This window comes from Agromyces sp. Soil535 (genome assembly GCF_001428255.1).
GTDB lineage: Bacteria > Actinomycetota > Actinomycetes > Actinomycetales > Microbacteriaceae > Agromyces.
Map to the genome: position 1 here is coordinate 112,156 of NZ_LMRW01000029.1, position 56,184 is coordinate 168,339.

59 protein-coding genes (1 of these 59 only partly in view) are annotated in these 56,184 nt (G+C 69.5%); 53 read left to right on the plus strand and 6 right to left on the minus strand.

The genetic code is table 11. From position 1 onward, the window contains the following. Window positions 1-44 precede the first annotated feature (44 nt). The 6 genes from ASG80_RS22210 (at window position 45) to ASG80_RS22235 (ending at window position 10,602) form a co-directional block, all read left to right on the plus strand. On the plus strand, window positions 45-422 hold the full coding sequence (locus ASG80_RS22210; protein ID WP_056734868.1) for a hypothetical protein: 378 nt from the start codon (window positions 45-47) through the stop codon (window positions 420-422). Between the two features lies 1 nt (window position 423). Beyond that, a complete protein-coding gene (locus ASG80_RS22215) occupies window positions 424-828 on the plus strand; it encodes a hypothetical protein (protein ID WP_056734870.1) in 405 nt (134 codons plus the stop codon). Between the two features lie 302 nt (window positions 829-1,130). Beyond that, window positions 1,131-4,622 carry a DNA-directed RNA polymerase subunit beta gene (gene rpoB / locus ASG80_RS22220; RefSeq protein WP_056734872.1) on the plus strand — a complete coding sequence of 1,164 codons (3,492 nt, stop codon included), beginning with the start codon at window positions 1,131-1,133 and terminating at the stop codon, window positions 4,620-4,622. A 40-nt stretch (window positions 4,623-4,662) separates the two neighbouring features. Then, window positions 4,663-8,559 carry a DNA-directed RNA polymerase subunit beta' gene (locus tag ASG80_RS22225; protein WP_056734874.1) on the plus strand — a complete coding sequence of 1,299 codons (3,897 nt, stop codon included), beginning with the start codon at window positions 4,663-4,665 and terminating at the stop codon, window positions 8,557-8,559. 236 nt (window positions 8,560-8,795) lie between these two features. After that, on the plus strand, window positions 8,796-9,485 hold the full coding sequence (locus ASG80_RS22230; protein WP_156402025.1) for a hypothetical protein: 690 nt from the start codon (window positions 8,796-8,798) through the stop codon (window positions 9,483-9,485). A gap of 91 nt (window positions 9,486-9,576) precedes the next feature. Then, window positions 9,577-10,602, plus strand: coding sequence for a YrzE family protein (locus tag ASG80_RS22235; RefSeq protein WP_056734881.1), 1,026 nt, complete (start codon window positions 9,577-9,579; stop codon window positions 10,600-10,602). A gap of 41 nt (window positions 10,603-10,643) precedes the next feature. Here ASG80_RS22235 and ASG80_RS22240 read toward each other — a convergent pair whose 3' ends face one another. Next, window positions 10,644-11,402 (minus strand): hypothetical protein, encoded by a 759-nt coding sequence (locus ASG80_RS22240; RefSeq protein ID WP_156402026.1) that lies wholly within the window; start codon window positions 11,400-11,402, stop codon window positions 10,644-10,646. 5 nt (window positions 11,403-11,407) lie between these two features. After that, entirely contained in the window at window positions 11,408-11,962 is a 555-nt protein-coding gene (locus ASG80_RS22245; protein WP_056734885.1) for a hypothetical protein, read from the minus strand. 150 nt (window positions 11,963-12,112) lie between these two features. On the opposite strand from ASG80_RS22245, the gene ASG80_RS22250 reads away from it, so the two are divergent. From ASG80_RS22250 to ASG80_RS22300, 11 genes are all read left to right on the plus strand, one after another. Continuing rightward, window positions 12,113-13,210 (plus strand): hypothetical protein, encoded by a 1,098-nt coding sequence (locus ASG80_RS22250; protein ID WP_056734887.1) that lies wholly within the window; start codon window positions 12,113-12,115, stop codon window positions 13,208-13,210. 22 nt (window positions 13,211-13,232) lie between these two features. Beyond that, window positions 13,233-17,573 (plus strand): FtsK/SpoIIIE domain-containing protein, encoded by a 4,341-nt coding sequence (locus ASG80_RS22255; RefSeq protein WP_056734889.1) that lies wholly within the window; start codon window positions 13,233-13,235, stop codon window positions 17,571-17,573. Window positions 17,574-17,756: 183 nt separating this feature from the next. After that, window positions 17,757-18,281: an FHA domain-containing protein gene (locus tag ASG80_RS22260; RefSeq protein WP_156402027.1), complete on the plus strand. Its 525-nt coding sequence runs from the start codon at window positions 17,757-17,759 to the stop codon at window positions 18,279-18,281. Window positions 18,282-18,396: 115 nt separating this feature from the next. Next, entirely contained in the window at window positions 18,397-18,690 is a 294-nt protein-coding gene (locus ASG80_RS22265) for a WXG100 family type VII secretion target (RefSeq protein ID WP_056734893.1), read from the plus strand. Window positions 18,691-18,757: 67 nt separating this feature from the next. Next, window positions 18,758-19,414 carry a WXG100 family type VII secretion target gene (locus ASG80_RS22270; RefSeq protein ID WP_056734895.1) on the plus strand — a complete coding sequence of 219 codons (657 nt, stop codon included), beginning with the start codon at window positions 18,758-18,760 and terminating at the stop codon, window positions 19,412-19,414. Beyond that, window positions 19,407-19,715, plus strand: a complete 309-nt coding sequence (locus ASG80_RS22275; RefSeq protein ID WP_156402028.1) for a hypothetical protein — start codon at window positions 19,407-19,409, stop codon at window positions 19,713-19,715. Before ASG80_RS22270 ends, ASG80_RS22275 begins: the two co-directional genes overlap by 8 nt. A 16-nt stretch (window positions 19,716-19,731) precedes the next feature. After that, entirely contained in the window at window positions 19,732-24,675 is a 4,944-nt protein-coding gene (locus ASG80_RS22280) for a polymorphic toxin type 15 domain-containing protein (protein ID WP_162256667.1), read from the plus strand. Continuing rightward, entirely contained in the window at window positions 24,672-24,947 is a 276-nt protein-coding gene (locus tag ASG80_RS22285; protein ID WP_056734901.1) for a hypothetical protein, read from the plus strand. Before ASG80_RS22280 ends, ASG80_RS22285 begins: the two co-directional genes overlap by 4 nt. A gap of 45 nt (window positions 24,948-24,992) precedes the next feature. Next, a complete protein-coding gene (locus ASG80_RS22290; protein WP_056734902.1) occupies window positions 24,993-25,373 on the plus strand; it encodes a hypothetical protein in 381 nt (126 codons plus the stop codon). Window positions 25,374-25,559: 186 nt separating this feature from the next. Next, a complete protein-coding gene (locus tag ASG80_RS23225; RefSeq protein ID WP_162256668.1) occupies window positions 25,560-26,432 on the plus strand; it encodes a T6SS immunity protein Tdi1 domain-containing protein in 873 nt (290 codons plus the stop codon). After that, window positions 26,432-26,770 (plus strand): hypothetical protein, encoded by a 339-nt coding sequence (locus tag ASG80_RS22300; RefSeq protein ID WP_056734905.1) that lies wholly within the window; start codon window positions 26,432-26,434, stop codon window positions 26,768-26,770. Before ASG80_RS23225 ends, ASG80_RS22300 begins: the two co-directional genes overlap by 1 nt. Before the next feature lie 7 nt (window positions 26,771-26,777). Here the strand turns inward: ASG80_RS22300 and ASG80_RS22305 are convergent, their stop codons facing one another. Together ASG80_RS22305 and ASG80_RS22310 are read right to left on the minus strand one after the other, a co-directional pair. Then, window positions 26,778-27,413 (minus strand): hypothetical protein, encoded by a 636-nt coding sequence (locus tag ASG80_RS22305; RefSeq protein ID WP_056734907.1) that lies wholly within the window; start codon window positions 27,411-27,413, stop codon window positions 26,778-26,780. Then, window positions 27,410-28,141, minus strand: a complete 732-nt coding sequence (locus ASG80_RS22310) for a hypothetical protein (protein ID WP_056734909.1) — start codon at window positions 28,139-28,141, stop codon at window positions 27,410-27,412. The genes ASG80_RS22305 and ASG80_RS22310 overlap by 4 nt, the downstream gene beginning before the upstream one ends. Window positions 28,142-28,281: 140 nt before the next feature. Here ASG80_RS22310 and ASG80_RS22315 point away from each other — a divergent pair, with 140 nt between their 5' ends. From ASG80_RS22315 to ASG80_RS22345, 7 genes are all read left to right on the plus strand, one after another. Next, window positions 28,282-28,758, plus strand: coding sequence for a DUF6121 family protein (locus tag ASG80_RS22315; protein ID WP_056734911.1), 477 nt, complete (start codon window positions 28,282-28,284; stop codon window positions 28,756-28,758). A gap of 72 nt (window positions 28,759-28,830) precedes the next feature. Beyond that, window positions 28,831-29,484 carry a hypothetical protein gene (locus ASG80_RS22320; RefSeq protein WP_056735044.1) on the plus strand — a complete coding sequence of 218 codons (654 nt, stop codon included), beginning with the start codon at window positions 28,831-28,833 and terminating at the stop codon, window positions 29,482-29,484. A 316-nt stretch (window positions 29,485-29,800) separates the two neighbouring features. Continuing rightward, on the plus strand, window positions 29,801-30,175 hold the full coding sequence (gene rpsL / locus ASG80_RS22325; RefSeq protein WP_056734914.1) for a 30S ribosomal protein S12: 375 nt from the start codon (window positions 29,801-29,803) through the stop codon (window positions 30,173-30,175). Continuing rightward, window positions 30,175-30,645: a 30S ribosomal protein S7 gene (rpsG, locus tag ASG80_RS22330; protein ID WP_056734916.1), complete on the plus strand. Its 471-nt coding sequence runs from the start codon at window positions 30,175-30,177 to the stop codon at window positions 30,643-30,645. The genes rpsL and rpsG overlap by 1 nt, the downstream gene beginning before the upstream one ends. Before the next feature lie 85 nt (window positions 30,646-30,730). Beyond that, entirely contained in the window at window positions 30,731-32,845 is a 2,115-nt protein-coding gene (gene fusA, locus ASG80_RS22335) for an elongation factor G (RefSeq protein ID WP_056734918.1), read from the plus strand. A gap of 113 nt (window positions 32,846-32,958) precedes the next feature. Beyond that, entirely contained in the window at window positions 32,959-34,152 is a 1,194-nt protein-coding gene (tuf, locus tag ASG80_RS22340) for an elongation factor Tu (RefSeq protein WP_056734920.1), read from the plus strand. A gap of 238 nt (window positions 34,153-34,390) precedes the next feature. Then, window positions 34,391-35,611, plus strand: coding sequence for an acyltransferase (locus tag ASG80_RS22345; RefSeq protein WP_162256669.1), 1,221 nt, complete (start codon window positions 34,391-34,393; stop codon window positions 35,609-35,611). Between the two features lie 40 nt (window positions 35,612-35,651). Here ASG80_RS22345 and ASG80_RS22350 read toward each other — a convergent pair whose 3' ends face one another. Next, window positions 35,652-36,128, minus strand: a complete 477-nt coding sequence (locus tag ASG80_RS22350; protein ID WP_056734924.1) for an OsmC family protein — start codon at window positions 36,126-36,128, stop codon at window positions 35,652-35,654. A 480-nt stretch (window positions 36,129-36,608) separates the two neighbouring features. Here ASG80_RS22350 and rpsJ point away from each other — a divergent pair, with 480 nt between their 5' ends. The 23 genes from rpsJ (at window position 36,609) to map (ending at window position 49,181) form a co-directional block, all read left to right on the plus strand. Continuing rightward, entirely contained in the window at window positions 36,609-36,917 is a 309-nt protein-coding gene (gene rpsJ, locus ASG80_RS22355) for a 30S ribosomal protein S10 (protein ID WP_017201594.1), read from the plus strand. 8 nt (window positions 36,918-36,925) lie between these two features. Further along, window positions 36,926-37,582: a 50S ribosomal protein L3 gene (gene rplC / locus ASG80_RS22360; protein ID WP_056734926.1), complete on the plus strand. Its 657-nt coding sequence runs from the start codon at window positions 36,926-36,928 to the stop codon at window positions 37,580-37,582. A 3-nt stretch (window positions 37,583-37,585) separates the two neighbouring features. Then, window positions 37,586-38,248: a 50S ribosomal protein L4 gene (gene rplD, locus ASG80_RS22365; RefSeq protein WP_056734927.1), complete on the plus strand. Its 663-nt coding sequence runs from the start codon at window positions 37,586-37,588 to the stop codon at window positions 38,246-38,248. After that, window positions 38,245-38,547, plus strand: coding sequence for a 50S ribosomal protein L23 (rplW, locus tag ASG80_RS22370; RefSeq protein WP_056734929.1), 303 nt, complete (start codon window positions 38,245-38,247; stop codon window positions 38,545-38,547). The genes rplD and rplW overlap by 4 nt, the downstream gene beginning before the upstream one ends. Before the next feature lie 19 nt (window positions 38,548-38,566). Beyond that, window positions 38,567-39,406 carry a 50S ribosomal protein L2 gene (rplB, locus tag ASG80_RS22375; RefSeq protein WP_056734931.1) on the plus strand — a complete coding sequence of 280 codons (840 nt, stop codon included), beginning with the start codon at window positions 38,567-38,569 and terminating at the stop codon, window positions 39,404-39,406. A 12-nt stretch (window positions 39,407-39,418) separates the two neighbouring features. Next, the gene (gene rpsS / locus ASG80_RS22380; RefSeq protein WP_056734934.1) at window positions 39,419-39,700 is read left to right on the plus strand and encodes a 30S ribosomal protein S19; all 282 of its coding nucleotides are present in this window, start codon (window positions 39,419-39,421) and stop codon (window positions 39,698-39,700) included. A 25-nt stretch (window positions 39,701-39,725) separates the two neighbouring features. Then, window positions 39,726-40,091 (plus strand): 50S ribosomal protein L22, encoded by a 366-nt coding sequence (gene rplV, locus ASG80_RS22385; RefSeq protein ID WP_056734936.1) that lies wholly within the window; start codon window positions 39,726-39,728, stop codon window positions 40,089-40,091. Then, window positions 40,091-40,843, plus strand: a complete 753-nt coding sequence (rpsC, locus tag ASG80_RS22390) for a 30S ribosomal protein S3 (protein WP_056734938.1) — start codon at window positions 40,091-40,093, stop codon at window positions 40,841-40,843. Before rplV ends, rpsC begins: the two co-directional genes overlap by 1 nt. Before the next feature lie 2 nt (window positions 40,844-40,845). Further along, entirely contained in the window at window positions 40,846-41,265 is a 420-nt protein-coding gene (rplP, locus tag ASG80_RS22395; protein ID WP_056734940.1) for a 50S ribosomal protein L16, read from the plus strand. After that, complete coding sequence (gene rpmC / locus ASG80_RS22400; RefSeq protein ID WP_056734942.1) at window positions 41,265-41,591, plus strand: 50S ribosomal protein L29; 327 nt, start codon at window positions 41,265-41,267, stop codon at window positions 41,589-41,591. The genes rplP and rpmC overlap by 1 nt, the downstream gene beginning before the upstream one ends. 2 nt (window positions 41,592-41,593) lie before the next feature. Next, the gene (gene rpsQ, locus ASG80_RS22405) at window positions 41,594-41,896 is read left to right on the plus strand and encodes a 30S ribosomal protein S17 (protein WP_056734944.1); all 303 of its coding nucleotides are present in this window, start codon (window positions 41,594-41,596) and stop codon (window positions 41,894-41,896) included. A gap of 32 nt (window positions 41,897-41,928) precedes the next feature. Further along, window positions 41,929-42,297 carry a 50S ribosomal protein L14 gene (rplN, locus tag ASG80_RS22410; protein WP_056734946.1) on the plus strand — a complete coding sequence of 123 codons (369 nt, stop codon included), beginning with the start codon at window positions 41,929-41,931 and terminating at the stop codon, window positions 42,295-42,297. 2 nt (window positions 42,298-42,299) lie between these two features. Further along, window positions 42,300-42,659 (plus strand): 50S ribosomal protein L24, encoded by a 360-nt coding sequence (gene rplX, locus ASG80_RS22415; RefSeq protein WP_056734948.1) that lies wholly within the window; start codon window positions 42,300-42,302, stop codon window positions 42,657-42,659. Beyond that, the gene (rplE, locus tag ASG80_RS22420) at window positions 42,659-43,246 is read left to right on the plus strand and encodes a 50S ribosomal protein L5 (protein ID WP_056734950.1); all 588 of its coding nucleotides are present in this window, start codon (window positions 42,659-42,661) and stop codon (window positions 43,244-43,246) included. Before rplX ends, rplE begins: the two co-directional genes overlap by 1 nt. 129 nt (window positions 43,247-43,375) lie before the next feature. Beyond that, the gene (gene rpsH / locus ASG80_RS22425) at window positions 43,376-43,774 is read left to right on the plus strand and encodes a 30S ribosomal protein S8 (protein WP_056734952.1); all 399 of its coding nucleotides are present in this window, start codon (window positions 43,376-43,378) and stop codon (window positions 43,772-43,774) included. Window positions 43,775-43,778: 4 nt separating this feature from the next. After that, the gene (gene rplF / locus ASG80_RS22430) at window positions 43,779-44,315 is read left to right on the plus strand and encodes a 50S ribosomal protein L6 (protein ID WP_056734955.1); all 537 of its coding nucleotides are present in this window, start codon (window positions 43,779-43,781) and stop codon (window positions 44,313-44,315) included. A gap of 2 nt (window positions 44,316-44,317) precedes the next feature. Then, window positions 44,318-44,677, plus strand: coding sequence for a 50S ribosomal protein L18 (gene rplR / locus ASG80_RS22435; protein WP_056734956.1), 360 nt, complete (start codon window positions 44,318-44,320; stop codon window positions 44,675-44,677). Continuing rightward, complete coding sequence (gene rpsE / locus ASG80_RS22440; protein WP_056734958.1) at window positions 44,674-45,369, plus strand: 30S ribosomal protein S5; 696 nt, start codon at window positions 44,674-44,676, stop codon at window positions 45,367-45,369. The genes rplR and rpsE overlap by 4 nt, the downstream gene beginning before the upstream one ends. Continuing rightward, a complete protein-coding gene (gene rpmD / locus ASG80_RS22445; RefSeq protein WP_200952664.1) occupies window positions 45,369-45,554 on the plus strand; it encodes a 50S ribosomal protein L30 in 186 nt (61 codons plus the stop codon). The genes rpsE and rpmD overlap by 1 nt, the downstream gene beginning before the upstream one ends. Further along, on the plus strand, window positions 45,551-46,240 hold the full coding sequence (gene rplO, locus ASG80_RS24670; RefSeq protein WP_082590892.1) for a 50S ribosomal protein L15: 690 nt from the start codon (window positions 45,551-45,553) through the stop codon (window positions 46,238-46,240). The genes rpmD and rplO overlap by 4 nt, the downstream gene beginning before the upstream one ends. 134 nt (window positions 46,241-46,374) lie before the next feature. After that, window positions 46,375-47,694 carry a preprotein translocase subunit SecY gene (gene secY, locus ASG80_RS22455; RefSeq protein WP_056734960.1) on the plus strand — a complete coding sequence of 440 codons (1,320 nt, stop codon included), beginning with the start codon at window positions 46,375-46,377 and terminating at the stop codon, window positions 47,692-47,694. Further along, on the plus strand, window positions 47,691-48,347 hold the full coding sequence (locus ASG80_RS22460; protein WP_056734962.1) for an adenylate kinase: 657 nt from the start codon (window positions 47,691-47,693) through the stop codon (window positions 48,345-48,347). The genes secY and ASG80_RS22460 overlap by 4 nt, the downstream gene beginning before the upstream one ends. A 6-nt stretch (window positions 48,348-48,353) precedes the next feature. Further along, the gene (gene map, locus ASG80_RS22465) at window positions 48,354-49,181 is read left to right on the plus strand and encodes a type I methionyl aminopeptidase (protein WP_082590894.1); all 828 of its coding nucleotides are present in this window, start codon (window positions 48,354-48,356) and stop codon (window positions 49,179-49,181) included. A 39-nt stretch (window positions 49,182-49,220) separates the two neighbouring features. Here map and ASG80_RS22470 read toward each other — a convergent pair whose 3' ends face one another. Continuing rightward, the gene (locus ASG80_RS22470) at window positions 49,221-51,128 is read right to left on the minus strand and encodes a transcription antiterminator (protein ID WP_056734965.1); all 1,908 of its coding nucleotides are present in this window, start codon (window positions 51,126-51,128) and stop codon (window positions 49,221-49,223) included. A 225-nt stretch (window positions 51,129-51,353) separates the two neighbouring features. Here ASG80_RS22470 and ASG80_RS22475 point away from each other — a divergent pair, with 225 nt between their 5' ends. The 6 genes from ASG80_RS22475 to ASG80_RS22500 all read left to right on the plus strand — a co-directional run. Further along, entirely contained in the window at window positions 51,354-51,665 is a 312-nt protein-coding gene (locus tag ASG80_RS22475) for a PTS sugar transporter subunit IIB (RefSeq protein ID WP_056735050.1), read from the plus strand. 91 nt (window positions 51,666-51,756) lie between these two features. Further along, window positions 51,757-52,023: an HPr family phosphocarrier protein gene (locus tag ASG80_RS22480; protein ID WP_056734966.1), complete on the plus strand. Its 267-nt coding sequence runs from the start codon at window positions 51,757-51,759 to the stop codon at window positions 52,021-52,023. Between the two features lie 45 nt (window positions 52,024-52,068). Further along, window positions 52,069-53,748: a phosphoenolpyruvate--protein phosphotransferase gene (gene ptsP / locus ASG80_RS22485; RefSeq protein WP_056734968.1), complete on the plus strand. Its 1,680-nt coding sequence runs from the start codon at window positions 52,069-52,071 to the stop codon at window positions 53,746-53,748. Window positions 53,749-53,766: 18 nt separating this feature from the next. Further along, the gene (locus ASG80_RS22490) at window positions 53,767-55,266 is read left to right on the plus strand and encodes a PTS mannitol transporter subunit IICB (protein WP_056734970.1); all 1,500 of its coding nucleotides are present in this window, start codon (window positions 53,767-53,769) and stop codon (window positions 55,264-55,266) included. 103 nt (window positions 55,267-55,369) lie between these two features. Then, the gene (locus ASG80_RS22495; RefSeq protein WP_056734972.1) at window positions 55,370-55,810 is read left to right on the plus strand and encodes a PTS sugar transporter subunit IIA; all 441 of its coding nucleotides are present in this window, start codon (window positions 55,370-55,372) and stop codon (window positions 55,808-55,810) included. Further along, window positions 55,807-56,184, plus strand: partial view of a mannitol-1-phosphate 5-dehydrogenase gene (locus tag ASG80_RS22500; protein ID WP_056734974.1) — the 5' end (the start) only. The gene runs 774 nt beyond the window's last position; 378 of the gene's 1,152 nt are visible here — the first part of the coding sequence; its start codon is at window positions 55,807-55,809; the stop codon falls past the right edge of the window. The genes ASG80_RS22495 and ASG80_RS22500 overlap by 4 nt, the downstream gene beginning before the upstream one ends.

Sequence of the window (56,184 nt, forward strand, 5' to 3'; positions counted from 1 at the left end):
ACACACACCACCAACCAGCAACACCACAGAACACGGAGCAGATCATGAGCATGTTCAAGCAGTTCGGCGACATGGCCAAGATGGTGAAGGCCGCTCCCGGCCTCATCGACCAGGCCAATACGCTCGCCGCCCAGTCCGAGGCGTACCGCGCCCAGATGGACGCCCAGGCCGTGCACGCGATGACGGCGCAGGCGGCCCCGGGCAACCTCGAGCCCATCGCGGGTGTCGACCTCGACCGGTACGCACGCATCGTCAAGGGCATCGCCGCCTACGGCTACGACGAGACGAAGCTGCCGCTCGTCGCCGGCCTGTTCGGCGTCGACCCGTCGTCATGGGTCGAGGCGCAGGCCGGCTGGGGTGCGCGCATCCAGGCCGACCGCGGCGTCGGTCGCCGGTTCAACGAGATCTACGCGGCGGTGTGAGATGGGATTCCTGAAGGACCTCGCCACGCTGACCGCCAAGGGCAACGCCGCCTACGCACGCATGGACGTCGGCGCGACCCTGGAGGCCGCGAGCCGGTCGATGGACCAGGCCGGCCGCGTGCTGGCGGCGTCCACGCCGCACGCAGACGAGGAGTGGCTGGAGGCAGTCCGGCTGCGCACCACCGGCACCGTCGTCGATGCCCGCCAGCTGCCGATGGTGATCGGCATGAACGTCGTGGTCGAGCTCGACCTCGTCGTGGCGATGCCGAGCGGCTTCCCGCTGCCGGTCACGCGCACCGAGCAGGTCGCCCCGCAGCACCTGGCACGCGTCGCGCCCGGCTCGACGGTCGAGGTCAGCATCGTGCCCGGGAGGCCGGAGTCGGTGCGCATCGAGTGGGGCGCCTGACGCCTCGCGCTGTATTGCCGCACCACCCGGGACGGCCCCGCGAGGCCCCTGCCGACACCCGAACCGGCGGGGCCCTCGCGTCTTATACCCGAGTTGCGCGAACAAATCAAGAATCTCGCTGGACATCGCGCGTCGCATGACATATAGTGGATCTTTGCGCTCCCAGACCCAGCATGCCTTCATATTGCGGTCGGCTTACGCGTGCCGAGGTTCATGACCTCGAGCATCCGCACACGTCTCGGGGGTTCCACTCTCCGCTACCGACAGTGAACCGGCCCACGGGCCGATGGAGGTTATTTCACTTGGCTGCTGCGCGCAACGCAACCACGCCCACCCCCAAGAACGGACGCGGTGCAAGCCGCCTCTCGTTCGCAAAGGTCACCGACACCCTCACCGTACCCGACCTCCTCGCCCTCCAGACCGAGAGCTTCGACTGGCTGGTCGGCAACGACGCGTGGAAGGCGCGCGTCGAGGCTGCGGTCGAGGCCGGTCGCAAGGACCTGCCCGAGTCCACCGGCCTCGAGGAGATCTTCGAGGAGATCTCGCCCATCGAGGACCTCGGCGAGACCATGCAGCTCTCGTTCACCAACCCCGAGCTCGAGCCGCCGAAGTACACGATCGACGAGTGCAAGGAGAAGGGCAAGACCTACTCCGCGCCGCTCTACGTGAACGCCGAGTTCATGAACCACCTCACGGGTGAGATCAAGACGCAGACCGTCTTCATGGGCGACTTCCCGCTCATGACCCCCAAAGGCACCTTCGTCATCAACGGTACCGAGCGCGTCGTCGTCTCGCAGCTCGTCCGTTCGCCCGGCGTCTACTTCGAGCGCACCCCCGAGAAGACCTCCGACAAGGACATCTACTCGGCGCGCGTCATCCCGAGCCGCGGCGCGTGGCTCGAGTTCGAGATCGACAAGCGCGACCAGGTCGGCGTCCGCATCGACCGCAAGCGCAAGCAGTCCGTCACGGTGTTCCTGAAGGCCCTTGGCCTCACGAGCGAGGAGATCCTCGAGGAGTTCGCCGGCTACGAGTCGATCGCGCTCACCCTCGAGAAGGACAACATCCTCACGAAGGAAGAGGCGCTCAAGGACATCTACCGCAAGCTGCGCCCGGGCGAGCAGGTCGCCGCCGAGGCCGCGCGTGCGCTCCTCGACAACTTCTACTTCAACCCGAAGCGCTACGACCTCGCCAAGGTCGGCCGGTACAAGATCAACAACAAGCTCGGCCTCGAGGCGCCGCTCACCGACTCGGTGCTCACGGTGCAGGACATCGTCGCCACGATCAAGTACCTCGTCGCCCTGCACGACGAGCGCACGACGATCCCGGGTCGCCGCGGCGGCAAGGCGGTCGACCTCCGCCTCGACGTCGACGACATCGACAACTTCGGCAACCGTCGCATCCGCGCGGTCGGCGAGCTCATCCAGAACCAGGTGCGCACCGGCCTCAGCCGGATGGAGCGCGTCGTTCGCGAGCGCATGACCACGCAGGACATCGAGGCGATCACCCCGCAGACCCTGATCAACGTGCGACCCGTCGTCGCGGCGATCAAGGAGTTCTTCGGCACGTCGCAGCTGTCGCAGTTCATGGACCAGAACAACCCGCTGGCCGGCCTCACGCACAAACGCCGCCTCTCGGCGCTCGGCCCCGGCGGCCTCTCGCGCGACCGCGCGGGCGTCGAGGTCCGCGACGTGCACCCCTCGCACTACGGCCGGATGTGCCCGATCGAGACGCCGGAAGGCCCGAACATCGGCCTCATCGGCTCGCTCGCGTCGTTCGCGCGCATCAACTCGTTCGGCTTCATCGAGACGCCGTACCGCAAGGTTGTCTCGGGCAAGGTCACCGCGCAGATCGACTACCTCACCGCGATGGAGGAGGAAGACTACATCGTCGCCCAGGCCAACGCGCCGTTGAAGGCCGACGGCCACTTCGTGGAGGACCGCGTGCTCGCCCGCAAGAAGGGCGGCGAGGTCGACCTGTTCCCGGCCGACGAGATCGGCTACATGGACGTCTCGCCGCGCCAGATGGTGTCGGTCGCCACGTCGCTCATCCCATTCCTCGAGCACGACGACGCGAACCGCGCCCTCATGGGTGCGAACATGCAGCGCCAGGCGGTGCCGCTGCTGCGCAGCGACTCGCCGTTCGTCGGCACCGGCATGGAGGGCTACGCCGCGATCGACGCGGGTGACGTGGTCGCCGCCGACAAGGCGGGCGTCGTCGCCGAGGTCTCGGCCGACACGGTCACCGTGCAGCTCGACGAGGGCGGCACGCAGACCTACTACCTGCGCAAGTTCGACCGCTCCAACCAGGGCACGTCGTACAACAACCGCGTCATCGTCTCGGCGGGCGACCGCATCGAGGCCGGCGAGGTCATCGCCGACGGTCCCGCGACCGACAACGGCGAGCTCGCGCTCGGCAAGAACCTCCTCGTGGCGTTCATGCCGTGGGAGGGCCACAACTTCGAGGACGCGATCATCCTCAGCCAGAACCTCGTGAAGGACGACGTGCTCTCGTCGATCCACATCGAGGAGTACGAGGTCGACGCGCGTGACACGAAGCTCGGCAAGGAGGAGATCACCCGTGACCTCCCCAACGTCAGCCCCGACCTGCTCGCCGACCTCGACGAGCGCGGCATCATCCGCATCGGCGCCGAGGTGCGTCCCGGCGACATCCTCGTGGGCAAGGTCACGCCGAAGGGCGAGACCGAGCTCTCGGCCGAGGAGCGACTGCTCCGCGCGATCTTCAACGAGAAGAGCCGCGAGGTGCGCGACACGTCGCTGAAGGTCCCCCACGGTGAGCAGGGCACGATCATCGGCGTCAAGGTGTTCGACGCGCAGGACGGCGACGACGAGCTCGGCTCGGGCGTCAACCAGCGCGTGGTCGTCTACATCGCCCAGAAGCGCAAGATCACCGAGGGCGACAAGCTCGCCGGCCGCCACGGCAACAAGGGCGTCATCTCGAAGATCCTCCCGGTCGAGGACATGCCGTTCCTCGCCGACGGCACGCCGGTCGACGTCATCCTGAACCCGCTCGGCATCCCCGGTCGCATGAACTTCGGCCAGGTGCTCGAGACCCACCTCGGATGGGTCGCCAAGCAGGGCTGGAAGGTCGACGGCAACCCGGCGTGGGCCAAGAAGCTCCCGAAGGACGCGCATGAGGCGGCGCCCGGCACCAAGGTCGCGACCCCGGTGTTCGACGGCGCGCTCGAAGAGGAGATCGCGGGTCTCCTCGACTCGACGCTTCCCAATCGCGACGGCGAGCGACTGATCGACTCGAGCGGCAAGACGCAGCTCTACGACGGCCGCTCCGGCGAGCCCTTCCCGTACCCGGTCTCGGTCGGCTACATGTACATCCTGAAGCTGCACCACCTCGTGGACGACAAGATCCACGCGCGCTCCACCGGCCCGTACTCGATGATCACCCAGCAGCCGCTGGGTGGGAAGGCGCAGTTCGGCGGCCAGCGCTTCGGTGAGATGGAGGTGTGGGCGCTCGAGGCCTACGGCGCCGCATACGCGCTGCAGGAGCTCCTCACGATCAAGTCCGACGACATCCTCGGCCGCGTCAAGGTGTACGAGGCCATCGTCAAGGGCGAGAACATCCAGGAGCCCGGCATCCCCGAGTCCTTCAAGGTGCTCATGAAGGAGATGCAGTCGCTCTGCCTGAACGTCGAGGTCCTCTCGGCCGACGGCACCGCCGTGAGCCTGCGCGACACCGATGACGAGGCCTTCCGCGCAGCGGAGGAGCTCGGCATCAACATCTCCGCGCGCTTCGAATCGTCGAACATCGACGAGATCTGATCCCGGCCAGAACGACGACAGAGACTTTCTAGGAGAGAAATTGCTCGACGCAACCACTTTTGACGAGCTTCGCATCGGTCTGGCCACCGCCGACGACATCCGTCGTTGGTCCTATGGCGAGGTCAAGAAGCCCGAGACCATCAACTACCGCACGCTCAAGCCCGAGAAGGACGGCCTCTTCGGCGAGCAGATCTTCGGACCCAGCCGCGACTGGGAGTGTGCGTGCGGCAAGTACAAGCGCGTGCGCTTCAAGGGCATCGTCTGCGAGCGCTGCGGTGTCGAGGTCACGAAGTCCTCGGTGCGTCGTGAGCGGATGGGCCACATCGAGCTCGCCGCCCCGGTGACCCACATCTGGTACTTCAAGGGCGTGCCCTCGCGCCTCGGCTACCTGCTCGACATGGCGCCGAAGGACCTCGAGAAGGTCATCTACTTCGCGGCCTACATGGTCATCGAGGTCGACGAAGAGGGTCGTCACGCCGACATGCCCGGCCTCGAGAACGAGCTCCGCCTCGAGATCAAGACGATCGGCGACCAGCGCGACGCGCGCATCGCCGAGCTGATGGCGCGCAAGGAGGCCGAGCTCGCCGAGCTCGAGGCCGAGGGCGCCAAGAGCGACCAGCGCAAGCGCGCCGAGGCCGCGGCCGACAAGGAGATGGCCGGCGTCCGCAAGAGCGCCGACGAGCAGATCGCGCACCTCGAGCGCGTGTGGGAGGACTTCCGCACCCTCAAGGTCGGCGACCTCAAGCCCGAGGACTCGGTGTTCCACGAGCTCCAGGACCGCTTCGGCATGTACTTCGACGCCTACATGGGCGCCGAGGCCATCAAGAAGCGCCTCCTGGCGTTCGACCTGGCCGCCGAGGCGGAGGACCTGCGCCTGCAGATCGCCGAGGGCAAGGGCCAGAAGAAGATCCGCGCGATCAAGCGCCTGCGCGTCGTCAGCTCCTTCCTGCAGACCGGCAACTCGCCGGCCGCGATGGTGCTCGACGTCGTGCCGGTGATCCCGCCGGAGCTCCGCCCGATGGTGCAGCTCGACGGCGGTCGCTTCGCGACCTCCGACCTCAACGACCTCTACCGTCGTGTGATCAACCGGAACAACCGCCTCCGTCGCCTGCTCGACCTCGGGGCGCCCGAGATCATCGTGAACAACGAGAAGCGGATGCTGCAGGAGGCCGTCGACGCGCTGTTCGACAACGGTCGTCGTGGCCGCCCGGTCACGGGCACCGGCAACCGCGCCCTGAAGTCCCTGAGCGACATGCTCAAGGGCAAGCAGGGTCGTTTCCGCCAGAACCTGCTCGGCAAGCGCGTCGACTACTCGGGCCGTTCGGTCATCGTGGTCGGCCCGCAGCTGAAGCTGCACCAGTGCGGCCTGCCCAAGCAGATGGCGCTCGAGCTCTTCAAGCCGTTCGTCATCAAGCGCCTCATCGACCTGAGCCACGCGCAGAACATCAAGGCCGCCAAGCGCATGGTGGAGCGTTCGCGTCCGCAGGTGTGGGACGTGCTCGAGGAGATCATCCGCGAGCGCCCCGTGCTGCTGAACCGCGCGCCCACCCTGCACCGCCTCGGCATCCAGGCGTTCGAGCCGCAGCTCGTCGAGGGCAAGGCCATCCAGCTCCACCCGCTCGTCTGCGCCGCGTTCAATGCGGACTTCGACGGCGACCAGATGGCCGTGCACCTGCCGCTGTCGGTCGAGGCGCAGGCCGAGGCCCGCATCCTGATGCTCGCGTCGAACAACATCCTGAAGCCGTCGGACGGCCGCCCGGTGACCCTGCCCTCGCAGGACATGATCATCGGCCTGCACCACCTGACGACGCAGAAGGACGGCGCCGCGGGTGAGGGTCGTGCGTTCTCGTCGATCGCCGAGGCCATCCTCGCGTTCGACCAGAACCGCCCGGGTGAGATCGCGCTCGACCTCAACGCCAAGGTGAGGATCCGCCTCGAGGGGCTGCACTTCGCGGAGGGCGGCGAGCCCGAGGGCTTCGAGTCCGGCAAGCCGTTCCTCCTCGAGACCACGCTCGGTCGTGCGCTCTTCAACGAGGCGCTGCCGGAGGACTACCCGTACTTCAACGCGCAGGCCGGCAAGGGCCAGATCTCGTCGATCGTCAACGACCTCGCCGAGCGCTACCCGAAGACGGAGGTTGCCGCCACGCTCGACCGCATCAAGGACGCCGGCTTCCGCTGGGCGACCCGTTCGGGCGTGACTGTGGCCCTCTCGGACATCGTGACCCCGCCGAACAAGGGCGAGATCGTCTCGAAGTACGAGAAGCAGGCCGCCAAGGTGCAGTCGCAGTTCGAGAAGGGCCTCACCACGGACCTCGAGCGTCGCCAGGAGCTCATCCAGATCTGGACCAAGGCCACCGACGAGGTCGCCAAGGCCATGCAGGAGAACTTCCCGACCGACAACACCATCAACCGCATGGTCACGTCGGGCGCTCGTGGCAACTGGCTGCAGGTGCGCAACATCGCCGGCATGCGAGGCCTGGTGAACAACCCGAAGGGCGAGATCATCCCCCGTCCGATCATCTCCTCGTACCGCGAGGGGCTGTCGGTGGCGGAGTACTTCATCGCGACGCACGGTGCCCGCAAGGGCCTGGCCGACACGGCCCTCCGTACGGCCGACTCGGGGTACCTCACGCGTCGTCTCGTCGACGTCTCGCAGGATGTCATCATCCGCGAGGACGATTGCGGCACGACCAAGGGCCTCGACCTGCCGATCGCGACGACGGATGCCTCTGGCAGCCTCGTGCGCGACCCGAACGTCGAGAACTCGGTGTTCGCCCGTTCGCTCGCGGCCGACGCCGTGGACGCCAAGGGCGAGGTCGTGGCCGAGGCCGGCTCCGACGTCGGCGACGTGCTCATCAACGAGCTCATCGCGGCCGGCGTGGAGTCGATCAAGGTCCGCTCGGTGCTCACCTGCGAGTCCGCCGTCGGCGTGTGCGCGAAGTGCTACGGCCGTTCGCTCGCGACCGGCAAGCTCGTCGACATCGGTGAGGCGGTCGGCATCATCGCGGCCCAGTCGATCGGCGAGCCCGGCACGCAGCTCACGATGCGTACCTTCCACACCGGTGGCTCGGCCTCGGCCGACGACATCACGCAGGGTCTTCCCCGCGTGCAGGAGCTCTTCGAGGCCCGCACCCCCAAGGGTGCGTCGCCGATCGTCGAGGCCGCCGGCCGGATCACCATCGACGAGTCCGAGCGACAGCGCAAGGTCATCCTCACGCCCGACAACGGCGACGAGCCGATCGCGTACAACGTGCTCAAGCGTTCGACCCTCCTCGTGGAGGACGGCCAGCACGTCGAGCTCGGCCAGCAGCTGATCGTCGGCACCGTCGACCCGAAGGAGGTCCTCCGGGTGAAGGGCATGCGCGAGGTGCAGAAGCACCTGGTGTACGGCGTGCAGGACGTGTACCGCTCGCAGGGCGTGCCGATCCACGACAAGCACATCGAGGTCATCGTGCGCCAGATGCTGCGCAAGGTCACCGTCGTCGACCACGGCGACACCGATCTGCTCCCCGGCGAGCTCGTCGACCGCTCGAAGTACAACGGGATCAACCGTGCCGCGCTCACCGAGGGCAAGAGGACGGCCTCGGCGCGCCAGGAGGTCATGGGCATCACCAAGGCCTCGCTCGCGACCGAGTCGTGGCTGTCGGCAGCGTCCTTCCAGGAGACGACCCGCGTGCTCACGCAGGCCGCCATGGAGGGCAAGTCCGACCCGCTCGTCGGCCTCAAGGAGAACGTGATCATCGGAAAGCTGATCCCCGCCGGCACCGGTCTGAGCAAGTACCGGAGCGTCGCGGTCGAGGCCACAGAGGAGGCGAAGGCGGAGCGCTACCCGAACCGCATCTTCACCGACGACGCGGCCTTCGCCGAGGGCGACCTCAGCTTCGTCGACTTCGACGCCTTCTCGAGCGACGACTTCACGCCCGGCAGCTACAGCTGATCCCGCAGGTCGAGTAGGCGCGCAGCGCCGTATCGAGACCGCACGAAGGGCCCCGGAGCGATCCGGGGCCCTTCGTCGTTCCGGCACGCCTCGGTCGACGCTCCGTCGGTCGAGCGGATGCCGCATCTCCACGCGTCACGGTCCGTCCTGATGGTGCCGGTGGGGGCAGGGGCGGTAGCATCAGGCACTTCGTCCCAGCCTCCCACGCCGGGACGCACCCAGTGAAAGGCACCGCGTTGTCGCAGGTACCCTCCGCCGAGCGCCCTCCCCTCGTCCGCCGACCGGTGTTCTGGCTCCTCCTGATCGCGGCGGTGTTGGTCGTGGTCATCGCCGTGGTCCTCGGGTTCGCACTCGGCGCGCCCCGCGGCGGCGACGCGGCCACGATGGCCGCCCCGACGTCTGCACCTCGGGCGACGACGGATGCCGCGACGGCCCCGGCGACCGAGACGGCGTCGCCCGCGGACCAGACCGGCGTGGTGATCCCTGCGACGTGCGACGGCATCTACACGCGCGACTGGTCAGGCGACCTCGCACCGCGGGTGCTCAATCCGGCGTGGGTCTCCGACCCGGCGCGCGGGTTCAAGCGCTATGGCAGCAACGATGTCGGGCTGGTGACGATGCTCGAGGCGACGACGCGCCTCGAGTGCAACTGGGTGCCCGAGGGCGGAGCAACCCACCTGTTCCTGGTGACCGGGGTCGCTCAGCTGACCCCCGAGCAGCAGGGGAGCATCCTCGACCACCTGGCGACCACCGACATGGACTGCTACGACGAGTCGGGCGGAACCCGATGCGTCATCGAGCGCGAGGAAAGCGAGACCTGGGGTGAGTCGCACTTCGTGCGCGACGGCATCTGGATCGCGACGAGGTGGGGCGTGAGCGGGCCCAGCGGCTACACCGCCGACATCGTGGCCGCGATCTTCGGCTGAATCGCATCCCGCGCGGCTCCGCGGGTCGGCGGATGCCCGTTGCTACAGTGGGCCCATCGCGGGTGCGAGGGCGCCCGGAAGGAGCGCGATCATGAGCAGCACGACTCCCGGATCCGACCCGGATCACCCGCACGACGCCGACGCGGCCGAAGGCGAGCAGGCACCCGTGGCCGAGCCCGTGAGCGCGGCCGAGCCGGGCGATACCGCCCCGCAAGTGCCCGTTCCCTCCGCGCCCGAGCCGGCTGCGGCATTCGAGACATCGGAGCCCGAGCCCGTCGCCCCGGTCGTCGAGCCCGAGCCGGCAGCCACTGTCGAGCCCGAGCCGGTAGCCCCCCTCGAGCCAGAGCCAGTGGAGTCGCCGGATGCCGCGACCGCCCAGCTCGACGCGGCGGTGGAGCGCGCGACCGCCGCGCCCGCAGCATCCGACTACGACGAGGCGGGCGAGGCCGAACCTGCCGCCGCCGAGGTGCCCCACGAGACGTACATGCCCGCTGCGACGGTGGCCGCCGGCGCCGCCACGCTCGCGCCTCAGCCCGAGGCCGTCGCCCCGTCGGCAGCGCAGACCGTCTACGTGCAGGCGCCCAAGCCGCCGAGGTCCCGCGGCAACCGCGGATTCGGGGTCCTCGTCGCCCTCATCGGCACGGTGCTCTTCGCGCTGCTCTACGCGGGCATCGCCTACCTGTTGCTCCTCGGGCAGGGTGATGCCGCCGAGGCGACGTCGGTGTTCACGCAGTTCGTCACCCGACCGGTGTACTGGGTGCCGATCGTCGCGTGCTTCGTGGGCTTCGCGCTGCTCGCCGCGATCGTGAACCGCGGGGCGTGGTGGTACTACGCCGTCTTCGGCCTGCTGGTCGGGGTGCTCGTGTACTTCTCCTATGTCGGTGCCGCCCTGCTCACCGTCGAGGCATGGACGCTCACGGTGGACGAGGCTCGCGAGTTCATCGGCCAGCGCTGGCTCGACCCCTTCGCGATCGTGGCGGCCGTCGTGGCGCGCGAGATCCCGATCTGGTTCGGCGGCTGGATCGCCGCCCGTGGTCGCACCGTCACCGAGCGCAACCGCCTCGCGCTCGAGGCCTACGACCGCGAGCTGGCAGCCGGACCGCAGCCGCAGCGCTGACGGGGGCCGCCGGCCCGGCGGGTGCTCGGGAAAGCCGACGCTCAGGATCGGCAGTCGATCACGGGGTCGGCGGGCGCCGTCACCGCAACCGGTTCGCCCCAACCGGTGAAGGAGAACTCGCCGTCACCGCTGCCGTCGCCGGCCGTGAAGGCGACGGGAAGCGGCGGCCCTGTACGTTCCACCGTCAACGCCCCGACCGGTGCCTCTGAGGCGCCGACGATGACCGAAACGGTCGCTTCGTCGTCTTCGGGCGGCTCCACGGTCAGTGACTCGCTGGACTCGAGCAGCGACGCCACGAGATCGGCCGGACGCAGGAGCGGCGACCACTCGTCGAGGAACGTCTCCTCACCCGTCGAGCACACGAAACCCTGCTCGACGGCTGCCGGGCCGGTGCGTTCGGCGTAGGCGGCGTTGCCGCGCACGTAGGTGCGCCCGTCGACGAGCACGACCTCGAACTCCAGGTCACCCGCGGTGACCTTCGCGGTCGCCGCGCCGGGACGGCCGGTGTAGTCGATCGCGAGTGAGCGGCCGGGCGCGGGTCCGGTGTCGGATGCAACGGCGCTGAGCTCGGTGAACGAGCCCGAGTAGCGCACCGAGCCGGCCGCGTGCACGGCGTCGGTCACTTCGCGCGCTGCGGCGTCCGCGCTGAGGAGCCAGAGTCCGTTGCCGGTGACTTCGGCTGGGTCGAACGCCTCGAGGTCGATCCCAGCCGGGGGAGCGGGGGCGGTCGACGTGGCGGCGCACGCCGTGAGCGGCAGGACGGCGACGGCGACGAGCGCCGAGACGACCGGATGCCGCATCCGCATCACTCGGCCGAGTCGGCGATGCACGCGCTCCGGCCGCCCTGCCCGCCGAGGGCCGACGCGTCGAGCGACACCTCGGCACCGACGTCGGCTGGACGGACGACGAAGCACGTGTCGTCCTCGTAGAGCCCGGCTGCGGCGGGGATCCACGCCTCCGTGCCGCGGACGAGCTGGCTGAGGTCGGCGACGTCGCCGTCGCCGCCCACTGCGAAGATCGCGTACGCCGCGTCGGGTCCGTCCCAGTCGAGATGGACGTTGCCGGCGTCATCGGAGATCGCGAGCGCGCTCACCCGCACGGAGTCGTCGGTGAGCGCGGAGACGATGAACCAGGCAGTGGCGCCGAGCAGTGCGAGCACGGTCAGTCCGACGGAGACGAGGAACGCCGGATGCCGCCACCACGTGCGCTCGCGCTCGGGTGCCTCGGCGAGCTCGGGGAGGACGGACCCCGTGGTGCCGAGCGGACGGACCGCACCGGCGGAGTCCAAGCGGGTCTGCCCGGGTGCCGACCCGAGCCTCGTGTGGCCTGCCGTCGTCTGTTGCCGCGGGCTGTCGGACATCGCTCCCCTTCGTCGACGGCTCGGACGGCCGATCGCATCGGCCGAGCGGATCGGCCGCACGCGGGGCCGGGCGGGCCGGCCGGCGCCGACCGCGTACCATGCTATATCGAGCGCTCGGGCGCTCGAGTCGACTGCGATGACGGGAGAACGATGGCGGGGGCGACCGGGCGCGGGATCACCGCCGCCGTCTTCGCGGTCGTCATCCTCGCGGTCGCTTCCGCGGCACCATCCGGCGCGACCGCCGTCGAGGTCGGGCCCCCGGTCGCCGGTCCCACCGACATCGCCGTGCCCTACCTCGGCACCGCGACCATCGAGCCGGCCGAGGGCTGGCAGATCGTCGACTGCGACGGGTCCGCGGCGGCGTCACCGCTCGTCGTCGCGTGCCACGGCGATCGCATCGAGCTCGCGGCGACGACCTACGATCCCGATGCCGGTGCGACCGTGATCCCCGTCGCGCTCACGAATGGGCGTACCGCGATGACGTTCGACTACGCCGTGACGACCGAGCCCCCGGAGGCACCGACGGTCGCCGTGACGCGCACCGCGGCTCCGGCGGCGGCCGGTTCCGTGGTGATGGTGCCGATCAGCGACGTCGGCATCGAGTGTCTCGTGTGCGCGAACGGCGGCGCTCTCGAAGTGGTCGGCGTGCGCCCCGTCGACGCCGGCACGGCCGTCGCGACGTCGACGCATGTGGTCTTCCGCGCGTCAGCCGGTTTCTCCGGCGAAGCCGAAGTCGTCGTCCGCTTCCTCGACGACTACGGCACTGCCTCGCTCGAGGCGAGTCACTTCGTCCCGGTCTACCGCCCGAACGACTCCGCGCTCGTCGCGCTCAGCGTCTTCGCGCCGCTCGAGGCATCGGGCGCGACCACGCTCGACCTCGCTTCGCTCGTCTTCCCGACCGCCGACAGCGAGGTGCGCTTCCTCGGCTGCGGCGCCGCCGTGCACGGCGGCGTCGTCTGCGCAGCCGACGGAACGGCCGAGTACACGCCCCTCGCCGAGACCGCGGTCGATCAGTTCAGCTTCCAGGTGGCGTCCTCCGACGGCGAGCAGGCCACCGGATCCGTCACGCTCGTCGCCCAAGGCGCAGGTCTGCCGACGGCAGGTCCCGCGCCGGCGTCTGGAGCCGACGACGGCGAGCCCGTGGCATCCGCGATCGTGCCGGCACAGCCCGTCGAGCGGGACGGCGACGAACGCGAGGGTGCCTTCGCCGTGCTCATCGGCACAATGGACCGGGTGGGCGCCCGATGAGCGCCACAGGAGGGTGGAACGCATGACGGTTCGCGTCACGATCGACGACCCCGGTCAGCGCGGCGGACCCACGTCGTGGATGCTCGAGACCGACGAGGCCACGACGATCGGCGAGGTCGCCGAGTCGCTCGGCGTCCCGTCGACGCTCCTCGACCGGACCGCGCCGGCGACGACGCTGCTCGCCGAGTCGCCCCTCCTGTCCGGCGCGAGCCGGCCGGCTCGGCCGACCTCGTCGCTCGAGCCGGGCGTGCTTCGGCTCGAGGTCGTCGGCGGTCCCTTCGCCGGTGAGACCGTGCCGCTCACGCGTGGCGCCGCGTACAGCATCGGGTCCACGACCGCGGCCTCCATCGCGATCGCCGACCCGGCCCTCGCACCGGTGCACGCGACCCTCCTGGTGAGCGCCGCGACCGTCACCGCGGACGGACGGATCACCCCGCTCACGGCGACCGTGACCGTGGCATCCGAGGGCGCGACGATCTGGGTGAACGGCGAGCCGATCGACGGGACGACCGAGGTGGTGCCGGCCGACCTCGTGCAGCTCGGCAACAGCATGCTCCGCATCGGCGTCGCCCCGGCACCCGACGCCGACCTCACGCGCGACGCGCTCGGCGCTCGCGGCTTCAACCGGCCCTCCCGCATCCGTCCCGCCAAGGAGCAGCCGGTGGTGCAGCTGCCCGGCGACAAGCCCGATGACCCGGACCAGTCGCCGATGCCGTGGCTGTCGGCCATCATTCCCGTCGTGCTCGGCGTCACCATGGCGATCGTCTTCGGGCGCGCGATCATGCTGCTCATGGCGGCGGCGAGCCCGATCATGGTCATCGGCTCCTTCATGGCGAACCGGCGCCTGGCGAAGAAGAAGGGCCTGAAGACCGAGCGCCAGTGGATCGACGAGGTGAAGGCCGCCGGCCGGCGCATCGCCGAACTCGCCCGCATCCAGCGCCTCGAGTCGTGGTATCGGTTGCCCGACCCCGTGATCGTCGCCGACATCGCGACCGCTCCACTGGCGCGGCTCTGGGAACGCCGCCGTGGCGACGACGATGCGCTGCTCCTCCGCCTCGGCGTCACCGAGGTCGGGCTGGACGTGCGCTTCGAGGGCGGCGGCAGGGACCGCAGCTCAGCCCACCGCGTCGGCGTCACGCCGGTGCCAGTCGCCGCGGACCTCCGCAGGGGCGTCGTCGGCATCGCCGGTCCTGTGGATGCCGCGCGCAACGTGGCGCGGGCCATGCTCGCCTCCTTCGTCACGCTCAGGTCCCCACGCGACGCCGAGGTCATGGTGATCTGCGATGCCGCGGATGCGGACGCCTGGGAGTGGGCGCACTGGCTTCCGCACTCGCAGCCGGGCGGCCAGGTGCCCACGATGATCGGCAACACCGACGACAGTCGCAGGGAGCGCCTGCGCGAGGCGGCCGTCATGCTCGAGAACCGGATTCGCGCCGCTGGTCAGCGCGGTGCGGAGACGCCCGGCGACGTGGTCATCATCGTCGACGGCGCCCGGGACTTCCGGATGCTGCCCGGCATGGTCCCGGTCCTGGAGCACGGGACGGCGCACGGCGTGCATGTCATCGCCCTCGACACCGAGCGCGCCCGCCTGCCCGAGGAGGCGAAGAGCGTGATCGTGATCGATCCGATCGATCCCTCGCTTGCGCGGTTCGAGACCGGCTCCGAGTACTTCCCGACGGTGCTCCTCGACGGCGTCTCGCTCGTCCGGGCGGAGGAGATCGCTCGGAGCCTCTGCTCCATCCGTCACGTCAGCGGTGTCGGCGACGACGCGATGCTCCCCACGAGCGTTCGGATGGTCGACCTGCTGAAGATCGACCTCGACGACCCGGGCCAGCTCGTGAAGCGGTGGCAGCGCCAGCCGCGGAACACCTTCGTCGTGGTCGGCGCGAACGCCGACGGCGAGTTCGCGCTCGACATCTCGCGCGACGGACCGCACGCGCTCGTCGCAGGAACGACCGGCTCTGGCAAGTCCGAGTTCCTGCAGGCGCTCGTGGTGAGCCTCGCGATGGCGAACCGTCCCGACGCGCTCAACTTCGTGCTCGTCGACTACAAGGGCGGCTCCGCGTTCGCAGACTGCGAGCGGCTCCCGCACACCGTCGGCATGGTGACGAACCTCGATGCGCGCGAGACGGAGCGGGCGCTCGCCTCGCTCGACGCCGAGCTGAAGCGACGCGAGCGGGTGCTCCGCGACATGAACGCGAAGGACGTCGACGGCGCATGGGCGAAGGATGCCGAGACAGCTGCCCGTCGGGGCCTCGCACGGCTCATGATCGTGATCGACGAGTTCGCGGAGTTGAAGACCGAGCTGCCCGACTTCATCGACGGGCTCGTGCGCATCGCGCGGGTCGGCCGCTCACTCGGCGTCAACCTCGTCCTCGCCACCCAGCGCCCATCGGGCGTGGTCACGCCCGAGATGCAGTCGAACATCAACCTCCGCGTCGCGCTCCGCGTCACGGATCGCGCGGACTCCTCCGACGTGCTCGGCTCGGGCGAGGCCGCCCTGATCAGCTCGTCCACGCCCGGGCGCGGGTACGTGCGGCTCGGGCCGTCGGCGGCGCCGGCCGGATTCCAGACCGCGCGAGTCGCCGGCATCAGGCCGGGTGTGCAGCGCGCCGTGAAGGTGCTGCCGCGCAAGGTCCCGCTCGAGTGGGCGTCGCTCGGGTACCCGGCGAAGTATCCGCCCGCGCCCGCGACACATGCGGTGAACACGGACCACGACGACACCGACCTTCGGGCCCTGGTGAACCTCATCACGGCGGCGACGCAGCAGCTGGGCATCCCGAAGAACCCGTCGCCGTGGCTGCTCCCGCTGCCGACCGTGCTCCCGCTCGAGCGCTTCGAGGACGCGCGCGTGCCGCCGATGTCGGTCGTCCTCGGCCTCGAGGACGTACCGGGCGAACAGTCGCAGCGGAGCCTGACGTGGCATGTTGCGGAGGGTTCGCACGTGCTCTTCCTCGGCGGCTCGATGTCCGGGCGCACGACTGCGCTCCGCACGATGCTCGCCCAGGTCGTCCAGCAGTTCTCGCCCGCCGACCTCCATCTGTATGTCATCGACTTCGGCAACGGCGCCCTCCTGCCGTTCGTCGACGCCCCGCATTGCGGCGCCGTGGTCACGCAGCTCGACGCGGACCGGCTGCCGCGACTCATGCAGCGCCTGCTCGAGGAGCTCGGCCGCAGGCAGGCGATCCTCTCGACCGTGGGCGTCGGGCACATCAGCGAGCAGCGTGCACAGGTGGAGCCGTCCGAGGCGCTTCCGTACATGATCCTCGCGATGGACGGCTGGGAGCGGATGCTCTCGACGATGAATCCCGACCAGCTCATCACGTTCCGCGAGCAGTTCATGCGGGTGCTGCGCGAGGGTCCCGCGGTGGGTGTGCGCGTGCTCCTCACCGGCGACCGTGGCATCTCGGGCGACAAGATCACCTCGTTCATCGACGAGCAGTACGTGCTGCCGATGCGGGACATCAGCGACTACCGCACGGCCGGCATCCTCGCGAAGGACATCCCCCTCGACCTCCCGCCCGGGCGTGTGCTCTACGGCAGCAACGGCACCGAGGCGCAGCTCGCGGTGCTCGTGCGCGATACCCGAGGCGAAGCCCAGACGACGGCGCTCCGGCGCACCGTCGAGCGCGTGCGCGACCACTTCGACCAGTTCCGCCAGCTCGCCGAGCTTCCCCGCCCGTTCCGTGTCGACCCACTGCCCGCGTACCTCGCCCTCACCGCGGCGTACGAACTGCCGCTCGGGGACTCCAGCCCGGCCGACGGCCCCGTCGTCGCGGTCGGCGGCGACCAGCTCTCCCGCTTCACGCTCGACTGGCCGGCGGAGGGCGGCTTCGTCGTCACGGGCACCCGCAAGTCAGGTCGTTCCTCCGCCCTCGCCGCGGTCGTGCACCAGCTCGCATGGCGGAAGGAGCCGATCCTGGTCGTGTCCGCCCGGCAGTCGATCCTCACGGATGTCGCGGCGGGTCACGCCACCCCGGTCATCACAGCGGCCGACGTGACGCCGCCCCAGCTCGAGGAGCTCCTCGATTCGCTCGGCGACCGCGCGACGATCGTCGTGGACGACGCGGAGCAATTCAAGAACGCACCGCTCGAGCACGCACTCACGGGGGTCAAGCACCGCGCGACGTTCATCGTCGCCGCCGACACCGAAGCCGTCTCCACGCTCTTCGGCGGTCCGCTCGTGGAGGCGAAGAAGTCGCGCCGGGCCCTCGTGCTCCGACCCGAGAGTGCGATCAACGGCACCCAGGTGATCGGCTCGCCGATCCCCAAGTTCATGCTCGGACGAGCCTCGGCGGGAGCGGGCGTGCTCGCCACGGCCGGCGGCTGGCTGCCGGTGCGGGTGCCCGACATCCGCCAATGATCCGCCTCGGTGGGCGCCCGTACACTTGACCGGGTGCGGTCCAGCGACCCGCACCTTCGACGAAAGGATGTGCTCCCGGTGGCCTCTGCGCGCTGCGCCTACTGCGATGCGACCCTGCAGCCGAACAGCATGTACTGCCTCGAATGCGGACAGCTGATCCCGCAACAGTCGGTGAGGCCCCCGGTGCCTGCCCAGTTCGCGAAGCCGGCGGCGGCGGCGGATGCCCCCAGGGCGGCACCCGAGGCAGCGTCCTCGCGCATCGAAGCGGTGCCGCTGCCGGGCACGCTTCCCTGGCAGCAGCGTTCCCCGGCAGGACCCGACGCTGCACAGCAGGCCGCGCCGGCGCCCGTGGTCGAGCCCGCGCCCCGGGCGCGTCTCGAGCGCGTCGAGTTGCTCTTCTCGACGGGTCAGCGGGTCATGGTCGACGGTGGCGCGGTGATCGGCAGGAAGCCCGCCGACACCGCGCTCGCGATGGGGGTGCAGGCGATCGAGGTCGCTGACGAGACCCGCTCCGTCTCTCGTGTGCATCTCTTCCTCGATGTCGCCGACGGCATGGTCACCGTCGGCGACGCCGGTTCCAGCAACGGCTCCAGTCTCGAGCAGGGCGGCGCCGTGATGCCGCTCGAGAGCGCCGGGACACGCGTCGAGGCGCGGCCGGGCGACACGGTCTGGGTCGGCGACATCAGCTTCGCCATCCGTCCCGCCTGAGCACTGCTCATCACCCGTCGTGGGCGCCATGGGAAGTCCTCCCCATCCCGTTGGTGCGCGAGGGCGCGCTAACGTACGGGAGCACCTTGAATCTCGTTGACCAACGGAGGAAACCATGGCGGAGATCCGCGTCACTTCCGACTCGCTCGCCGGCGTCGCCGGCCAGCTGTCGTCCGGCTCGCAGTCGATCGAGTCGCAGCTCTCGAATCTCAAGTCGCTCGTCGAGGGGCTCATCTCCGGCGACTGGGCGGGCACTGCCTCGCAGAGCTTCAACGAGCTGTACTCCCAGTGGGACCAGGCCGGGCTGCAGCTGAAGGAGTCCCTCCAGGGCATCAGCGATCTGCTGAACCAGGCGGCGCTGTCCTACGAGGACAGCGAGAACGCCATCGCGAACACGTTCAACGGCTGACATCCGGGAGTTCGGTGACGACGTGCGATCCGTGCGTCGGCCTCCGGCCACGACCTAGGGATCTGGCATGGTCTACTTCAAGGTTCGCGCCGACTCGCTGAGCGAGGTCGCGGCCCTGATCGGCAACGTCGTCGCGACGTTCGACTCCAACCTCGCGTCGGCCGATCAGGCCGTCACCCGCGTGGCGGGCACGACATGGGTCGGCGAGGACGCGGAGAAGTTCGGTGAGAACTGGGACACGTTCATGACGCTCGCCGGGCAGGTGCGGCTGGCCCTGACCGGCCTGCAGCAGGGACTCGTCGCGGCAGACGGCTCGTACACCAGCACCGAGACCGGCATCGGCGGGAGCTTCCGTGGCGGCAGGCAGGGTCTCATCGCCGTACGCAGCGCCACCGGCGGACTCGGCAGACGTGTCGCAGAGGGCGAGGAGCGCGCCGAGGACATGGCCGAGTTCTTCGGCCGGGACTATGCCGGCGATGACGAGGTCGAGCGATTCGGCGGGGGCGTGCTCGGCCCCCGGACTGGCGGCCGGGCCACCGGCGGTGGCCCGGGCGACGCCGACGGCGACGGCGATGACGACTCGATCGGCACCGGCGTGTTCCGCCTGGGGCCCGATGGAGAGCCGTTCGTCGCGGTCGAAGCGATGGCGTCGACCGAGTCGGCCGACATGTCCGTCGAGGCCTCGGCGACGGCCGACATCGTGGATGGAGACGATCGTGGCTGAGCAGCAGGCGGACACCGCGGAGCTGCGCGCGCTCGCGCAGACGATGACCGAGCTCATGGGGTACTGCTCCGCGCTCAAGCAGGGTGCGAGCGGGTTCGCATACATGCTGCCCGCCGAATGGCAGGGACCGGCGATGCAGGCCTTCCTCGGCTCGTTCGCGGCGTGGGCGGTCGGCGCGACCGCATTGGAAGAGACCGCCGAGGCCCTGCAGAAGCAGGCACAGGTCTCGTTCGACGCGTACACCGCGACGATCGAGGATCTGAGCACCTCCTGGTCGAAGATCGAATCGAACCTCGGGTAGGGCACAGATGGCGCACGTGAAGCTGGATCCGGCTCGGCTGGTCCAAGACGGAGACGAGCTCTACAGCATCGCCCGAACGCTCGACAGCGCGGTGTCGACGCTGGTGTCGCGGCTGTCGGGCAGCGGTGGCATGGCCGGCGACGACAACGCCGCGGAGGAGTTCTGCGAGGGCGGCGAGGGGTACGACGCGCTGGCGGGGCCCACGATCGACGGGGTGTCCTCGTTCGGCAACGGACTCCGGATCGTGGATGCGGCGCTGTCGAACACGGCACGCGCATACGACGGGGCGCAGAAGCCCGGTGCGGGGCTCGATCCCGCAACGGCCTCCCCTGCAGAGGCGACGCCGACGATCGACGAGTCGAAGGCCAGCGTGCCCAGCGCGCTGGGGCCAGGTTGGCCGGGCCCGCTCGGCGAGTTCCAGGAGTTGCTCGAGTGGGGGCTGGCGCAGATCGGCGTCGTCATTCCCACCGGAGATGAGGACAAGCTCCAGGCAGCGTCCGATGCATGGGGCACCTTCGGCGACAGCATCCAGTCGGCACGGTCGCGGGTGGCGAGCAGCATGCCGAACGTGGGTGCGATGACGCTGCCGCAGCAGAGCACGATGCTCTCGTGCCGCACCAGCCTGGCCGAAGGGCTCGACCGCATGCGCGAGAGCGCCGACGGCATGCAGCAGTGGATCGCGGACTTCCGCACGCAGCTCCGCCAGATGCGGGAGGAACTCGGCTGGTTCCTGAAGCAGATGGCGATCGAGATCGCCGCCGAGCTCGCGATCGGCGGCCTCCTGACCGTTGTCACCGCGGGACTCGGCGCCCTGGCCACGGCCGCCAAGGTCGGCACGACGGTGGTCCGCTGGTGCGTGAAGATCGCCAAGCTCATCGATCGACTCAAGGACTTCCTGCGCGGCATCCGCGGCATCAAGGGCGCCCTGGTCCGCGGCGGCCTGCGGGCGGCGAGGGAAGGCCTCCAGGCCGGCCTCGCCAGCGCCATCGCGACCACCAGCGTGAATCACATGCGCGCCGACGACAAGGGCTACACCCCGCAGGACGTCGGCACGGCATTCATCTCCGCGTTCGCCGGCGGCGCAGCGGCGTCGCCCGCGTCACGCCTGCTCGGCGGCAGTGGCGGCCCCGGACTGCGGGCCGGCACGCGGCAGGTCGCCGGGGAGACCGGTGCGGGCGCGATCGACGGCCTCGTGAGCTCGGGCGTCGAATCCGGCATCACGGGTCAGGAGTTCAATCCCATCTCCAGCATGGTGCTCGGCTCACTGATCGGTGGCGGAATGTCCGCCGGCGGTCGCGGGATCGATGCCGTCCTGCCGGGGAACAACGCGAATTCGCCGGACGTCACGACGACGACGGATGCCCCGACTGCGGGCGGCGGCACCGGGTCGGGTTCGAACGGCAGCGGCTCCGGAACGTCCGTCGCCACCGACTCGTCGGGAGTCCCGACTCCGGGTTCAGGCAATGGCGGTGGCAGCCCGACGGGTGATGGCTCGAGCGTCGATGTCAGCGGGGACGCGCCGTCCACGCCCGACGGAAATGGTGCTCCGGATGCCTCCGGCACGTCGTCGCCCGACGCGAGTTCGCCCACCGCACCCGACGCGAGCGCGCCTTCGGGGCCCGACGCGAGTTCGCCCGCCGCACCCGACGCGAGCGCGCCTTCGGGGCCCGACGCGAGTTCGCCCACCGCACCCGACGCGAGCGCGCCTTCGGGGCCCGACGCGGGCGCCCCGAATTCGCCCGATGCGGGTGCGCCGTCGTCGCCGGATGCGGGTGCGCCGTCGTCGCCGGATGCGGGTGCGCCGTCGTCGCCGGATGCGGGCGCGCCGTCGTCGCCGGATGCCGGTGCGCCGTCGTCCTCCGAGGTGTCGGCACCTGCCGGGCCCGAGGCGTCTGCTCCCGCGGCACCCGCGTCCCCGGTGACCTCGCCCGACGTCTCCACTCCCGCCGCGTCCGAGGCGTCGGCTTCGTCGGCAGCCGACGCCTCCGCACCCGCGGCGCCCGAATCGAGCGCACTCGCCGCCCCCGAGGCGACGCCGACGACCCAGGCCGACGCGCCCGTCGCGGCGGCGCCGGCGTCAACCTCATCCACGTCGACGGGCGACGTCGACGGCGCGACCCCCGAGGCGCCTGCCGCGGAGACGAGTGCCGGCACCCAGCCCGACACGGCGGACCCCGAGGCATCCGGCGCCGCCGGGATCGACGAGGTCGCTCCCGAGGACGTCGCCGCAGTCGGCGGCGCGGCGGCGATCGTCGGTGCCGCGGCGATGGTCGGCAAGCCGTCGTTCCTGCCGACACACACGCCCGGCGGTTCGACTCCGACGGCACCGACCTCGCCCATGGCCAACCCGGCCGGGTCCGCACCCGGCACGAGCGCCGCCGGGTCCGGTCAGAGCGGGCCCGGACAGCCCGGCTCCGGCTCCGACGGCTCCGGCCAGGGCACTCCCGGCCAGGACGGCGGCGCCGGCGACGGGGGCCAGCCCGACACGACCGGCAACCACTCCGACCGCACGATCGACGAGATCGACGCGGCGCTCGCGGCGATCAACCCGAACTACGACCCGTCCGACCCGGCCAACGGGTACGCGACGAACTGCGGCAACACCTCGTCGATCCTCAACGACTTCCTGAATGGCCAGTCGTCCTCCGAGGCGACGACCGGAACGCTCGACGTGCCGCAGATGGAGGCGCGCACCGGCAACCCCCAGACCCCGATGACTCCGGCGCAGATCGATGCCTCGCTGCGCGCGATGGGGCCCGGCTCGCACTGCGTGGTCGGCATCGACAGGTCCACGGGCGACGGACACTGGTTCAACGCGTACTTCGACGGCACGACCGTGTGGTCGCTCGACGCGCAGACCGGGTCGCGTAGCCCGTGGCCGCCGAACGAGCCCAATGCCACGAATTGGGATGCCTCGATCCAGCCCGAGAATGTCGCGCCGGCTGCGCCCGCCGCAACGTCGACCACGGGTCCGAGCGCACCCTCCACGCCTGGTGACGGCGCGGCGCCGGGCGATTCCGTCACGGAGTCGCCCAAGGCGTCGACCGTGCCCGAGACCGCGGGCGGCCGCGAGGCGAGCTCACGGCCGACGTGGACCCCGAACCCGACCGTGGCACCGAACCACCCGTCGGATGGATCCGCCGGCCCGGGCACGACGTACAACGGGTACGACATCCCCGAGCTGACCCCCGAGATCCGACAGCAGCTCGACGCGCTCGCGACCCGGTCCGACGCCCCGATCGTTCGCAACGACGACGGGTCGTATTCGCTCCGGGAGCCGATCGAGGTCGACGCGTTCGAGATGAAGAATGCGAAGCACGACTGGGCGGAGTTCCAGCGGCAGGTGGGACTCCAGCAGCAGGGGCTGAACAACCTCACGCTTGCCGAGTGGCGACACAACGTCAACTTCTACGACAGTCACAACCGTGTCGCCATCAACGAGCAGAAGGCGGCGGGGGCCCTGCTGAAGGCGGCCGGTGTGAACATGAGCGGCCAGGCCGTGCTGCACGGGCCCGACCAGGTCGCCGGCGGTCGCGCGGATCGCTTCGACGGTGCCGGCTCCTTCGGTATCAACAGCTCTATGGGGCGCCAGTGGCAGGATCGCATCCTCGAACTGACCGACGGAGTGCGTGATGCCGCCGCATCGATCGACCCGGCCCTCCGGCCCCACATCCGGTTGACCGTCGAGCTCGGTGCCGTGAACGTCCGCGATGGCGGACAGGTCGCGCCGCAGGCCGTGCTGGGCGCAGCACGGCCGACCACCCCTCCCGTCGGGAGCACGCCGGCGCCCGTCGCGCCGACGGCGCCGGCCGCGTCCGCCACACCCGCAGCGACGCGCAGTTCGGCCGCCCCGGTCGATCAGAGCAGCGCGTCGTCCGCGGACGGCATCACCGATTCGGGTTCCGACGGGGGCGCGCAGGATGCCGGAGGCACGGCCGAGGGTTCTGACGTCGCGCCTGAGGGTTCCGAGGGTTCGGAGGCCGCGGCCGAGGGTTCCGACGTCGCGCCTGAGGGTTCCGAGGTCGCGCCTGAGGGTTCCGAGATGACGGCTGAGGGTTCCGAGGTCTCGTCAGAGGGTCCGGAGGCGGTGGCCGAGGGTTCCGATACGCCGGCCGAGGGGTCGACGGGTGAGAGTGCGGATGCCGACGGTTCCGAGATCTCGGCCGACGGCCCCGCGCAGGGCGATGAGCCCGCGGGCCAGGACCAGGCGGAGGCGGAGTCGCGGCCCGAGGACGCCGATCCGGCGGAAGCCGAGCCCGCATCCGACGCGAGCCCCGCTACCGCACCCCCCGCCTCCTACACGGTGGAAGGACACGGCGCCTCCCAGGCGGCCATCGACCAGGCACGGGTGCAGGCCGACGAGCTGTTCGGCGGGCTCGCTCCCGAGAACCGCGCCCTCATGGCGACGAGGCCCGTGACCATCGACGTCATCCCGCACGGCACCAAGCTCACCGAGCTCGCCCCGTACGCGCACCTCGCCGGGAAGGAGACCTTCGACGGTCGGCAGTGGGCGGACGTCCGCGGCATCCAGACCGAGGTCGACGGCGTGATCCGAGTGGCGATCGGCGAGGAGGGCCTGATCTCCATCGGAGTCCCGTCGGGGTACGGCCCTGGCTTCCTCGCAGCGCACGAGGGCGGGCACGGGCTGCAGTACTCGTCGCTCACCCCCGCTCAGATCACCGAGCTCGCCCAGCTGCACGCAGCACGTCTCGACGACAGCGGGGCGATCGACGCGACGACCCCGCCCGGTGCCGCGACTGCCAAGTGGCTCGAGCCCGCGTGGTACTCTGCGGCGAACATGCAGGAGTACTTCGCGAACTCCGTCGCGGCCTACCTCGGTCACCCGTACAGCCACAGCGAGCTGAGTGCGACCCAGTACACGAGGGGATGGCTCGAGGCGAACGATCCCAAGATGCACGCACTCCTCGAGCAGGTCTACGGAGCGGAGAACACGCCGTGAACGGAGCGTCCGAACGAACGCGCAGGTATCGGGTCCTGCTGGGTGAGCGCCTCGCGCTCGAGATCCGCGACGAGCCCGGAATCCTCGTGAGCATCTCCGCCCCCCCGCCTCCTCCGGGTACGCCGCCGGTGACGCATCCGTTCGCGACGGCCACGTTCCACCTTGCGGAAGTCGAGGGCGACCTCGGTGCGCTCCTGCGCGAGTCATCCGACCTCGATGCCTTCCTGGAGGCCGTGGCTCGCGCGGGCTATCGGATCGAACCGGTCGACTGATCGCGTCGGAGCATCGTCGAGGCAGGCAGGCAGGCAGGGGAGAAGATGACCATCGCGACGAATCAGGAACTGGATCGTTTTCTGGCGTCCGTGCAGCAGCTGACTCCCCAGGACTTCGTCGCGATCGGTGACCAGGCACGCACGACGGGAACCGCAGCACGAACCGCCGCTCGAAAGGCCGCCAAGCTCTCCGCGTCCGACCGGAGTGCGCTCGACAAGCGGGTTCGCGACGCGTTCGTTCCGATGCACGAACGCCTCCTGGCGGACCCGAGCGCTGACCTCCACGACGCCATCATGGACACCATCACCGCCGCGCTCGGGGTCGTGCAGCGGGCGAAGCTCTCGGCGCACCAGTACGAGGCCCTTGTCGGCCCGTTCCACGCGGTCGGCGCCGACGTACCCCCCAGGGAGTCGGATCCTGCCTGAACCTCGCCGCGACAACACCCCGCGATCCGCGGCGCCGACTCCACGACGGGCAGTCCTCCCCATTCCGTGCAGGACCCCCGTCGGTAGACTTCGGCGGGGTGGCCTCCCCACCCGAGCGCGCGGCTTCCGGCACGCGGCATGGGCTGCCACCGGGATCCCATTCCCAGACACGCCAGGAAGGCACGCATGACGACGTTCCGCACATTCGACCCGGTCGCACCGATCGGCGAGGAGACGATCGCCCGGTTCGCCGCGCAGGTTCCCGACGGCGTCGCCGATCTCTGGCGCAACCAGGGCGCAGGCGTCGTCGGCGACGACGGATTCTTCCGGGTTGTCGACCCAGCGCGGGCGGCGTCGATGCTCGAGGGTGTCTTCGGCCTGCCCGACGGGTCCACCGTGCTGTTCACGACGGCGCTCGGTGACCTGGTCTCCCACGTGAACGGTCTCTACCTCGTCATGAAGTCGCGGTTCGGCGCCATCGACATCATCGAGGGCCGATCGTTCGACGAACTGGTCGCCCTCATCGAGGATCCTGCGCAACGCGACGTCGCGTGGGAGTGGCAGCCCTATCCTGCGGCCCGCGATCGCGACGGCGTTCCCGGCTTCGAGCAGTGCTTCGGCTTCGTGCCCCTGCTCGCCCTCGGCGGGCGAGCCGACGTCGAGCACCTGACGCTCGGCGGTCTCTACGAGCACCTCGCCGTCATCGCGCAGCTCGCCGGCCAGCCCGAGGTGCGTCGACCGTTGCAGATCGTGAGCGCGGGGGACGCACCGGCACCGGGCGAGCCCGGCAGCACCGAGCGTCTCATCGAGGTCGGCAGGTCGCTGTTCGCGAAGCTCGCCACCGATCCCGTGCTGAACGTCATCGAACTGCCCGACGGGCTCGGCGTCTGCCTCGTGCACGCCGTGCGCGGCGGTGGCAAGATCTACGTCGCACCCGACGAATCGGTGCTGTTCGTCGGCTCCGCGGTGGACTTCGACGCGGGGCTCGGTGCATTCCGAGACGGGGTGCGCACCCCGCGCGAGAAGTTCGACCTCTCCGGCGGAGGGGCGGACGCCTGATGGCCGAGACGCTCGAGCAGCGCTGCGACCGACTGCGGGAGCCCGTGACGGAGCTCGTCGGCGTGAGCATCTCGGCGACGCTTCGCCCGCAGGACCTGCCGGAGCTCATGCGGGCGATCGCCGCTGTTCGCGAGATCCTCTCGGATGACCCGTCGAGCATCCCACCGGGACCGTTCCTCGACTGGCTGCCGACGGCGTTGCGCAATCTCGCCCGGATGGAAGAGGCCGTCACCTCCGGCGACCCCGCGACGTCGTACGCCATCCTCACCGACCAGCACGACGGGTTCATCCGCCTCACCGACGGCTGCGCCGGATTCCCCGGCTGGGCGCGCGTCTGAGCGCCGGCTAGTTGCGTAGGAACGGGTCGAGGAACCCGTTGACGACCGTCTGGCTCGCCCGGGCGCCGTAGTGATCGATCGACAGCCGGCTGATGGCCGCGTACGCGTTGTCGCGCAGGATCGTGAGCGGAAGGGCCTGCCATTCCCGTCCGGATCGCACGGCGATGCCGACGTACGCCACGGCGTCGGAGCGGGCGAGCCAGACGCCGAGCACGACGGTGCCGCTCCTCGCCACCGGTACCGGCAGGTAGATGCGCGGGTCGCCCGTGCGGAATCGCTCGAGCACGGCCGTGGCCTCCTGCGGCGGGATCCCGAGGTACGAGCTGGCCTGCTGGGTGAGTCTCGATCCGGTCTCGACGCGCTCCCACCGGTACGACCAGGCGAAGAACCAGACGAGCCCGCCGATGACGGCTGCCGCGCTGAAGAAGACCGCACCGGGCGCGACGAGGCCCCGCATGCCCGACCGGCGTCCTTCGTAATCGGACGAGAGTTCGACGAGTGCGTCGTACAGGCCCAACGAGAGCACGAGCGCCACGGCGCCGACGCCGGCCATCACGATGGCGCCGATCATCCGTCCGCCCGAGCGGACGCGCCGCACCTCCTGCGGGGCGGCGTACAGCGGCTGTTCCTGCGGTTCCGTCACGCGCGGCTTCCCTTCTCCACGGGCCACTTCCGGTCGATCATCGGGCCCTTCCACTCGAAGTACTCGAACACCTTTCGGAAGGACCGTGCCGGGATGCCCCGGCGTTCGGACTCGCGGATGAGCACCTGCGCCGCCTGATGGGCCGTGGCGTCGTCGACGACGGCGTCGAGCATGAGCGGGACGAGTCCACGACGGGCGCCGTCGAACTCGTCGAAGAGCGTCACGACGGCGGCTCCGCGAGCGCCGACGAAGGCGTGCCTGAGCCGGACGCCGTCGCGGACGCCGAGCTCGCACAGCAGGGTCGGGCTTCCGGCTCTCACGGTCGCGCGCGCGAGCGCTCCGGACAGCGGCAACCGCTGCAGCTGGCCGGTACGCTCGCGGTCGTCGACCACGCCGACGAAGACGATCTGCTCCCACGGGATGAGCGGTGCGCCGGCGAGTCGCACCCCGGTCGCGCCGACGGTGAGCGCGATGTCGTCGTCGGCGACGAGCAACGCCAGTGCGCGCCGACGGCGCACCGCAAGGACTGCGGAGACCGCGCATGCGATCACCCCGAGCGATGCGATGACGATCGTGAACCAGCCCATGCCGACGACGATGGTGACGACGAGTCCGCCGGCGAGCAGGACGCCGAGCGCGAGGCTCACGATCAGCATGCCCGCATTCCAGCGTCGGATGCTGCCCGTCTTCGTGCGATCGACGTGTGCGGCGTAGTGCGTGTCCCCCACTGCGTTCCTCCGGGTCGTCGTGGGCCGCGGCGGGCCGAGGCCGTCCACAGCCTATCCGCTGTGCGCCGCGCCGCAGGCCGGCGCATCGACGGAGCCGTACCGCCTGCTGGGCGTCGAGGCTGGGCGCGTAGTCTCGACGCATGGACGAGCCCCGACGCAACGCCTGGGTCGTGGCTGCGTTCGCCGCGGCACTCGACCTCGCGCTCGTCGTGTGCGCGTACGGGTTCGTGAGCCTGCTCACCGACGTCGAGGTGATCGCGAGCCCCGAGGCCGGGCCCCTGGTCGGACCGGCAGCGGTCGGGGCATCCGTCGCAGCCGTGCTGCTCACGCTCGCGCACACGCTCCGGCAGCCTGAGCGCCAGTTGCCGGGCGTCGTGTTCGCCGCGCTCTGGAGCTGGGTCGCCGCGGTCGTGGTCGCGGGCGTCGGCTACGCGTTCGCGACCGGCACGTTCACGGCCGCCGTGCTCTTCGGCCTGGGGTTCGGCATCGGCTGGTTCGGCCTGCTGATCCCCGGCGTCGCCGCGGTCGTCGCCTCGTTCGCGGCACTCGTCGCCCGCGGCCGGGCAAGCGGCATGGATCGACCCCGCTGGCCGTGGGAGCGCGACGACGAGGAGTGACGGATGCCGCGCGGCGCGCAATCCGCTGGCCGGATCGGCGTCCGCGGCGATCCCGCGCAGTATCGTGAACGCGTGGAGGGATCGATCGAGGCGCGCGTGAGCCGCGAGGTCGACCGGTGGCTCGCCTGGCTGCCCCGGTGGCGTCCGGGCACCCACCGCGCCCGGGTCCGGCTGTGCACCCGCTGCTTCGGCTCCCCGATCCTCACCGCCGCCGGCCTCGACGTCGACGTGCCGCACCCGGTGCAGCACGCGTTCTCGATGCGCATGAAGGGCATCATCGACGCCGCCGTCGACGACTACACCGCCCGCAACCTGCCGATGCTGCACCGCGAGATCCGCCTCGCCGAGGAGCGCAAGGCGCGTCGGCCGTACCGCGCGGGGGAGGGGCTCGAGCCCGAGTTCCTCGGCCTCGACCTCGACCCCGAGCCGGTGCCCGACCAGCCGTTCCTGTTCACGCTCAGCGGGCTCGAGGCGGATGCCGCCGCCGAGACGAACGAGCCGGCGCCGCGGCCGTTCACGTTCGAGGAGAAGGAGGCGCTGCGCGAGGAGGTGCGCCTCGCCGACGAGTTCGCGAAGCAGCTCGGGCGTCGCATCTGCGTGGAGCTCGCGCAGCACCGCGAGCGCATCGGCCACGCCGTCGTCGAGTACGTCGAGCCGCAGGTGGAGGAGCTCCTCGCCGACCTCGACCGGGAGCTCGACGCCCCGGGGTGGCCCGGCTCGCCGTGAGCCGGCGGCGCATTCCGCCTGCGGAGAACATGCGGCCCGCGGCATCCGCCCTCATTTGACCGCGAGGTTACGCGGCATTACCATTGATCGGGTGTGCGCGTTGACGCGCGCTTGAACCGTGCCTGCGCGAGCGTTCGCGAGATCGCTCCAGCATGTCACATCTCCGGTTCGTACCAGACGCACACTCCAAGGGCACCTCGACGGTTGCCCCCACGGCATACCCACCACTCCAAGGCGCCGCAGCTCTGCGGTGCCGGTGGGTCGTGATGTGAAATCCATCAATGCTGTCACCGTGCAGCAATAACAAGGAGAAGCAGTGCCAACCATTCAGCAGTTGGTCCGCAAGGGTCGCACGCCGAAGGTCACCAAGACCAAGGCCCCCGCCCTGAAGGCCAACCCCCAGCAGCGCGGCGTGTGCACGCGTGTGTACACGACCACCCCGAAGAAGCCGAACTCGGCGCTCCGCAAGGTCGCCCGTGTGAAGCTCTCGAACGGCACCGAGGTCACGGCCTACATCCCCGGTGAGGGCCACAACCTGCAGGAGCACTCGATGGTGCTCGTGCGCGGCGGTCGTGTGAAGGACCTCCCCGGCGTGCGCTACAAGATCATCCGCGGCGCGCTCGACACGCAGGCCGTGAAGAACCGCAAGCAGGCTCGTAGCCGCTACGGCGCGAAGATGGAGAAGAAGTAATGCCTCGCAAGGGACCCGCTCCGAAGCGCCCCGTCGTCGCCGACCCCGTGTACGGCTCGCCGGTCGTCAGCCAGCTCGTCAACAAGATCCTCATCGACGGCAAGAAGGACCTCGCGCAGCGCATCGTCTACGAGGCGCTCGAGAACGTCGCCACGAAGTCCGGCCAGGACGCCGTCGCCACCCTGAAGAAGGCGCTCGACAACGTGCGCCCGACGCTCGAGGTGCGCTCGCGCCGCGTCGGCGGTTCGACCTACCAGGTCCCCGTCGAGGTCAAGCCGCACCGTGCCAACACCCTCGCCCTGCGCTGGCTCACGAGCTACGCCAAGGCCCGCCGCGAGAAGACGATGACCGAGCGTCTCACCAACGAGATCCTCGACGCGTCGAACGGCCTCGGTGCCGCCGTCAAGCGCCGCGAGGACACGCACAAGATGGCCGAGTCGAACCGCGCCTTCGCCCACTACCGCTGGTAGCAGGTGAGCGGATGCCGCGAGCCGCGAGCCTGCGGCATCCGCTCCACCACACCATTCCCAACCTGAACTCCCCCGGAGGAACCCCGTGGCACTTGACGTGCTCACCGACCTGAGCAAGGTCCGCAACATCGGCATCATGGCGCACATCGATGCCGGCAAGACCACCACCACCGAGCGCATCCTGTTCTACACGGGCGTCAACCACAAGATCGGCGAGACGCACGACGGCGCGTCGACGACCGACTGGATGGAGCAGGAGAAGGAGCGCGGCATCACGATCACGTCTGCCGCCGTGACCTGCTTCTGGAACAAGAACCAGATCAACATCATCGACACCCCCGGCCACGTGGACTTCACGGTCGAGGTGGAGCGCTCGCTCCGCGTGCTCGACGGCGCAGTCGCCGTGTTCGACGGCAAGGAGGGCGTCGAGCCCCAGTCCGAGACCGTGTGGCGCCAGGCCGACAAGTACAACGTGCCCCGCATCTGCTTCGTCAACAAGATGGACAAGCTCGGCGCGGACTTCTACTTCACGGTGGAGACCATCATCAAGCGCCTCGGCGCGAAGCCGCTGGTGCTCCAGCTGCCGATCGGCTCCGAGAGCGAGTTCGTCGGCGTCGTCGACCTCATCGAGATGCGGGCCCTGGTGTGGCCCGGCGACGCCAAGGGCGACGTGACGATGGGCGCCAAGTACGAGGTGCAGGAGATCCCCGCCGACCTCAAGGAGAAGGCCGAGGAGTACCGCCACGCGCTGCTCGAGACCGTCGCCGAGACCGACGACGCGCTGCTCGAGAAGTACTTCGGCGGCGAGGAGCTCACGATCGCCGAGATCAAGGGCGCCATCCGCAAGCTCACCGTCAACTCCGAGATCTACCCCGTGCTCTGCGGCTCCGCGTTCAAGAACCGCGGCGTGCAGCCGATGCTCGACGCGGTCATCGACTTCCTGCCGTCGCCGCTCGACGTGCCGGCGGTCGAGGGTCGCAACCCCCGCAACGAGGAAGAGATCATCGAGCGTCACCCCGACGCCAACGACCCCTTCGCGGCGCTCGCGTTCAAGGTCGCGGTGCACCCGTTCTTCGGTCGCCTCACCTACATCCGCGTGTACTCGGGTCACCTCCTCTCCGGTGGCCAGGTCATCAACTCGACCAAGGGCAAGAAGGAGCGCATCGGCAAGATCTTCCAGATGCACGCCAACAAGGAGAACCCGGTCGACTCGGTCACCGCGGGCAACATCTACGCCGTGATCGGCCTCAAGGACACGACCACTGGCGACACGCTGTGCGACCCCGACAACCAGGTCGTGCTCGAGTCCATGACGTTCCCGGCTCCCGTGATCGAGGTCGCGATCGAGCCGAAGACCAAGGCCGACCAGGAGAAGCTCGGCACCGCGATCCAGAAGCTCGCGGAGGAGGACCCCACCTTCCGCACCGAGCTCAACCCCGAGACCGGCCAGACCGTCATCAAGGGCATGGGCGAGCTGCACCTCGACATCCTCGTCGACCGCATGAAGCGGGAGTTCAAGGTCGAGGCGAACGTGGGCAAGCCGCAGGTGGCCTACCGCGAGACGATCAAGCGGGCCGTCGAGAAGCATGACTACACCCACAAGAAGCAGACGGGTGGTTCGGGCCAGTTCGCGAAGATCCAGTTCGCGATCGAGCCCCTCGAGATCACGGCCGACAAGACGTACGAGTTCGAGAACAAGGTCACGGGTGGCCGCGTTCCGCGCGAGTACATCCCCTCGGTCGACGCCGGCTTCCAGGATGCGATGCAGTACGGCATCCTGGCCGGCTACCCGATGGTCGGCGTCAAGGGCATCCTGCTCGACGGCGCAGCCCATGACGTCGACTCCTCGGAGATGGCGTTCAAGATCGCCGGCTCGATGGGCTTCAAGGAGGCCGCCCGCAAGGCGAACCCCGTCCTGCTCGAACCGCTGATGTCCGTCGAGGTCCGTACTCCCGAGGAGTACATGGGCGACGTCATCGGCGACCTGAACTCGCGCCGCGGCCAGATCCAGTCCATGGAGGACGCCGCCGGTGTGAAGGTCGTGCGTGCGCACGTCCCGCTCTCGGAGATGTTCGGATACATCGGCGACCTGCGGTCGAAGACCTCGGGCCGCGCCGTGTACTCGATGGAGTTCGAGAGCTACGCGGAGGTCCCGAAGGCTGTCGCCGACGAGATCGTCCAGAAGAACAAGGGCGAGTAGCCCTGCCCGCACGGCCCACCCGGGTCGCGTAACATAACAACACAAACCCCCGTAGCCCACCGGTCGCAATCCAGCGCCCGGCGTGTCTACACGAGTCCTGAGGAGGACCCACAGTGGCTAAGGCCAAGTTCGAGCGGACCAAGCCGCACGTCAACATCGGCACGATCGGTCACGTCGACCACGGCAAGACGACGCTCACCGCCGCGATCTCGAAGGTGCTCGCCGACAAGTACCCGTCGAACGTCAACGTCCCGCGTGACTTCGCGTCGATCGACTCGGCTCCCGAGGAGCGCCAGCGCGGCATCACGATCAACATCTCGCACGTCGAGTACGAGACGCCGAAGCGCCACTACGCGCACGTCGACGCCCCGGGTCACGCCGACTACATCAAGAACATGATCACCGGTGCGGCCCAGATGGACGGCGCGATCCTCGTGGTCGCGGCGACCGACGGTCCGATGGCGCAGACGCGTGAGCACGTGCTGCTCGCCAAGCAGGTCGGCGTGCCCTACCTGCTCGTCGCGCTGAACAAGGCCGACATGGTCGACGACGAGGAGATCCTGGAGCTCGTCGAGCTCGAGGTCCGCGAGCTGCTCTCGAGCCAGGGCTTCGACGGCGACAACGCGCCGGTCATCCGCGTCTCGGGCCTCAAGGCGCTCGAGGGCGACGAGAAGTGGACGCAGTCCGTCCTCGACCTCATGGACGCCGTCGACGAGTCGATCCCCGACCCCGTGCGTGACAAGGACAAGCCGTTCCTCATGCCGATCGAGGACGTCTTCACCATCACCGGTCGTGGAACGGTCGTCACGGGTCGCGCCGAGCGCGGCACGCTGAAGCTCAACTCCGAGGTCGAGATCGTCGGCATCCGCCCGACGCAGAAGACCACGGTCACCGGTATCGAGATGTTCCACAAGCAGCTCGACGAGGCGTGGGCCGGCGAGAACTGCGGTCTCCTCCTCCGCGGCACCAAGCGCGAGGACGTGGAGCGCGGCCAGGTCGTCGTCGCCCCCGGTTCGGTCACCCCGCACACGAACTTCGAGGGCACCGCGTACATCCTCTCCAAGGAGGAGGGCGGTCGTCACAACCCGTTCTACGCGAACTACCGTCCGCAGTTCTACTTCCGCACCACCGACGTCACCGGCGTCATCACGCTGCCCGACGGCACCGAGATGGTCATGCCCGGCGACACCACCGACATGACGGTCGAGCTCATCCAGCCGATCGCCATGGAGGAGGGCCTCGGCTTCGCCATCCGTGAGGGTGGTCGCACCGTGGGCGCCGGTACGGTCACGAAGATCCTCAAGTAACACCTTCGCGCCCCCAGCGGGTGCGGAACCGACAGGGGTCGGGCCTTCGGGCCCGACCCCTTCGTCGTCCATGGCTGCAGGGGTCGGGACTGCGCGAACGTCGCGGGGCCCGACCCCTTCGTCGTCCATGGCTGCAGGGGTCGGGACTGCGCGAACGTCGCGGGGCCCGACCCTTTCGTCGTCCATGCATGACGCCGTCGATTCGGCTGCACCCCCCGAACGGGTTACGCTGGAGCGGATGGCAGGTTCCCCCACGCCAGTGCCCCGCACCACCGTACGGCCCGAGATCCAAGCGCTTCGGGCCGTCGCCGTCGGCGCCGTCGTGCTCCACCACGGGTGGCCGGCCGTCGCCCCCGCGGGCTACATGGGCGTCGACGTCTTCTTCGTCGTCTCGGGCTACCTCATCACCGCACTGCTCATCCGCGAGGTCGGCCGCACCGGCGGCATCTCGCTCGGCGCGTTCTACCTCCGACGGGCACGGCGCATCCTGCCCGCGGCCATCGCCGTGCTCCTCGCGGTCTCGGCGTTGACGATCGCGGTCGTGCCCCAGCGCGACTGGGCCGACTGGTTCCGCGAGAGCGTGGCCAGCACGCTCTACTACGAGAACTGGCAGCTCGCGGCGGACTCGCAGATCCCGGCCCGCGCCGACCTGGAGTCGACGCCGGTACAGCACTTCTGGTCGCTCTCGGTGGAGGAGCAGTTCTACCTCGTCTGGCCGCTGCTGCTCATCGTCGCCGTCGTCTCCGCACGGCGGCGCGGGCGCTCCATCGTGCGGCCGATGTTCGTCGTGCTCGGGTTCGTGACGGCCGCCTCGTTCGTCCACTCGCTCCTCCTCACCTCCGCCGACCACAACCTCGCTTACTTCTCGACGATCGCGCGCACGTGGGAGTTCGGCGCGGGCGGGCTGCTCGCGCTGCTCGCGATCACGACGCCGTCGAAGGGTCGGGAGGTGCTCCGCACCGTCGCGTCGTGGTGCGGCCTCCTGCTCATCGCGGTGCCGATCGTCGCGTTCCGCGACCCCGAGGCCTTTCCGGGTGTCTGGGTCCTGCTCCCGGTCGCCGGCACGCTCGCCGTGATCTGGGCGGGGACGCCCGCGACGCGGTGGTCGACGGCCCGGGTCGCCGGACTCCGCCCGGTGCAGTGGGTGGGCGATGTCTCGTACTCGCTCTACCTCTGGCACTGGCCGATCTTCATGTTCACGCCGTTCCTCATCGGCATGCCGAGCCCCGCGTGGGTCATGGCGCTGCTCGTGGTGCTCTCGCTGCTCGTGGCCTGGCTCTCCAAGCGCCTCATCGAGGACCCGTTCCGGGCGCGACGGAACCCCATGCCCCGTCGCCCCGCGGTGCTGCTCGGCGGACTCGGCTTCCTCGTCGCGGCGATCGTCAGCACCGGGTTCGTCGCGCCGAGCGTGGCGGCCGAACAACAGTCGACGGGCCACCACGCGGGGGAGCGCGACTGACCTGTCGTGACATCCGGAGCGGTTGGCGGATGTCGCGGGCTCAGACCTGCGTGCCGTCGATCGTGGTGGGCAGCTCGACGACCTCCTCGATCGTGCGTGCCACGGTGCATCCCCGCTCGATGGCCTTGGACATCACGCCGAGGAGCTGTTCGCGTTCGTCGGGCGCGAGCGTCGAGAGGTCCAGCAGGAGCTCCTCCTCGATGCGCGCATAGCGATTGGTGTCGTGCTCGGACTTGCCGTGCGCCCACACCGTCAGCGCGAAGTCGTCGCCGAGGCGGCGCGCGGTGACGCGGTCGGCGCTCAGCCCGGAGCAGGCGATCAGCGCGAGCTTCAGCAGCTCGCCGGGGGTGAAGTGCTCGCCATCGAGCTCGGGCCCGCCGACGCGCAGCGTGGCGCCGCGCTCGTTGAGGCCCTCGTACATGCGGGGTCCGACGCGCGTGACCGAGACGCTGCCCGGCCCGATCCGCTCGCTGACGCGGTGCGCGTGCTCGGGCGTGGGTCTCTCGTTCGTCGTCACGCCTTCGATTCCATCATGCCGGGGGGTTTCCGGGCGGTTCGCCTGCGACGTCGCTGTGAACGGAGGAGGCGCGACACGCCCGGGTTGCACGTGGCCCCCGACTATGGCAAACTCGATGAGTTCGACATTTCGAACGGCGTGCCTTGCTGCGTGCCGTTCGAATCACTGCCAGGCAGTGCATAGCCACCGGAAGCTCTCGGAGCCCCACGGGTCAGGCTAGGCCGCGGGCAGCAGAACGCACAACCGACAACCACTTCGAGCATGGGTTCGCCATGCCCGTTTCGCGAGGGCGACTCGCCCGAGCGCGGGGGTCGGTGGGGCTCACGGGTCGAGCGTGCCGAGGTCACCGCATGCGGGGTGGTTTCGACAGGCTCGATCACCGGCCTTTGACAGAAGAACAGTGGTGCTTCACACGGAGTAGCTACGCGGCGTCCGATGCCCTCGGAAGGGTATGACGCCTTGACAGAGAGAGAGTCAGAGATGGCGGGACAGAAGATCCGCATTCGACTGAAGTCGTATGACCACGAGGTCATCGACACCTCGGCGCGCAAGATCGTCGACACGGTGACCCGCGCGGGCGCCACGGTCGTCGGCCCCGTGCCGCTTCCGACGGAGAAGAACGTGGTGTGCGTCATCCGCTCGCCCCACAAGTACAAGGACAGCCGCGAGCACTTCGAGATGCGCACGCACAAGCGCCTCATCGACATCGTGGACCCGACGCCCAAGGCCGTCGACTCGCTCATGCGCCTCGACCTCCCGGCCGACGTCAACATCGAGATCAAGCTCTGAGGTAACAGATGTCTTCCGCTACCAAGAACGTGAAGGGTCTGCTCGGCACCAAGCTCGGCATGACCCAGGTGTGGGACGAGAACAACAAGCTGGTTCCCGTCACCGTCATCGAGATCGCCCCCAACGTCGTCACCCAGCTCCGCACCGCGGAGAAGGACGGCTACGAGGCCGTGCAGATCGCCGCGGGCGCCATCGACCCGCGCAAGGTGAACCAGCCCGCGTCCGGCCACTTCAAGGCCGCCGGTGTCACCCCGCGTCGTCACCTCGCCGAGGTGCGCACCGCCGACGCGTCGAGCTACGAGCTCGGCCAGGAGCTCACCGCTGACGGCACCTTCGAGGCCGGCCAGCTCGTCGACGTCGTCGGCACGAGCAAGGGCAAGGGCTTCGCCGGTGTCATGAAGCGCCACAACTTCAAGGGCGTCTCCGCCTCGCACGGTTCGCACCGCAACCACCGCAAGCCCGGCTCGATCGGTGCCTCGTCGACCCCCAGCCGTGTCTTCAAGGGCATGCGCATGGCCGGTCGCATGGGTGGCGAGCGCGTGACCGTGCTGAACCTCCGCGTGCACGCCGTCGACGCCGAGAAGGGCCTCCTCCTCGTCAAGGGCGCCGTCCCCGGTGCGCGCGGCCGTCTCGTTTTCGTCCGCAACGCAGTGAAGGGGGCGTAGTCCATGGCTACCGCGACCAACACCATCGACACCCTCGACGTCACCGGCAAGAAGTCCGGCACGATCGAGCTCCCCGCCGAGCTCTTCGACGTGCAGACCAACGTGCCGCTGATCCACCAGGTCGTCGTCGCCCAGCTCGCCGCCGCGCGTCAGGGCACCCACAAGACCAAGACCCGCGGCGAGGTCTCCGGCGCCGGCCGCAAGCCCTTCAAGCAGAAGGGCACGGGCCGCGCCCGGCAGGGCTCGATCCGCGCGCCGCAGATGACCGGCGGTGGCATCGTCCACGGCCCGCAGCCGCGCGACTACGCGCAGCGCACCCCCAAGAAGATGATCGCAGCGGCCCTGCTCGGCGCGCTCTCCGACCGCGCGCGCGGCGGCCGCATCCACGCGGTCGAGTCGTTCGCGGCCGGCGACGCCCCGAAGACCCGCGACGCCGTCGCGCTTCTCGGCGGGATCGCCCCGGCCAAGCACTTCCTCGTCGTGCTCACCCGCGAGGAGGAGCTCAGCGAGCGTGCGGTGCGCAACATCCCGACCGTGCACGTGCTGCGGGTCGACCAGCTGAACGCCTACGACGTGCTCGTCTCGGACGACATCGTCTTCAGCACGGCCGCGCTCGACGCGTTCATCGCCTCGAAGACGCCCAAGAAGGAAGAGGTCTCCGCATGAGCGCCGCGCAGAACAAGAACCCGCGCGACATCATCATCGCGCCCGTCGTCTCGGAGAAGAGCTACGGCCTGATCGACGAGGGCAAGTACACGTTCATCGTGGATCCCCGCTCGAACAAGACCGAGATCAAGCTCGCCATCGAGAAGATCTTCAACGTCCAGGTGGCGTCGATCAACACCCTGAACCGTCAGGGCAAGACCCGCCGCACCCGGTTCGGCATCGGCAAGCGCAAGGACACCAAGCGCGCGATCGTCACCCTCAAGTCCGGCTCGATCGACATCTTCACGGCTGTCGGCTAAGGAGCAGAGGTAACTCACTATGGCTATTCGTAAGTACAAGCCCACGACCCCCGGTCGTCGCGGTTCGTCGGTCGCCGACTTCGCGGAGATCACTCGCTCGACGCCCGAGAAGTCGCTGCTCCGCCCGTTGTCGAAGACCGGTGGCCGCAACAACCAGGGCCGCATCACGACGCGTCACATCGGCGGTGGCCACAAGCGCCAGTACCGCGTGATCGACTTCCGTCGCAACGACAAGGACGGCGTGGCCGCCAAGGTCGCGCACATCGAGTACGACCCGAACCGCACGGCTCGCATCGCGCTCCTCCACTTCGTGGACGGCACCAAGCGCTACATCCTGGCGCCGAACAAGCTCCAGCAGGGCGACCCGATCGAGTCGGGCCCCAACGCCGACATCAAGCCGGGCAACAACCTGCCGCTGCGCAACATCCCGACCGGTACCGTCGTGCATGCCATCGAGCTCCGCCCCGGCGGCGGCGCGAAGCTGGCCCGCTCGGCCGGCGCCTCGGTGCGCCTCGTCGCGAAGGACGGCCCCTACGCGCAGCTCCGCCTCCCGTCGGGCGAGATCCGCAACGTCGACGCGCGCTGCCGCGCGACCGTCGGCGAGGTCGGCAACGCCGAGCAGTCGAACATCAACTGGGGCAAGGCCGGCCGCAAGCGCTGGAAGGGCGTCCGCCCGACCGTGCGCGGTGTCGCGATGAACCCGGTCGACCACCCGCACGGTGGTGGCGAGGGCAAGACCTCCGGTGGTCGCCACCCGGTCAGCCCGTGGGGCCAGAAGGAAGGCCGCACGCGTAGCCGCAAGAAGGAAAGCGACCAGTTCATCGTTCGCCGTCGCACCGTCGGCAAGAAGCGCAAGTAGGAGTTGTAGAAGATGCCACGCAGTCTCAAGAAGGGCCCCTTCGTCGATGACCACCTGCTTCGCAAGGTCGTCACGCAGAACGAGGCCGGTTCCAAGAACGTCATCAAGACCTGGTCACGCCGCTCGATGATCATCCCCGCGATGCTGGGGCACACGATCGCCGTGCACGACGGCCGCAAGCACATCCCGGTGTTCGTCACCGAGACCATGGTGGGTCACAAGCTCGGCGAGTTCGCCCCCACCCGCACCTTCCGTGGACACGTGAAGGACGACAAGAAGGGCCGCCGCCGCTGACGCGGTGGCGTGAAGGAGGAAAGAAATGGTGGAGTCGATCGCACGCGTGCGACACATCCGCGTGACCCCCATGAAGGCCCGCCGCGTCGTCAACATGATCCGCGGCAAGCAGGCACAGGAGGCACTCGCCATCCTGAAGTTCGCACCCCAGGGTGCGAGCGAGCCGGTGTACAAGCTCGTCGCCTCGGCCATCGCGAACGCTCGCGTCAAGGCCGACGCTGCGAACACCTACCTGGACGAGCAGGACCTCTACATCAGCCGCGCATTCGTCGACGAGGGCACCACCCTCAAGCGATTCCAGCCGCGCGCGCAGGGTCGTGCCTTCCGCATCAACAAGCGAACGAGCCACATCACCGTCGTGCTCGCCACGCCCGAGGAGGGTACGAAGTAATGGGTCAGAAGGTCAACCCGTACGGCTTCCGTCTCGGCATCACCACCGACCACGTGTCGCGGTGGTTCTCCGACTCGACGAAGCCCGGTCAGCGCTACGCCGACTACCTCGCAGAGGACATCAAGATCCGTCGCCTGCTCAAGACGTCGCTCGACCGCGCCGGTGTCTCGCGCATCGAGATCGAGCGCACCCGCGACCGCGTCCGGGTGGACATCCACACGGCGCGTCCCGGCATCGTGATCGGCCGCCGCGGCGCCGAGGCCGAGCGCATCCGCGCCGACCTCGAGAAGCTCAGCGGCAAGCAGATCCAGCTGAACATCCTCGAGGTCAAGAACCCCGAGGCCGACGCCCAGCTCGTCGCGCAGGGCATCGCCGAGCAGCTCTCCGCCCGTGTGGCGTTCCGCCGCGCGATGCGCAAGGGCCTGCAGGGCGCGCAGCGCGCCGGCGCCAAGGGTGTCCGCATCCAGGTGTCGGGCCGCCTCGGCGGCGCCGAGATGAGCCGGTCGGAGTTCTACCGCGAAGGCCGTGTGCCCCTGCACACCCTGCGCGCGAACATCGACTACGGCTTCTACGAGGCCAAGACCACCTTCGGCCGCATCGGCGTGAAGGTCTGGATCTACAAGGGCGACATCACCAACAAGGAACTCGCCCGCGAGCAGGCCTCCCAGAAGCCGTCCCGCGAGCGCAGTGACCGTCCCCGCCGCGACCGCGCCCCCAAGGCCGAGCCGGTGGCAGCAGGAGTTGAGGCATAACCATGTTGATTCCCCGTCGAGTCAAGTACCGCAAGCAGCACCACCCCGGCCGTTCGGGCCACGCCACCGGCGGCACGAAGGTCACCTTCGGTGAGTACGGCATCCAGGCCATCACCCCCGCTTACGTGACGAACCGTCAGATCGAGTCCGCTCGTATCGCGATGACCCGTCACATCAAGCGTGGTGGCAAGGTGTGGATCAACATCTACCCCGACCGTCCGCTCACGAAGAAGCCGGCCGAGACCCGCATGGGTTCCGGCAAGGGTTCGCCCGAGTGGTGGGTCGCCAACGTCAAGCCGGGTCGAGTCCTCTTCGAGGTCTCCGGCGTCTCCGAGGAACTCGCTCGTGAGGCCATGACCCGTGCCATCCACAAGCTGCCCCTCAAGGCACGCATCATCAAGCGCGAGGAGGGCGACGCATAATGGCCGTCGGAACCAAGGAGCTCAGCCCCGCAGAGCTCGACACGTTTGAAGACGAGCGACTCGTCGACGAGCTGAAGAAGGCCAAGGAGGAGCTGTTCAACCTGCGCTTCCAGTCGGCCACCGGCCAGCTCGAGAGCCACGGCCGCCTCCGTGCGGTCAAGCGCGACATCGCCCGCATCTACACGGTCATCCGTGAGCGCGAGCTCGGCATCCGTGCCACTCCCGCACCGGTCGAGGCGAAGGCCGCGGCTGAGAAGAAGACCAAGAAGGCCAAGGCCGAGGCATCCGCGGATGCTTCGACCGAGGCGGACACGAAGGAGGCCTGATCATGGCTGAGACCAAGAAGGCTACGGCCGAGGTCGCCGAGACGGCCGAGCTCGCCCGCAATGACCGCAAGGTGCGCCGTGGATACGTCGTCAGCGACAAGATGGACAAGACCATCGTCGTCGAGGTCGAGGATCGCGTGAAGCACCGGCTGTACGGCAAGGTCATGCGCCGCACCACGAAGGTCAAGGCGCACGACGAGCAGAACACCGCCGGCATCGGCGACCTCGTCGTGATCTCCGAGACCCGCCCCCTCAGTGCCACGAAGCACTGGCGCCTCGTCGAGATCGTCGAGAAGGCCAAGTAAGCCTCGCGCTTGCTTGAAAGAAGGAGTTCACTGTGCTTCAGCAGGAATCACGAGTCAAGGTCGCCGACAACACCGGCGCCAAGGAGCTGCTCACCATTCGCGTGCTCGGCGGCTCCAAGCGCCGCTACGCCGGCCTCGGTGACGTCATCGTCGCCACGGTCAAGGACGCGATCCCGGGCGGCAACGTCAAGAAGGGCGATGTGGTCAAGGCCGTCATCGTCCGTACCGTCAAGGAGACCCGTCGTCCCGACGGTTCGTACATCAAGTTCGACGAGAACGCGGCGGTGATCCTCAAGAACGACGGCGACCCCCGTGGCACCCGCATCTTCGGACCGGTCGGTCGCGAGCTCCGCGACAAGAAGTTCATGAAGATCGTCTCGCTGGCACCGGAGGTTATCTAGTCATGGCCAACATCAAGAAGGGCGACCTCGTCCAGGTCATCTCGGGCCGCAGCCAGGCCCGCGGCGGAGACCGCGGCAAGCAGGGCACGGTCATCGAGGTGCTCGTCGCCGAGAACCGCGTCGTCGTGCAGGGCGTGAACTTCGTCACGAAGCACGTGCGCGTCGGCCAGACGCAGCGCGGCTCGAAGACCGGCGGCATCGAGACCCACGAGGCGTCGATCCACGTGTCGAACGTCGCGCTCGTCGACCCCGAGACGAAGAAGCCGACCCGCGTCGGCTTCCGCACCGAGACCGTGACGAAGGACGGCGTGCAGAAGACCGTCCGCGTCCGCTACGCCAAGAAGTCAGGTAAGGACCTGTAATGACCGATACGGCAACGCAGGCTGGCAAAATCCAGCCGCGACTGAAGACCAAGTACCGGACCGAGATCGCGAAGGCCCTCATCGAGGAGCACGGCTACACCAACGTGCACCAGGTCCCCGGCCTCGTGAAGATCGTCGTGAACATGGGCGTCGGCGAGGCGGCCCGCGATGGCAAGATCATCGACGGCGCGATCGCGGACCTCACGAAGATCACGGGGCAGAAGCCGCAGGTCACCAAGGCCCGCAAGTCCATCGCGCAGTTCAAGCTGCGCGAGGGCCAGCCGATCGGTGCGCACGTGACGCTCCGCGGCGACCGCATGTGGGAGTTCCTCGACCGCCTGCTGTCGCTCGCCCTGCCCCGCATCCGCGACTTCCGCGGCCTCTCGGACGCCCAGTTCGACGGCAGCGGCAACTACACCTTCGGTCTCACGGAGCAGTCCATGTTCCACGAGATCGACCAGGACAAGATCGACCGCGTTCGCGGCATGGACATCACCGTGGTGACCACCGCCAAGGACGACGACGAGGGCCGCGCGCTGCTCAGGCAGCTCGGCTTCCCGTTCCGGGCGAACGCGTCCGCCAGCTGAACCCCCGGATGCCGCGAGCTCGCGTTCGCGGCATCCGACCCGGTCGGGGCATCCGCCCAGGCCTCCCACCACAGGTCATCACTCGTGTAACGGGTGCTGAAACCTGGTGAACGTAAGGAACCAATCGTCATGACGATGACCGACCCGGTCGCTGACATGCTGACCCGACTGCGGAACGCCAACTCCGCGCACCACGACACCGTGTCGATGCCGAACTCGAAGCTCAAGGCGCACATCGCCGAGATCCTGAAGAAGGAAGGCTACATCGCCAGCTTCGAGATCACCGACGCGCGCGTGGGCAAGACCCTCACGCTCCAGCTCAAGTTCGGCCCGAACCGCGAGCGCTCGATCGCGGGCATCAAGCGCGTCTCCAAGCCCGGCCTCCGCGTGTACGCGAAGTCGACGGAGCTCCCCAAGGTGCTCGGCGGCCTCGGCGTCGCGATCCTGTCCACTTCCAGCGGTCTGCTGACCGACCGCCAGGCCGAGAAGAAGGGCGTGGGTGGGGAAGTCCTCGCCTACGTGTGGTAGTTCCATGTCACGAATCGGACGACTCCCCATCGCCATCCCCGCGGGTGTCGACGTGAAGGTCGACGGCCCGGCCGTCACCGTCAAGGGCCCCAAGGGCGAGCTCTCGCTCACGGTGGCCTCGCCCATCGAGGTGAAGATCGAGGACGAGCAGGTCCTCGTCACCCGCCCCGACGACGAGCGCGAGTCGCGCTCGCTGCACGGCCTCACCCGCTCGCTCATCGCGAACCAGATCATCGGCGTCACGGAGGGCTACTCCAAGGGCCTCGAGATCGTCGGCACCGGTTACCGCGTCGCCCAGAAGGGCTCCGCGGTCGAGTTCGCGCTCGGCTTCTCGCACCCCGTGACCGTCGAGCCCCCGGCCGGCATCACGCTGACCGTCGAGGGCAACAACAAGATCACGGTTGCCGGCATCGACAAGCAGGCCGTCGGCGAGACCGCCGCCAACATCCGCAAGATCAAGAAGCCCGAGCCGTACAAGGGCAAGGGCATCCGCTACGCCGGCGAGGTCGTGCGTCGCAAGGCCGGAAAGTCAGGTAAGTAATCATGGCCGTGAAGACCAAGACGGCTGCGCGCTCGCGCCGCCACACCCGCCTTCGCAAGAAGATCGTCGGCACGGTCGAGCGTCCGCGCCTCGTCGTCACCCGTTCTACCCGCCACGTCTTCGTGCAGGTCGTCGACGACGCCGCCGGCCGCACCCTTGCGTCCGCATCCACCATGGAGGCCGACCTCCGTGCGTTCGACGGTGACAAGACCGCCAAGGCCAAGAAGGTCGGCGAGCTGGTTGCAGAGCGTGCGAAGCAGGCCGGCATCGAGTCGGTCGTCTTCGACCGCGGCGGCAACAAGTACGCCGGTCGAGTCGCAGCCATCGCCGATGGTGCGCGAGAGGCGGGGCTGAGCCTGTGACTGACAACAAGAAGGAGAACGAGGTGGCTGCAGAGGCACCCGTGGAGACCGCCGCCGCGAGCGAGGTCCCCCAGAACGAGCCGCGCGAGGCCCGTCGCGGCAGCCGCGACCGTGGCCCCAGCCGCGACCGCGGTGGCCGTGACGCAGAGAAGAGCCAGTTCCTCGAGCGCGTCGTGACCATCAACCGCGTGTCCAAGGTCGTCAAGGGCGGCCGTCGCTTCAGCTTCACGGCGCTCGTCGTGGTGGGTGACGGCAACGGTCTCGTCGGCGTCGGCTACGGCAAGGCGCGCGAGGTCCCGACTGCGATCTCGAAGGGCGTCGAGGAGGCGAAGAAGAACTTCTTCCGCGTCCCCCGCGTCGGAGCGACCATCCCGCACCCCGTGCAGGGTGAGGCCGCCGCGGGCGTCGTCCTGCTGCGTCCGGCATCGCCCGGTACCGGCGTCATCGCCGGTGGTCCGGTGCGTGCCGTACTCGAGTGCGCCGGCATCCACGACGTGCTGAGCAAGTCGCTCGGTTCGTCGAACACCATCAACATCGTGCACGCCACGGTCGAGGCACTCTCGCAGCTCGAGGAGCCGCGGGCGGTCGCCGCCCGTCGTGGCCTCGCCTACGACGAGGTCGCCCCGGCCCGTCTGCTGCGTGCCGAGGCCAAGGCGGCCGAGGCCGCCGCAGCAGCGAAGGCAGGTGCCTGATGGCGAAGCTCAAGGTGACCCAGATCAAGTCCAAGGTGAGCGAGAAGCAGAACCAGCGCGACACGCTCCGCAGCCTGGGGCTCAAGCGCATCGGCGACTCGGTCGTTCGCGACGACACCCCGCAGAACCGCGGCTACGTCAAGACCGTCGCCCACCTCGTGAAGGTTGAGGAGATTGACTCATGACTGACGACGTGAACGACACGACCGTCGAAACCACCAAGGCCCCGGCGAAGAAGACTCCCGCCAAGGCCGCCACCGAGAAGAAGGCGCCGGCCAAGGCCGCCGCCGCGAAGGCTCCCGCGAAGGCGTCTGCCGCCGACGCCGACCAGGCGAAGGCCGAGAAGGCCCCCGCCAGGCGCCGTCCTGAGCCTGCCGAAGGGAAGGCCCCCGCGAAGAAGGCCGCCCCCGAGGACGCCGTCGACGCCAAGCGCGAGCCCGTGCTGAAGGTGCACCACCTGCGGCCGGCCCCCGGTGCCAAGAAGGACAAGACCCGCGTCGGACGCGGTGAGGGTTCGAAGGGCAAGACCGCCGGTCGCGGCACCAAGGGTTCGAAGGCACGCAACAACATCCGCCCGGGTTTCGAGGGCGGCCAGCTTCCGTACCACATGCGTGCGCCGAAGCTGCGCGGCTTCAAGAACCCGTTCCGCGTCGAGTACCAGGTGGTCAACCTGGACAAGCTCGCCGAGCTCTACCCGAAGGGCGGCGACGTCACGATCGCCGACCTCGTCGAGAAGGGTGCCGTCCGCAAGAACGAGCGGGTCAAGGTGCTCGGGAACGGCGACATCCAGGTGAAGCTCACCGTCGCGGTCGACAAGGTCTCCGGCTCGGCCGAGCAGAAGATCGTCGCCGCGGGCGGCTCGGTCAAGTAGGCCACAGCATCACCCGCTTGTTCGAGCCTGTCGGGACCTCGCGTATGATTCACGGGGGTCTCGACAGGCTCGAGCCGCATACGGACTGAGTCCGAAGAAGCGCTACCCGCTCCACCGGAGCCACAGGAGGACGAGTGTTCAACGCCATCGGGCGGATCTTCCGCACGCCGGATCTTCGCCGCAAGATCGGATTCACGCTGGGCATCGTGGCCCTGTTCCGACTCGGCTCCTTCATCCCGGCGCCGTTCGTGGACTTCGGCAACGTGCAGGCGTGCCTCGCGTCGAGCCAGGGGGCAACCGGCCTCTACGAGCTCGTCAACCTGTTCTCGGGCGGCGCCCTGCTGCAGCTCTCGATCTTCGCGCTCGGCATCATGCCGTACATCACCGCGTCGATCATCGTGCAGCTGCTGCGCGTCGTGATCCCGCACTTCGAGACGCTCTACAAGGAGGGGCAGGCCGGCCAGGCCCGCCTCACGCAGTACACGCGCTACCTCACCATCGCGCTCGCCGTGCTGCAGTCGACGACGCTCATCACCGTCGCCCGTTCGGGCGCGCTGTTCCCGTCGAGTGCCCCGGAGTGCTCGCAGCTCATCACGAACGACGCCTGGTACGCGATCGGGCTCATGGTCCTCACGATGACCGCCGGCACGGGCCTCATCATGTGGATGGGCGAGCTCATCACCGAGCGCGGCATCGGCAACGGCATGTCGCTGCTCATCTTCACGTCCATCGCGGCGCAGTTCCCGGTCTCGCTCTGGGCGATCGGCCTGGCGCGCGGCTGGGACATCTTCGCCGTCGTGCTCCTGGTCGGCCTGCTCGTCGTCGTCGCCGTGGTGTTCGTCGAACAATCGCAGCGGCGGATCCCCGTGCAGTACGCCAAACGGATGGTCGGCCGGCGCACCTACGGCGGCAACAACACCTACATCCCGATCAAGGTGAACATGGCCGGTGTCGTGCCCGTCATCTTCGCGTCGTCCCTGCTCTACCTGCCCGCGCTGATCGCGCAGTTCAACCAGCCGGCAGCGGGCGAGGAGACGCAGGCGTGGGTCGTGTGGATCACCAACTACCTCACCAAGGGCGACCACCCGCTCTACATGCTCCTGTACTTCCTCCTCATCGTCGGGTTCACGTACTTCTACGTGGCGATCACCTTCAACCCCGACGAGGTGGCCGAGAACATGAAGAAGTACGGCGGGTTCATCCCCGGCATCCGAGCGGGCCGCCCCACGGCCGAGTACCTCGACTACGTGCTCACCCGCATCACGCTGCCCGGCTCGTTCTACCTCGGAATCATCGCGCTGCTTCCCCTCATCGCGTTGAGCCTCGTGGGAGCGAACGCGAACTTCCCGTTCGGCGGAGCGTCGATCCTCATCATCGTCGGCGTCGGCCTGGAGACGGTGAAGCAGATCGACGCCCAGCTCCAGCAGCGACACTACGAAGGGCTCCTCCGATGACCCTTCGAGAACCTCAGGACGGCGCGGCGTCCGCCACCAGCTCCGCCCGCTTCCTGATCGTGGGCCCGCAGGGCTCCGGCAAGGGGACCCAGGGCGTGCTCGTCGCGGAGGCATTCGGGGTTCCGTCGGTCTCGACCGGCGACGTGTTCCGCGCCAACATCTCGGGCGGCACGCAGCTCGGCGAGCGGGTGCAGTCGATCGTCGAGGCGGGCCACCTCGTGCCGGACGAGCTCACCTGCGAGCTCGTGCGTGACCGCCTCGAGCAGCCGGATGCCGCACGCGGCTTCCTGCTCGACGGGTTCCCCCGCAACAGGGCACAGGTCGACGACCTGGCCGACTTCCTCGCGTCACGGAGCGAGACCCTCGATGCGGTCATCGAGCTCAGCGTCCCCCGCGAGGAGAGCATCGCCCGGCTGCGCCAGCGTGCGGTCGACCAGGGCCGCACCGACGACACCGAAGAGGTGATCGCGAATCGCCTGGCGATCTACGAGCGGGAGACCGCGCCGATCCTCGACGTGTACCGCGCAGAGGGCCTCGTGGTCCCGATCGACGGCATCGGCACCTTCCACGAGGTGACGGAACGCATCTTCGAGGCGCTCGCCGATCGCGGGCTGACCGCGAACGGCAGCGGCGGCAACGGCGCTGCCGCCTGACCGCACGTGTTCCGTCGGTCGATCTACAAGTCGCCGCCCGAGTTGCGCTCGATGTCGGCGGCCGGATTTGCGACCGCCGCGGCGCTCGCGGAGACGCGAAGACTGCTGGTCCCGGGTGCGACGCCGCTCGAGCTCGACGCCGCAGCCGAGCGCGTGATCCGCGGGCTCGGCGGCCGGCCGAACTTCCAGCTCGTGCCGGGCTACCGCCACACGCTGTGCGTCTCGGTGGACGACGACGTGGTGCATGGCATCCCGAGTGAGCGAGCGTTCCGCCCGGGAGACATCGTCTCGGTCGACGGGGGCGCCGAGGTCGACGGCTGGAACGGCGACGCCGCCTTCACGGTGGTGCTGCCGGACCCAGCCCGGCCCGAGGTGGTCGCCGCCCGCGAGACGCTCTCCGCGGTGACCGAGTCGGCGCTCTGGCGCGGCATCGCCGCGCTGGCGGGCGCCCGGCACCTCAACGAGGTCGGCGCGGCGATCGAGGATCACATCCGCTCTGCGGGCGACTACGGCATCCTCACCGAGTATGTCGGCCACGGCATCGGCCGCACGATGCACGAGGAGCCGCCGGTCTTCAACTACCGCGTCGACCGCAGGGGCCCGGCGGTCAAGCCAGGCCTCGTCGTCGCGATCGAGCCGATGATCGTCGCGGGCGCCGTCGAGACGTTCCTCCGCGACGACGAGTGGACGGTCACCACCGCGGACGGCGCGGATTCCGCGCACTGGGAGCACTCGGTCGCCGTGCACGCCGAGGGCATCTGGGTGCTCACGGCCGAGGACGGCGGCGTGGCTGGACTGGCGCCCTTCGGCGTCGTGCCCGTGCCGATCCCGTGACTCCCGGTCGGTGCCCTGCGCTGCCGCGCCCGTAGCCCGCTACATGCCGTGCGGCTCCATCAGCCGCGCCAGTTCGGCCAGGAGGCCGGAGTAGTCCTCAGCGCCATGCACCAGCCGCTGCACGTTCTCGCGCTCCGAGAAGGCCTCGACGAACTGGTCGAACACCTCCTGGAACTCGGCGCGGCCGCTCTCGGCGAAGGCGATGAGTGCGACGACGTTGACGTTCGCGCCGCCCCAGTCGATGGGCACGTCGTCGACCGCGATCGCGATCGCCGTGCGCCGCGCCGACATCGTCATCGCGTGCGGCACGGCGAGGTGCTCGGTGAATGCCGTGGACGAGAGGCGTTCGCGTTCGAGCGCGCCGTCGACATAGGCCTGGTCGATCACGCCGGCGGCGATCATCCGGTCGCCGAGCATGCGGATGGCGCCGTCGCGGTCGTACCCGCGGAGCCCGCGGACGAACAGCTCCGGCGCGATGTAGCGAGACAGTGAGGCGGCCAGCCGCGCCCGTCGGCGGGCACGGCGCACCCGTGCGATCTCGGTGCGGACCCGCTCGAGGTCGGCCTCCGTCGGGAACGGCGCGACGACCACCAGTCGCTCCACCGGCGTCGACGGCTCGAGCACCGCCACGAGCAGGTCGGCGGATTCGGCGCCCTCATCGTCGGCGGTCACGAGCTCGACGTCGTCGTCGACCGCCGACCGGATGCGCGCGGCGAGCGCCGTGTGCACGTCGTGGTAGGCGGGCGCCGACACGGCCACGCGCACGGCCTCTCCGCGCGACCGCCGCTGGTCGAGGTACGCGCCCACGTGCATGGCGACGTACGCGATCTCGTCGTCGTCGACGGCGATGCCCTCGGTGCTCGCCAGTTCGCTCGCGATGTAGACGGCGAGCTCGTAGATGAGCGGGTACGCGGCCTTGATCGAGGCGGTGAGGGGATTGCGCGAGAGGCTCGATGCGCCGGCCCGCGCCACGAGATTGTCGACGTGCAGGGCGAGCCGGTCGATGAAGTCCTGGTCGTCGAGGTCGATGAGGTACACGGATGACGCGCCGGCGACGATGCGCCGCACGAGAGGCACCCTCGGCGAGACGGCCCGGCCCGTGGCATCCGCCTGGGCCGCCTCGGTGGTGCGGGTCGCGGCCCGCGTCTCGAGGAGTCGCGTGAGATGGGCGAGGTCGGCGGGCCCGATCGACGTGCCGAAGTGCTCGGACACGAGGCGTGCGAGGAGCCCGGCGAGGGGGCTGTGCGCCGCGGAGTCCTCGGGCTGCGCGACGGCATCGGGGGTGGGCTGATCCGCGTCGAGCGGATGGTTCGCAGCGACCCGGTCGAGGGCGATCGCGATGTGGAGCAGCACGTCGTTGAGGCCGTACTCGTTCGGGGCGTAGCCCGCATCGACGAGCCCGGCGATGAGCGCCGCGCGGAACTCCCCGACCTCGGGGAACGCCGCACGCAGCGCGTCGAGCTCGATCATCCCGCGGGACGTCTCCTCGCGGAACAGCGCGCCGAGCAGGCGCCGCCTGGCCGTCTCGGGGCCGTCGAGGGTGATGCGCGATCCCTGGCGCACGAGCGCGAGCCCCGTGCCGTCGAGCCGCGCTCGGACGCGGGCGAGGTCGGCCTCGAAGGTGGAGTCGCTCACGTGGTTCGCCGCCGCCGTCTCGTAGACGTCGAGGCCGTCGGCGGCGTCGATGAGCGAGCGGATGACGCGTGCGCCGCGCACCGCGGGCGACGAGCCGCGCCGCGGGGGCGTGCGCCTCGCCGCCCATGCGGCGCGATCGAGGCGGTAGCCCGCTGGCCCGGACTCCACGATCACGCCGCCCGAGTTCGCCTGGGCCGCGTAGTTCCGGATCGTGCGCGTGGTGACCCCGAGCCGATCGGCGAGCTCGGCCGCGGTCGTCCACCCTTCGGCATGGCCGAGTGCGTCGACGAGGCGCTCCCACTTCTCGGCCACTGCAGCTCCCGGGTCTCGCCGGCGCCACGCGGCGTCGTGCGGTGTGCCCAGTCAACCACCGTCACGGTGTCGTGCGGGCGGTTCCGCAGCGACTTTCCGGGGGTGCGGAAGAAGATCGGCTGGAGCCGGCGGGCGCACCGGAGCACAATCGAATCCATCGCGGCGTGCCGCCGCGGCCGAACGATCGACGAGGACCGGGCGATGGCCAGGCGAGGAGGCGTGGTGATGCGTATCATCGTGGTCTGCGGTGCAGGCGCCTCCAGCACCTTCGTCGCCCACCGGATCCGCCGGGCCGCCGCGGACAGGGGCATCGAGGTGCGCGCGACCGCGACGAGCGAGTCCCAGCTCGAGCAGGCGCTCGCAGACGCGGACGTGCTCCTCGTCGGCGCTCACCTCGGCGATCGGATCGGCCTGCTGCGCGAACGCGCGGCCGCGGCATCCGTGCCCATCGCGATCCTCACGGAGGGTGCGGCCACCGCCCCCGACGGGGAGGACGCCCTCGACGTGGCCCTCGAGTTCGCTGGGGCCCACTCATGAGCCCGCGCGCCCCGCGCGCCGCGGTGCGCGGCGGAATGCCCGCGGGATATCGTGAACGAGGAAACGGAAGCCAGCGACGGAGACCGGAGTCATGGTGGAACGCACAGTTCGAATCGGATCGACCCACGGCCTGCACGCACGGCCTGCCAAGCTCTTCACCCAGGCCGTTGCCGCATCGGGGTCATCCGTCACGCTCCGGAAGGCCGGTGGCGCATTCGTCAACGCGGCGAGTATCCTCTCGGTCATCGCGCAGGGCATCGACCACGGCGACGAGGTCACGATCGTCGTCGACGGCGGCGACGAGCACGCCGTCCTCGACCAGCTCGTGGAGCTGCTCAGCACCGACCACGACGAATAGCGCGCGGCATCCGTCGCCCATTCGACCGAACCTGGAGGGCGAGTGATGGAGATCAGGGGCACGGGCATCGGACAGGGTGTCGCGGTCGGACCCGTCGTGCGCATGGCCGAGGCGCTGCCGGAGCCGGTCGACAGGCCGAGCCACCTCGACCCCGAGCATGAGGCCGAGCGCGCGAAGGCGTCGCTGTCGGTCGTCGCCGCCGAGCTCGCGAATCGCGGCGCGAAGGCGGGCGGGGCGGCGAAGGACGTGCTCGAGGCCCAGGCCATGATGGCCGAGGACCCGAGCCTCATCGACGAGGTCACGAAGCACCTCGCGACCGGCAAGACCGCGGAGCGCGCCGTCTACGAGGCGTTCGCCACGTACCGGGACCTGCTCGCCGGCATGGGCGGGTACATGGCCGAGCGCGCCACCGACCTCGACGACATCTCGCAGCGTGTGATCGCGCACCTGCTGAAGCTCCCGGCGCCCGGGGTGCCGAATCCGGGACATCCGTTCGTGCTCGTGGCCCGCGACCTCGCGCCGGCGGACACGGCGATGCTCGACCTGGGCCAGGTGCTCGGGCTCGTGACGGTCGAGGGCGGACCGACCTCGCACACCGCGATCCTCGCCCGCGAGAAGTCCATCGTCGCGGTGGTCGGGGCAGCGGATGCCGCGAGCCTCGCCGATGGCGACACCGTCATCGTCGACGCGGCCGACGACCTCGTCATCGCGTCGCCCACGGCCGAGCAGGTCGCGGAGGCGAACGCCCGCATCGCCGAGCGCGCAGCCCTCGAGGCGGCTCCCGTCACGCCGGGTGCGCTCGCCGACGGCACGGCGGTGCCGCTGCTCGCGAACCTCGGCTCGGCCAGCGGTGCCGCCGAGGCGCTGAAGCTCGGCGCCGAGGGCGTGGGCCTGTTCCGCACCGAGTTCCTCTTCCTCGACGCCGACACCGCGCCGAGCGTGCGCGAGCAGCAGGAGCACTACACGCGGCTGCTCACGGCGTTCGCCGGAAAGAAGGTCGTCGCGCGCGTGCTCGACGCCGGCGCCGACAAGCCGCTCTCGTTCCTCAACAGCGCGCACGAGGAGAACCCCGCGCTGGGGCTCCGCGGCATCCGGGCGCTGCGCCACTCGGAGATCATCCTCCGCGAGCAGCTCACGGCGCTCGCCGAAGCGGATGCCGCGACCGACGCCGAGCTCTGGGTGATGGCCCCGATGATCGCCACCGTCGAGGAGACCCGCTACTTCACGGCGCTCGCGAAGGAGCTCGGCATCCGCGTCGCCGGCGTGATGGTCGAGACCCCCTCGGCCGCGCTCGTCGCCGACCGCGTGCTCGCCGCCTGCGACTTCGCCTCGATCGGCACCAACGACCTGACCCAGTACACGATGGCCGCCGACCGGCTGCTCGGCACCGTCGCCAACCTCCAGAGCCCGTGGCATCCGGCCGTCCTCCGCCTCATCGCGGACGTCGGCGCCGCCGGGGCCGAACTCGGCAAGCCCGTCGGGATCTGCGGCGAGGCCGCCGCCGACCCGCTGCTCGCCGTCGTGCTCGTGGGCCTCGGCGCCACGAGCCTGTCGATGTCGCCATCGGCACTCGCAGATGTCCGCGCCTCCCTCGCGCGGTACAGCCCGGACGACGCGAAGGCGCTCGCCAGGGCAGCCCTGGCCGCTGAGGGAGCGGCCGAAGCCAAGGAGGCGGCCCAAGCCGTCGCCACCGAGATCACCACGGCGCGGACAGCCGCGTCGTAACGGGAGAGAGGCAACACCATGACAACGACGTCTTCGGACACGAAGCGGCCGGGGGGAGCACGCGTCGCGGTCCAGAGGTTCGGCACGTTCCTGTCCAGCATGATCCTGCCGAACATCGCGGCATTCATCGCCTGGGGCATCGTGACGATGTTCTTCATTCCGGCGGGCTTCACGCCGAACGAATCACTCGCCGCCCTCGTCGGCCCGATGATCATCTACCTGCTGCCCCTGCTCATCGCCAACCAGGGCGGCCGACTCGTCTACGACACCCGTGGTGGCGTGGTCGCGTCGATCGCGACGATCGGCGTGATCGTCGGGACGGACATCCCGATGTTCCTCGGCGCCATGATCATGGGGCCGCTGGCAGCCTGGCTCATGAAGCAGGTCGACCGCATCTGGGAGGGCAAGATCAAGGCCGGCTTCGAGATGCTGGTCAACAACTTCTCGGCCGGCATCCTCGGCTTCCTCCTCGCGATCGCGGGCTTCTTCGCCTTCGGTCCGGTGGTCCAAGCGCTCAGCAACGGACTGGAGGCAGCGGTCGACTGGCTCGTGAAGCTGTCGCTCCTGCCGCTGCTCAGCATCCTGGTCGAGCCCGGCAAGGTGCTGTTCCTGAACAACGCCATCAACCACGGCGTGTTCACCCCGATCGGTACCCAGCAGGCCGCCGAGACCGGCAAGTCGATCCTGTTCCTCGTGGAGGCGAATCCCGGGCCCGGCCTCGGCATCCTGCTCGCCTTCACGTTCTTCGGCATCGGCATGGCCCGGGCGACCGCCCCCGCCGCGATCATCATCCAGTTCTTCGGCGGCATCCACGAGATCTACTTCCCGTACGTGCTCATGAAGCCGATCCTCATCCTGGCGGCCATCGCGGGCGGCATGACGGGCGTCGCCACGAACGTGCTGTTCGCAAGCGGCCTCCGGGCCCCGGCGGCGCCGGGCAGCATCATCGCGGTGATCGCCCAGACCGCCTCGGACAGTTACGTGGGCGTGATCCTCTCGGTCGTCCTCTCGGCGACCGTGTCGTTCCTCATCGCCGCGGTGATCCTCCGCGCAAGTCGCAAGCGCGACCTCGCGAAGGCGAACGCCGGCGACCTGTCGGCCTCGATCGCCCAGACCCAGGCCAACAAGGGCAAGGAGAGCGGCGTCCTGCAGAACCTCCAGGCCGAGGGCGTCGCCGCCGGTGCAGGACTCATCGCCGAGGGCGAGGAGGAGGCGTTCGAGCACAAGCCGATCCACACGATCGTCTTCGCGTGCGATGCCGGGATGGGCTCGAGCGCCATGGGCGCCACGGTGCTCCGCAACAAGATCAAGAAGGCCGGCATCGACAGCGTGACGGTGACGAACAAGGCGATCGCGAACCTCACGGACGACGTCGACCTCGTCATCACCCACCAGGACCTCACCGACCGCGCGAAGCTGCAGTCGCCGAGCGCCCTGCACGTGTCGGTGGAGAACTTCATGGGCTCGCCGAAATACGACGAGATCGTGAACCTGCTGGAGAGCGAAGGCGTGCGCTGATCCATCGCGTCGAAACGGAAGGCGGCAGCTCGATGCCGCGGCGGTCTCCACACAGGAGGTCGCCGCGGCGTCGGGCCGTCTCGATGAGAAGAAGGAGATCCCCATGACCGAAGAGATCCTGCCGGCGGGCAACGTACGGCTCGCCGCCCGCGCCGTGAGCCGGGACGACGCGATCCGCGAGGCGGGCGCGATCCTGGTCGAGGTCGGGGCCGTCGACCCCCGCTACATCGACTCGATGCTGGAGCGTGAGGGCTCGGTCTCGACCTACATGGGCAACTACCTCGCCATCCCGCACGGCACGAACGAGGCCAAGGACCAGATCCGCCGGTCGGCGCTCTCCGTGATCCGGTACGACGAACCCGTCGACTGGGGCGGCGAGGAGGCCCGGTTCGTGGTCGGCATCGCCGGCATCGAGAACGAGCACCTCGACATCCTCTCGAAGATCGCGATCATCTTCTCCGACGACGACGCGGTCCAGCGGCTCATCGGCGCCTCGACCGCCGGAGAGCTGCACGCCCTCCTCTCCGAGGTCAACGAGTCGTGAAGGCCGTGCACTTCGGCGCCGGCAACATCGGGCGCGGGTTCGTCGGCCTCCTCCTGCACGACGCCGGGTACGAGGTGGTGTTCGCCGACGTGAACGCCGAGCTCATCGATGCGCTCGTGGCATCCGACGGCTACACCGTGCACGAGGTCGGCGCAGGCGCGCGCGACCGCATCGTCGACGGCTACCGTGCCGTCAACAGCCAGACGGATGCCGCGGCACTCCTCGACGAACTCAGGACCGCCGACGTGGCGACCACCGCCGTCGGACCCACGATCCTCCGGTTCATCGCACCGCACCTGGTCATGGCGCTGCGGGAACGGCCCGCGGATGCCCCGCCGCTCGCGATCATGGCGTGCGAGAACGCCATCAACGCC

Bases quoted from the DNA above. Each gene is read 5' to 3' on its own strand.
- ASG80_RS22490 (WP_056734970.1), top strand. From the start codon at position 53,767: ATGACAACGACGTCTTCGGACACGAAGCGGCCGGGGGGAGCACGCGTC.
- ASG80_RS22255 (WP_056734889.1), top strand. From the start codon at position 13,233: ATGACGGTTCGCGTCACGATCGACGACCCCGGTCAGCGCGGCGGACCC.
- rplW (WP_056734929.1), top strand. From the start codon at position 38,245: ATGAGCGCCGCGCAGAACAAGAACCCGCGCGACATCATCATCGCGCCC.
- ASG80_RS22315 (WP_056734911.1), top strand. From the start codon at position 28,282: ATGGACGAGCCCCGACGCAACGCCTGGGTCGTGGCTGCGTTCGCCGCG.
- ASG80_RS22495 (WP_056734972.1), top strand. From the start codon at position 55,370: ATGACCGAAGAGATCCTGCCGGCGGGCAACGTACGGCTCGCCGCCCGC.
- rpmD (WP_200952664.1), top strand. From the start codon at position 45,369: ATGGCGAAGCTCAAGGTGACCCAGATCAAGTCCAAGGTGAGCGAGAAG.
- ASG80_RS22250 (WP_056734887.1), top strand. From the start codon at position 12,113: ATGGCGGGGGCGACCGGGCGCGGGATCACCGCCGCCGTCTTCGCGGTC.
- rplO (WP_082590892.1), top strand. From the start codon at position 45,551: ATGACTGACGACGTGAACGACACGACCGTCGAAACCACCAAGGCCCCG.
- rplX (WP_056734948.1), top strand. From the start codon at position 42,300: ATGGCCAACATCAAGAAGGGCGACCTCGTCCAGGTCATCTCGGGCCGC.
- ASG80_RS22290 (WP_056734902.1), top strand. From the start codon at position 24,993: ATGACCATCGCGACGAATCAGGAACTGGATCGTTTTCTGGCGTCCGTG.
- rplD (WP_056734927.1), top strand. From the start codon at position 37,586: ATGGCTACCGCGACCAACACCATCGACACCCTCGACGTCACCGGCAAG.
- ASG80_RS22475 (WP_056735050.1), top strand. From the start codon at position 51,354: ATGCGTATCATCGTGGTCTGCGGTGCAGGCGCCTCCAGCACCTTCGTC.
- ASG80_RS22270 (WP_056734895.1), top strand. From the start codon at position 18,758: ATGGTCTACTTCAAGGTTCGCGCCGACTCGCTGAGCGAGGTCGCGGCC.
- rpsJ (WP_017201594.1), top strand. From the start codon at position 36,609: ATGGCGGGACAGAAGATCCGCATTCGACTGAAGTCGTATGACCACGAG.
- rpsQ (WP_056734944.1), top strand. From the start codon at position 41,594: ATGGCTGAGACCAAGAAGGCTACGGCCGAGGTCGCCGAGACGGCCGAG.
- ASG80_RS22235 (WP_056734881.1), top strand. From the start codon at position 9,577: ATGAGCAGCACGACTCCCGGATCCGACCCGGATCACCCGCACGACGCC.
- rpsH (WP_056734952.1), top strand. From the start codon at position 43,376: ATGACGATGACCGACCCGGTCGCTGACATGCTGACCCGACTGCGGAAC.
- rpsC (WP_056734938.1), top strand. From the start codon at position 40,091: ATGGGTCAGAAGGTCAACCCGTACGGCTTCCGTCTCGGCATCACCACC.
- rplB (WP_056734931.1), top strand. From the start codon at position 38,567: ATGGCTATTCGTAAGTACAAGCCCACGACCCCCGGTCGTCGCGGTTCG.
- rplC (WP_056734926.1), top strand. From the start codon at position 36,926: ATGTCTTCCGCTACCAAGAACGTGAAGGGTCTGCTCGGCACCAAGCTC.
- ASG80_RS22265 (WP_056734893.1), top strand. From the start codon at position 18,397: ATGGCGGAGATCCGCGTCACTTCCGACTCGCTCGCCGGCGTCGCCGGC.
- rpsS (WP_056734934.1), top strand. From the start codon at position 39,419: ATGCCACGCAGTCTCAAGAAGGGCCCCTTCGTCGATGACCACCTGCTT.
- rplP (WP_056734940.1), top strand. From the start codon at position 40,846: ATGTTGATTCCCCGTCGAGTCAAGTACCGCAAGCAGCACCACCCCGGC.
- rpmC (WP_056734942.1), top strand. From the start codon at position 41,265: ATGGCCGTCGGAACCAAGGAGCTCAGCCCCGCAGAGCTCGACACGTTT.
- rpsG (WP_056734916.1), top strand. From the start codon at position 30,175: ATGCCTCGCAAGGGACCCGCTCCGAAGCGCCCCGTCGTCGCCGACCCC.
- ASG80_RS22460 (WP_056734962.1), top strand. From the start codon at position 47,691: ATGACCCTTCGAGAACCTCAGGACGGCGCGGCGTCCGCCACCAGCTCC.
- ASG80_RS23225 (WP_162256668.1), top strand. From the start codon at position 25,560: ATGACGACGTTCCGCACATTCGACCCGGTCGCACCGATCGGCGAGGAG.
- ASG80_RS22240 (WP_156402026.1), bottom strand. From the start codon at position 11,402: ATGCGGCATCCGGTCGTCTCGGCGCTCGTCGCCGTCGCCGTCCTGCCG.
- ASG80_RS22300 (WP_056734905.1), top strand. From the start codon at position 26,432: ATGGCCGAGACGCTCGAGCAGCGCTGCGACCGACTGCGGGAGCCCGTG.
- ptsP (WP_056734968.1), top strand. From the start codon at position 52,069: ATGGAGATCAGGGGCACGGGCATCGGACAGGGTGTCGCGGTCGGACCC.
- ASG80_RS22215 (WP_056734870.1), top strand. From the start codon at position 424: ATGGGATTCCTGAAGGACCTCGCCACGCTGACCGCCAAGGGCAACGCC.
- ASG80_RS22245 (WP_056734885.1), bottom strand. From the start codon at position 11,962: ATGTCCGACAGCCCGCGGCAACAGACGACGGCAGGCCACACGAGGCTC.
- ASG80_RS22345 (WP_162256669.1), top strand. From the start codon at position 34,391: ATGGCAGGTTCCCCCACGCCAGTGCCCCGCACCACCGTACGGCCCGAG.
- ASG80_RS22210 (WP_056734868.1), top strand. From the start codon at position 45: ATGAGCATGTTCAAGCAGTTCGGCGACATGGCCAAGATGGTGAAGGCC.
- ASG80_RS22480 (WP_056734966.1), top strand. From the start codon at position 51,757: ATGGTGGAACGCACAGTTCGAATCGGATCGACCCACGGCCTGCACGCA.
- rplF (WP_056734955.1), top strand. From the start codon at position 43,779: ATGTCACGAATCGGACGACTCCCCATCGCCATCCCCGCGGGTGTCGAC.
- rplR (WP_056734956.1), top strand. From the start codon at position 44,318: ATGGCCGTGAAGACCAAGACGGCTGCGCGCTCGCGCCGCCACACCCGC.
- rplV (WP_056734936.1), top strand. From the start codon at position 39,726: ATGGTGGAGTCGATCGCACGCGTGCGACACATCCGCGTGACCCCCATG.
- rplE (WP_056734950.1), top strand. From the start codon at position 42,659: ATGACCGATACGGCAACGCAGGCTGGCAAAATCCAGCCGCGACTGAAG.